This is a genomic window from Pantoea sp. CS_6 (assembly GCF_041954745.1).
In the GTDB taxonomy this organism is placed as follows: Bacteria; Pseudomonadota; Gammaproteobacteria; order Enterobacterales; family Enterobacteriaceae; genus Pantoea; species Pantoea stewartii.
Window position 1 is genome coordinate 115,343 of sequence record NZ_JAVAYG010000007.1, and the last position, 57,671, is coordinate 173,013.

45 protein-coding genes and 1 riboswitch (2 of these 46 running past the window's edge) are annotated in these 57,671 nt (G+C 54.5%); of the genes, 17 read left to right on the top strand and 28 right to left on the bottom strand.

Going from position 1 to position 57,671, the window contains the following annotated elements; all coding sequences use genetic code 11:
* From RAC90_RS12425 to ilvI, 15 genes are all read right to left on the bottom strand, one after another.
* Nucleotides 1-454, bottom strand: the 5' end (the start) of a protein-coding gene (locus tag RAC90_RS12425) for a D-alanine--D-alanine ligase (RefSeq protein ID WP_375096694.1). The gene continues 464 nt to the left of window position 1, outside the view; 454 of the gene's 918 nt are visible here — the first part of the coding sequence; its start codon is at nucleotides 452-454; the stop codon falls past the left edge of the window.
* On the bottom strand, nucleotides 447-1,922 hold the full coding sequence (murC, locus tag RAC90_RS12430) for a UDP-N-acetylmuramate--L-alanine ligase (RefSeq protein WP_006117678.1): 1,476 nt from the start codon (nucleotides 1,920-1,922) through the stop codon (nucleotides 447-449). Before murC ends, RAC90_RS12425 begins: the two co-directional genes overlap by 8 nt.
* Before the next feature lie 75 nt (nucleotides 1,923-1,997).
* Nucleotides 1,998-3,056, bottom strand: a complete 1,059-nt coding sequence (gene murG / locus RAC90_RS12435) for an undecaprenyldiphospho-muramoylpentapeptide beta-N-acetylglucosaminyltransferase (protein ID WP_058702059.1) — start codon at nucleotides 3,054-3,056, stop codon at nucleotides 1,998-2,000.
* Nucleotides 3,053-4,267 carry a cell division protein FtsW gene (gene ftsW, locus RAC90_RS12440; protein ID WP_033740255.1) on the bottom strand — a complete coding sequence of 405 codons (1,215 nt, stop codon included), beginning with the start codon at nucleotides 4,265-4,267 and terminating at the stop codon, nucleotides 3,053-3,055. The genes murG and ftsW overlap by 4 nt, the downstream gene beginning before the upstream one ends.
* Nucleotides 4,267-5,583 carry a UDP-N-acetylmuramoyl-L-alanine--D-glutamate ligase gene (gene murD, locus RAC90_RS12445; RefSeq protein ID WP_110267851.1) on the bottom strand — a complete coding sequence of 439 codons (1,317 nt, stop codon included), beginning with the start codon at nucleotides 5,581-5,583 and terminating at the stop codon, nucleotides 4,267-4,269. The genes ftsW and murD overlap by 1 nt, the downstream gene beginning before the upstream one ends.
* Nucleotides 5,584-5,585: 2 nt before the next feature.
* Nucleotides 5,586-6,668, bottom strand: a complete 1,083-nt coding sequence (mraY, locus tag RAC90_RS12450; RefSeq protein ID WP_033740254.1) for a phospho-N-acetylmuramoyl-pentapeptide-transferase — start codon at nucleotides 6,666-6,668, stop codon at nucleotides 5,586-5,588.
* Nucleotides 6,662-8,020, bottom strand: a complete 1,359-nt coding sequence (gene murF / locus RAC90_RS12455) for a UDP-N-acetylmuramoyl-tripeptide--D-alanyl-D-alanine ligase (RefSeq protein WP_375096695.1) — start codon at nucleotides 8,018-8,020, stop codon at nucleotides 6,662-6,664. The genes mraY and murF overlap by 7 nt, the downstream gene beginning before the upstream one ends.
* Nucleotides 8,017-9,504: a UDP-N-acetylmuramoyl-L-alanyl-D-glutamate--2,6-diaminopimelate ligase gene (murE, locus tag RAC90_RS12460; RefSeq protein ID WP_172913134.1), complete on the bottom strand. Its 1,488-nt coding sequence runs from the start codon at nucleotides 9,502-9,504 to the stop codon at nucleotides 8,017-8,019. Before murE ends, murF begins: the two co-directional genes overlap by 4 nt.
* Complete coding sequence (locus RAC90_RS12465) at nucleotides 9,491-11,257, bottom strand: peptidoglycan glycosyltransferase FtsI (RefSeq protein ID WP_006117671.1); 1,767 nt, start codon at nucleotides 11,255-11,257, stop codon at nucleotides 9,491-9,493. The genes murE and RAC90_RS12465 overlap by 14 nt, the downstream gene beginning before the upstream one ends.
* Before the next feature lie 16 nt (nucleotides 11,258-11,273).
* Nucleotides 11,274-11,594, bottom strand: coding sequence for a cell division protein FtsL (gene ftsL, locus RAC90_RS12470; RefSeq protein ID WP_006117670.1), 321 nt, complete (start codon nucleotides 11,592-11,594; stop codon nucleotides 11,274-11,276).
* Nucleotides 11,591-12,532, bottom strand: coding sequence for a 16S rRNA (cytosine(1402)-N(4))-methyltransferase RsmH (gene rsmH, locus RAC90_RS12475; RefSeq protein ID WP_054634505.1), 942 nt, complete (start codon nucleotides 12,530-12,532; stop codon nucleotides 11,591-11,593). The genes ftsL and rsmH overlap by 4 nt, the downstream gene beginning before the upstream one ends.
* Before the next feature lie 2 nt (nucleotides 12,533-12,534).
* Nucleotides 12,535-12,993 carry a division/cell wall cluster transcriptional repressor MraZ gene (mraZ, locus tag RAC90_RS12480; RefSeq protein ID WP_006117668.1) on the bottom strand — a complete coding sequence of 153 codons (459 nt, stop codon included), beginning with the start codon at nucleotides 12,991-12,993 and terminating at the stop codon, nucleotides 12,535-12,537.
* A gap of 493 nt (nucleotides 12,994-13,486) precedes the next feature.
* Nucleotides 13,487-14,497 carry a catabolite repressor/activator gene (gene cra / locus RAC90_RS12485; RefSeq protein ID WP_006117666.1) on the bottom strand — a complete coding sequence of 337 codons (1,011 nt, stop codon included), beginning with the start codon at nucleotides 14,495-14,497 and terminating at the stop codon, nucleotides 13,487-13,489.
* Nucleotides 14,498-14,683: 186 nt separating this feature from the next.
* A complete protein-coding gene (gene ilvN / locus RAC90_RS12490) occupies nucleotides 14,684-15,175 on the bottom strand; it encodes an acetolactate synthase small subunit (protein WP_006117664.1) in 492 nt (163 codons plus the stop codon).
* 2 nt (nucleotides 15,176-15,177) lie between these two features.
* The gene (gene ilvI / locus RAC90_RS12495) at nucleotides 15,178-16,902 is read right to left on the bottom strand and encodes an acetolactate synthase 3 large subunit (protein WP_006117663.1); all 1,725 of its coding nucleotides are present in this window, start codon (nucleotides 16,900-16,902) and stop codon (nucleotides 15,178-15,180) included.
* 903 nt (nucleotides 16,903-17,805) lie between these two features.
* On the opposite strand from ilvI, the gene leuA reads away from it, so the two are divergent.
* The 4 genes from leuA to leuD are packed head-to-tail and all read left to right on the top strand — an operon-like array spanning nucleotide 17,806 to nucleotide 22,480.
* A complete protein-coding gene (gene leuA, locus RAC90_RS12500) occupies nucleotides 17,806-19,368 on the top strand; it encodes a 2-isopropylmalate synthase (RefSeq protein WP_006117662.1) in 1,563 nt (520 codons plus the stop codon).
* Between the two features lie 2 nt (nucleotides 19,369-19,370).
* Nucleotides 19,371-20,462, top strand: coding sequence for a 3-isopropylmalate dehydrogenase (gene leuB / locus RAC90_RS12505; RefSeq protein ID WP_006117661.1), 1,092 nt, complete (start codon nucleotides 19,371-19,373; stop codon nucleotides 20,460-20,462).
* Between the two features lie 4 nt (nucleotides 20,463-20,466).
* Nucleotides 20,467-21,864 (top strand): 3-isopropylmalate dehydratase large subunit, encoded by a 1,398-nt coding sequence (gene leuC / locus RAC90_RS12510; RefSeq protein ID WP_006117660.1) that lies wholly within the window; start codon nucleotides 20,467-20,469, stop codon nucleotides 21,862-21,864.
* A 10-nt stretch (nucleotides 21,865-21,874) separates the two neighbouring features.
* Nucleotides 21,875-22,480, top strand: coding sequence for a 3-isopropylmalate dehydratase small subunit (gene leuD / locus RAC90_RS12515; protein WP_033740246.1), 606 nt, complete (start codon nucleotides 21,875-21,877; stop codon nucleotides 22,478-22,480).
* A 72-nt stretch (nucleotides 22,481-22,552) separates the two neighbouring features.
* Here leuD and RAC90_RS12520 read toward each other — a convergent pair whose 3' ends face one another.
* The gene (locus tag RAC90_RS12520; protein ID WP_375124387.1) at nucleotides 22,553-23,731 is read right to left on the bottom strand and encodes an MFS transporter; all 1,179 of its coding nucleotides are present in this window, start codon (nucleotides 23,729-23,731) and stop codon (nucleotides 22,553-22,555) included.
* A gap of 253 nt (nucleotides 23,732-23,984) precedes the next feature.
* On the opposite strand from RAC90_RS12520, the gene sgrR reads away from it, so the two are divergent.
* The 4 genes from sgrR (at nucleotide 23,985) to thiQ (ending at nucleotide 29,087) form a co-directional block, all read left to right on the top strand.
* A complete protein-coding gene (gene sgrR / locus RAC90_RS12525) occupies nucleotides 23,985-25,646 on the top strand; it encodes an HTH-type transcriptional regulator SgrR (RefSeq protein WP_375124388.1) in 1,662 nt (553 codons plus the stop codon).
* 35 nt (nucleotides 25,647-25,681) lie between these two features.
* Nucleotides 25,682-25,786, top strand: a riboswitch (TPP riboswitch).
* Nucleotides 25,787-25,829: 43 nt separating this feature from the next.
* A complete protein-coding gene (gene thiB, locus RAC90_RS12530) occupies nucleotides 25,830-26,816 on the top strand; it encodes a thiamine ABC transporter substrate binding subunit (RefSeq protein ID WP_375124389.1) in 987 nt (328 codons plus the stop codon).
* Complete coding sequence (gene thiP / locus RAC90_RS12535; protein ID WP_375124390.1) at nucleotides 26,792-28,402, top strand: thiamine/thiamine pyrophosphate ABC transporter permease ThiP; 1,611 nt, start codon at nucleotides 26,792-26,794, stop codon at nucleotides 28,400-28,402. The genes thiB and thiP overlap by 25 nt, the downstream gene beginning before the upstream one ends.
* A complete protein-coding gene (thiQ, locus tag RAC90_RS12540) occupies nucleotides 28,386-29,087 on the top strand; it encodes a thiamine ABC transporter ATP-binding protein ThiQ (protein WP_375124391.1) in 702 nt (233 codons plus the stop codon). Before thiP ends, thiQ begins: the two co-directional genes overlap by 17 nt.
* Here thiQ and RAC90_RS12545 read toward each other — a convergent pair.
* On the bottom strand, nucleotides 29,084-29,848 hold the full coding sequence (locus RAC90_RS12545) for a DedA family protein (protein ID WP_006117654.1): 765 nt from the start codon (nucleotides 29,846-29,848) through the stop codon (nucleotides 29,084-29,086). The two genes, thiQ and RAC90_RS12545, sit on opposite strands and share 4 nt — an antisense overlap.
* A gap of 167 nt (nucleotides 29,849-30,015) precedes the next feature.
* Here RAC90_RS12545 and polB point away from each other — a divergent pair, with 167 nt between their 5' ends.
* The 3 genes from polB (at nucleotide 30,016) to rluA (ending at nucleotide 36,129) form a co-directional block, all read left to right on the top strand.
* Nucleotides 30,016-32,376 carry a DNA polymerase II gene (polB, locus tag RAC90_RS12550; protein ID WP_324020499.1) on the top strand — a complete coding sequence of 787 codons (2,361 nt, stop codon included), beginning with the start codon at nucleotides 30,016-30,018 and terminating at the stop codon, nucleotides 32,374-32,376.
* Between the two features lie 155 nt (nucleotides 32,377-32,531).
* Nucleotides 32,532-35,438, top strand: coding sequence for an RNA polymerase-associated protein RapA (gene rapA / locus RAC90_RS12555; RefSeq protein ID WP_375124392.1), 2,907 nt, complete (start codon nucleotides 32,532-32,534; stop codon nucleotides 35,436-35,438).
* Between the two features lie 37 nt (nucleotides 35,439-35,475).
* Nucleotides 35,476-36,129, top strand: a complete 654-nt coding sequence (gene rluA, locus RAC90_RS12560; RefSeq protein WP_375124393.1) for a bifunctional tRNA pseudouridine(32) synthase/23S rRNA pseudouridine(746) synthase RluA — start codon at nucleotides 35,476-35,478, stop codon at nucleotides 36,127-36,129.
* A 55-nt stretch (nucleotides 36,130-36,184) separates the two neighbouring features.
* Here rluA and djlA read toward each other — a convergent pair whose 3' ends face one another.
* Nucleotides 36,185-36,997: a co-chaperone DjlA gene (gene djlA, locus RAC90_RS12565; protein ID WP_006117650.1), complete on the bottom strand. Its 813-nt coding sequence runs from the start codon at nucleotides 36,995-36,997 to the stop codon at nucleotides 36,185-36,187.
* Nucleotides 36,998-37,179: 182 nt separating this feature from the next.
* On the opposite strand from djlA, the gene lptD reads away from it, so the two are divergent.
* Genes lptD through apaH form a run of 6 tightly spaced genes read left to right on the top strand, consistent with a single transcriptional unit; the run spans nucleotide 37,180 to nucleotide 44,007 of the window.
* Nucleotides 37,180-39,552 carry an LPS assembly protein LptD gene (gene lptD / locus RAC90_RS12570; protein ID WP_054634508.1) on the top strand — a complete coding sequence of 791 codons (2,373 nt, stop codon included), beginning with the start codon at nucleotides 37,180-37,182 and terminating at the stop codon, nucleotides 39,550-39,552.
* Nucleotides 39,553-39,606: 54 nt separating this feature from the next.
* Entirely contained in the window at nucleotides 39,607-40,902 is a 1,296-nt protein-coding gene (surA, locus tag RAC90_RS12575; RefSeq protein ID WP_054634509.1) for a peptidylprolyl isomerase SurA, read from the top strand.
* On the top strand, nucleotides 40,892-41,884 hold the full coding sequence (pdxA, locus tag RAC90_RS12580) for a 4-hydroxythreonine-4-phosphate dehydrogenase PdxA (RefSeq protein WP_054634510.1): 993 nt from the start codon (nucleotides 40,892-40,894) through the stop codon (nucleotides 41,882-41,884). The genes surA and pdxA overlap by 11 nt, the downstream gene beginning before the upstream one ends.
* Nucleotides 41,877-42,698 carry a 16S rRNA (adenine(1518)-N(6)/adenine(1519)-N(6))-dimethyltransferase RsmA gene (gene rsmA / locus RAC90_RS12585; RefSeq protein WP_033740232.1) on the top strand — a complete coding sequence of 274 codons (822 nt, stop codon included), beginning with the start codon at nucleotides 41,877-41,879 and terminating at the stop codon, nucleotides 42,696-42,698. The genes pdxA and rsmA overlap by 8 nt, the downstream gene beginning before the upstream one ends.
* A 3-nt stretch (nucleotides 42,699-42,701) precedes the next feature.
* The gene (gene apaG / locus RAC90_RS12590) at nucleotides 42,702-43,079 is read left to right on the top strand and encodes a Co2+/Mg2+ efflux protein ApaG (RefSeq protein WP_006117645.1); all 378 of its coding nucleotides are present in this window, start codon (nucleotides 42,702-42,704) and stop codon (nucleotides 43,077-43,079) included.
* A 55-nt stretch (nucleotides 43,080-43,134) separates the two neighbouring features.
* Nucleotides 43,135-44,007: a bis(5'-nucleosyl)-tetraphosphatase (symmetrical) ApaH gene (apaH, locus tag RAC90_RS12595; RefSeq protein WP_324029077.1), complete on the top strand. Its 873-nt coding sequence runs from the start codon at nucleotides 43,135-43,137 to the stop codon at nucleotides 44,005-44,007.
* 40 nt (nucleotides 44,008-44,047) lie between these two features.
* Here the strand turns inward: apaH and folA are convergent, their stop codons facing one another.
* The 10 genes from folA to ileS all read right to left on the bottom strand — a co-directional run.
* Nucleotides 44,048-44,530, bottom strand: coding sequence for a type 3 dihydrofolate reductase (gene folA, locus RAC90_RS12600; protein WP_006117643.1), 483 nt, complete (start codon nucleotides 44,528-44,530; stop codon nucleotides 44,048-44,050).
* A 231-nt stretch (nucleotides 44,531-44,761) separates the two neighbouring features.
* Nucleotides 44,762-45,901, bottom strand: coding sequence for a porin (locus RAC90_RS12605; RefSeq protein WP_033740230.1), 1,140 nt, complete (start codon nucleotides 45,899-45,901; stop codon nucleotides 44,762-44,764).
* A 295-nt stretch (nucleotides 45,902-46,196) separates the two neighbouring features.
* Nucleotides 46,197-47,096 (bottom strand): transcriptional regulator, encoded by a 900-nt coding sequence (locus RAC90_RS12610; protein WP_324029079.1) that lies wholly within the window; start codon nucleotides 47,094-47,096, stop codon nucleotides 46,197-46,199.
* Nucleotides 47,097-47,770: 674 nt separating this feature from the next.
* On the bottom strand, nucleotides 47,771-51,001 hold the full coding sequence (carB, locus tag RAC90_RS12615; RefSeq protein WP_006117641.1) for a carbamoyl-phosphate synthase large subunit: 3,231 nt from the start codon (nucleotides 50,999-51,001) through the stop codon (nucleotides 47,771-47,773).
* 13 nt (nucleotides 51,002-51,014) lie between these two features.
* Complete coding sequence (gene carA / locus RAC90_RS12620; protein WP_006117640.1) at nucleotides 51,015-52,163, bottom strand: glutamine-hydrolyzing carbamoyl-phosphate synthase small subunit; 1,149 nt, start codon at nucleotides 52,161-52,163, stop codon at nucleotides 51,015-51,017.
* A gap of 469 nt (nucleotides 52,164-52,632) precedes the next feature.
* A complete protein-coding gene (gene dapB, locus RAC90_RS12625; RefSeq protein ID WP_185199924.1) occupies nucleotides 52,633-53,448 on the bottom strand; it encodes a 4-hydroxy-tetrahydrodipicolinate reductase in 816 nt (271 codons plus the stop codon).
* Nucleotides 53,449-53,660: 212 nt separating this feature from the next.
* Entirely contained in the window at nucleotides 53,661-54,611 is a 951-nt protein-coding gene (gene ispH / locus RAC90_RS12630) for a 4-hydroxy-3-methylbut-2-enyl diphosphate reductase (protein ID WP_375124394.1), read from the bottom strand.
* Nucleotides 54,592-55,062 carry an FKBP-type peptidyl-prolyl cis-trans isomerase gene (gene fkpB, locus RAC90_RS12635; protein ID WP_006117637.1) on the bottom strand — a complete coding sequence of 157 codons (471 nt, stop codon included), beginning with the start codon at nucleotides 55,060-55,062 and terminating at the stop codon, nucleotides 54,592-54,594. The genes ispH and fkpB overlap by 20 nt, the downstream gene beginning before the upstream one ends.
* Before the next feature lie 3 nt (nucleotides 55,063-55,065).
* Nucleotides 55,066-55,569, bottom strand: a complete 504-nt coding sequence (gene lspA, locus RAC90_RS12640; RefSeq protein WP_006117636.1) for a signal peptidase II — start codon at nucleotides 55,567-55,569, stop codon at nucleotides 55,066-55,068.
* Nucleotides 55,569-57,671: the 3' portion of an isoleucine--tRNA ligase gene (gene ileS / locus RAC90_RS12645; protein WP_058702078.1), read on the bottom strand. It continues 717 nt past the right edge of the window; 2,103 of the gene's 2,820 nt are visible here — the last part of the coding sequence; its start codon lies off the right edge, out of view; it ends in the stop codon at nucleotides 55,569-55,571. The genes lspA and ileS overlap by 1 nt, the downstream gene beginning before the upstream one ends.

The window sequence follows — 57,671 nt, forward strand, 5'->3', positions numbered from 1 at the left end:
CAACGCTGGATCCTTCACTGCTCGGTTTAACAAACAGAGGGAAGCCCAGTGCGGCAATCGCCGCCTCTGTCGCGGCGTCCAGACCCGACTGCATCTGTGCACGGGTCATCCAGACAAACTTACCTGCCGGCAGTCCCCTGCCCTGCCACAGTAATTTGGTACGCAGCTTATCCATGGTCACCGCCGACGCCATGACCCCGCTGCCGGTATAAGGCAGTTGCAGGAATTCAAGCACGGCCTGAAGCGTGCCGTCTTCGCCACCGCGACCATGCAGCGCGATAAAGACTTTGTCGAAGCCCTGCGCTTTCAGATCCAGTACAGACTGCTCGCGTGTATCAATACCGTGCGCATCAATGCCCGCTTCACGTAAACCGGCCAGTACGGCAGCCCCGGACATCAGGGAGACCTCGCGTTCGGCTGAGGTGCCCCCCATCAAAACAGCCACTTTAGACATGACGGCCCTCCACTTTGCGCTCTGGCTGCAGTTTGCATTCCGCCAGTTTACGCGCCACTTTCCCGACGTTGCCTGCGCCCTGAACCAGAATCAGATCGTTACCTGATAATAACGGCGCCAGCATCTCGACTAACGCATCATGCTCCGGCACCAGAATGGGGTCGACTTTACCGCGGTTGCGGATTGCACGACACAGCGCACGGCTGTCAGCACCCGGAATCGGCGTTTCGCCGGCGGCATACACATCCAGCATCAGTAAAACGTCGACCTGTGACAGCACGTTGGCAAAATCGTCAAACAGGTCGCGCGTGCGGGTATACCGGTGCGGCTGAAAGACCATCGCCAGTTTTTTATCCGGCCAGCCTGCGCGCGCCGCTTTAATGGTGGCATCCACTTCCGTTGGGTGATGGCCATAATCATCAACCAGCATAGCCGTGCCAGGCGTGCCGTTGACCGGTTCGGTAGCAAACTCGCCCAACTGATCGAAACGACGGCCGGTTCCCTGGAAGCTCTCCAGCGCCGCCAGAATCGCGCTGTCTTCAATGCCTTCTTCGCTGGCAACCGCAACCGCTGCCGCCGCATTCAACGCGTTATGCCGTCCCGGCGCATTCAGCGTGATCGCGAGTGGTGCCTTGTCCTGACGAATCAGGTTGAAATGCACCTGAGCGCCACGCTGTTCAAAATCTTCAATGCGGAAGTCCGCATCCTCGCTGAAACCATAGGTCGTAATCTGACGTCCTACGCGCGGTAACAAGTCGCGAATCACCGCATCATCAACGCACATCACCGCACGGCCATAGAAGGGCAGGTTGTGCAGAAAATTGATAAACGTCTGCTTCAGGTTTTCGAAATCACCCTGATACGTGTCCATATGATCGGCTTCGATATTGGTCACGACGGCAACCATCGGCTGCAGATGCAGGAAGGACGCATCGCTCTCATCCGCCTCAGCGATCAGATAACGGCTGCTGCCCAGACGCGCATGCGTGCCCGCCGCTTTCACCAATCCACCGTTAACGAAGGTCGGATCCAGACCACCTTCGGCATAAATGCTGGAGACCATCGCCGTTGTCGTGGTTTTGCCGTGCGTTCCGGCGATCGCAATGCCATGACGAAAGCGCATCAGTTCTGCCAGCATCTCAGCGCGACGAATCACCGGGATACGTTGCTCGCGTGCCGCAACCAGCTCAGGGTTATCCTGAGAAACCGCACTGGAGACCACGACGACACTGGCATCCGTCACGTTTTCCGGGCGGTGATTGAAGTAAATCGTTGCGCCCAGATTGATCAGATTTTGGGTTACCGGGTTAGGCGCCAGATCAGAACCGCTAATATGGTAGCCTTCATTCGCTAACACTTCGGCAATACCGCCCATGCCAGCACCGCCGATGCCGACAAAGTGAATGTGCCGGACGCGACGCATCTCGGGCACGATTGAACGCAGTTTTGCCAGTTGTTGTGTATTCATTACGCTTTCTTATACCTACTCATTCAGTTTGTGCTCAGGTTGTTGAGCACGGGCCAGCCAGGCTGACCTGATTCTTTAACGTGCGGCGCGAGCCACTTCCTGTGCAACCCGTTCGGTGGCATCAGGTACCGCTACCGCGTGGGCCTTTTCTGCCATCGCGAGTAATGTTGGACGGTCCCAGTGACGCAACGTTTCCGCTACCGCCTCCGCAGTAAACTGCGGCTGCTCAAAAATTTTGGCAGCCCCTGCGCCTTCAAGCGGCAGGGCATTCCAGTACTGCTGGCGATCTTTGTGCTGAAACGGCACGAAAATCGCCGGTAAGCCTGCGGCAGCGATTTCGCTTACCGTTAATGCGCCAGAGCGGCAAATCACCACGTCGGCCCAGGCATACGCAGCGGCCATATCATCAATAAACTCGGTCACTTTATGCTGCGGCTGACCGGCTTGCTGATAGGCCTGTTGGACTTCTTGCAAGGCGCCCTTACCCGTTTGATGCCAGAGGGTAATGGTCTCGCCCAACCTGGCGGCAATCTGAGGCAACGTCTGGTTCAGAATGCGCGCGCCCTGACTGCCCCCGATAACCAGAATACGAATCGGTCCACTGCGGCCAGCCAGCCGTTGAGCCGGTGACGGCAGCGCCAGCACATCGGTACGCACCGGATTACCCACAACGTCCGCGTGCGGAAAGGCGCCCGGGAAGGCCTGCATGACCTTGGTGGCAATTTTAGCCAGCCATTTATTGGTGAGCCCGGCAATACCGTTCTGCTCATGGAGTACCACTGGCACCCCGCAACTCCAGGCGGCCAGACCACCGGGCCCCGATACATAACCGCCCATGCCGAGCACCACATCGGGCTTCCAGGCTTTGATAATCTTGCGCGCCTGACGCCAGGCGTTGAAGATGCGTACCGGCGCTAACAACAGCGCTTTACTGCCTTTACCGCGTAATCCACTGATGCGGATAAAATCAATGTCGATACCGTGCTTCGGTACCAGGTCGGCTTCCATACGATCGGCCGTGCCTAACCAGCGCACCTGCCAGCCCTGCGCCTCAAGATGATGCGCCACAGCCAGCCCCGGGAAAACATGCCCACCGGTTCCTCCTGCCATGACCATCAATCGTTTACCGCTCATCGACCACCCCGGGTAAACGCCTGCGCTTTAGCCAGACGCGTTTCATAATCAATACGTAACAAAAATACGATGGCCGTCGACATAATGAGCAGGCTCGAGCCACCGTAACTAATCAGCGGTAATGTCAGACCTTTTGTCGGCAACATCCCCGCCGCCGCACCCACGTTGACCAGCGCCTGAAAGCTGAACCAGACGCCGATTGAGCAGGCCAGAAAGCCGGAGAAACGTTGGTCAAGTTCAAGTGCGCGGCGGCCAATCGACATGGCGCGAAAAGCCACGAAGAATACCATTAACAGGGCTAAAACCACACCGATGTAACCCAGTTCTTCTCCGATAATCGAGAAAATAAAGTCGGTATGTGCTTCCGGCAGGTATTCCAGTTTCTGTACCGAATTGCCCAGTCCCTGGCCCCAGAATTCGCCGCGGCCAAACGCCATCAGTGACTGAGTAAGCTGGTAGCCGCTGCCGAACGGATCTTCCCACGGATTCCAGAAAGAGGTCACACGGCGCATACGATAGGGCTCGGCGATGATTAACAACACCACTGCGAAGATGCCGGAACCGATAATCGCCAGGAACTGCCACAGCTTTGCCCCCGCCAGGAAGAGCATCGCGAGCGTCGTGACAAACAGCACCACCACCGTACCCAGATCGGGCTGAGCGAGCAGCAGCACCGCCAGCACGACCATCACCCCCATCGGCTTACAGAAGCCCCAGAAGTTATTGCGGACTTCCTCAACCTTACGCACCAGATAACTGGCGAGATAACAGAAGAGCGTGAGCTTAGACAGTTCCGCTGGCTGAATACGCAGTGGACCCAGTGCAATCCAGCGTGATGCCCCGTTTACGGAGCTTCCTACGACCAGCACAATCAGCAGCATGACGACCGACGCCATCAACATCACGTTGCTGTAGCGCTGCCAGAAATCCATGGGTACGCGCAGCGTGACCAGGGCGATACCAAACGCCAGCGCAATATAGAACGCATCACGCTTGGCAAAGTAGAACGGATCGTCATTCAGACGCTGTCCCACCGGCATTGAAGCCGATGTCACCATCACAAACCCGATTGCAGCCAGCCCCAGGGTCAGCCAGAGCAAAGTCCGGTCATAGAGCACCTGCGAGGTATCGTCGCTCTCACGCGCGCCCATCACCCAGTTACTCAGGCGACCTGACAGATAATTCACAATGCCCGCTCCAGGAATACGCATCAGCTTAACTCCCTGGCCAGTTGCGCGAAGACATCGCCGCGCTGTTCAAAATTGCGGAACTGGTCAAGGCTGGCGCAGGCCGGGGAAAGCAGGACCATGTCGCCTGGCTGTACCTGTTTTGCAATCTGCGCCATCGCCTCCTGCAGCGTTTCGGTCCTGACCGCCACGTCAGGGCGGAGCGCGGCCAGTGCATCACCATCGCGCCCAAAGCAAAACAGCCGGATACGATCGCCCTGCAGATACGGCTGCAATGGAGAGAAATCCGCAGATTTGCCATCGCCTCCCAGCAGTAACCAGAGCGTACCGTCAACCTGTAATCCCTTCAGAGCCGCTTCCGTACTGCCCACATTGGTTGCTTTTGAATCATTGATCCAGCGCACACCGCGGCTTTCATGAACCAGCTGGAAACGGTGCGCCAGACCTGAATAAGCCGCCAGTGCGGACAGACTGGTCGAGCGTGGCAGACCAACCGCATCGGCCAGCGCCAGCGCGGCGAGCGCATTGGTGTAGTTATGCTGTCCGACCAGCGTCATCTCGTCTGTGTTCAGGACTTTTTCGCCTTTCGCCCGCAGCCAGACACTGCCCTGCTGCTTGTTCAGGTGATAATCGCCGATATCAATACCGAAACTGACACAGCGTGCGTCGGCGCCGCGTACCGGCATGGTCATGCCATCGTCGGCATTCACCACGCAAACCTGAGCGTTCTCGTAAATCCGCAGTTTTGCCGCGCGGTACTGCTGCATACCTAACGGATAGCGATCCATATGATCTTCGGTCACGTTCAGGATCGTGGCCGCTGCGGCCTTCAGGCTGTAGGTGGTTTCTAACTGGAAGCTGGAAAGCTCCAGAACATAGAGCTGAGCGGGCGCTTTCAGCAGGCTCAGCGCGGGCAACCCAATGTTACCGCCGACGCCTACCTGCCAACCGGCGGCTTTCGCCATTTCGCCGACTAACGTAGTGACCGTACTCTTTCCGTTTGAACCGGTGATCGCCACGATCGGTGCCTGTGCTTCCCGGCAAAACAGCTCAATGTCGCCGACGATTTCAATGCCCGCGTCTGCCGCTTCACACAATGCGGCATGGGCCAGGGCAATGCCGGGGCTGGCCACGATGAGATCCGCAGCCAGCAGCCAGTCGCGATTGAGACCGCCCACATAACGTTCCACCTGCTCAGGCAGTTTATCCAGCCCGGGCGGTGATACACGGGTATCCATCACGCGGGGCGTTACACCCTGCGCTATAAAGAAATCAACACAGGACAGGCCGGTCAGGCCTAATCCGATGATGACGACTTTTCTCCCGCGGTAATCAGCCATGATTAACGTACCTTCAGCGTCGCCAGGCCAATCAGCACCAGCATGAGCGAAATAATCCAGAAGCGCACAATCACGCGCGGCTCTGGCCAGCCTTTCAGTTCGTAATGGTGATGGATCGGTGCCATGCGGAAAATACGCTGGCCACGCAGCTTGAACGATCCCACCTGCAGGATCACCGACAGCGTTTCAACCACAAACACGCCGCCCATAATCACTAATAAAAATTCCTGGCGCAGCAGGACAGCGATGGTACCGAGCGCGCCGCCCAGTGCCAGCGAGCCGACATCGCCCATAAAGACCTGAGCCGGATAAGTGTTAAACCAGAGGAAACCTAATCCAGCCCCAACAATCGCCGTACAGACGATAACCAGCTCACCTGCGTGACGCAGATAAGGAATGTGCAGGTAATCGGCGAACTTCACGTTACCGGTCGCCCAGGCGACCAGGGCGAAACCGGCCGCAACAAACACTGTCGGCATAATGGCCAGACCATCCAACCCATCAGTCAGGTTGACGGCATTGCCGGTACCGACGATAACGAAATAGGCCAGTACGATGTAAAACAGGCCAAGCTGTGGCATCACATCTTTGAAAAACGGCACCACGAGTTCCGTCGCAGGCGTATCTTTACCAGCCAGATAGAGCGCGAAGGCGACACCGAGCGAAATCACCGACATCCAGAAGTATTTCCAGCGGGCAATCAGCCCCCTGGTATCCTTGCGAACCACTTTACGGTAATCATCAACAAAGCCAATGACGCCAAAGCCCACCAGCACCACCAGCACGCACCAGACGTAGGGATTAGAAGGATAAGCCCACATCAGCACCGACAACGTAATCGACGTCAGAATCATGATGCCGCCCATCGTCGGCGTTCCCCGCTTGCTGAAGTGCGATTCGGGACCATCATTACGGACAACCTGCCCGATCTGCAGCTTTTGCAGCCAGGCAATCAGACGCGGCCCCATCCACAGCGAAATAAACAGTGCGGTCAGCAGGCTGACAATGGCGCGAAACGTCAAATACGAAAAGACGTTAAAACCGGAATAAAATGCGACCAGATGCTCGGCCAGCCAAACTAACATGTTCCTTTCTCCTGTAAGCTCTGTACTACCTGCTCCATGGCGGCACTACGCGAACCTTTAATCAATACAGTCATTTCTTTGTGTTCGGACAGCAACTGGCGTAATCGTTCAGTCAGCGCCGTTTTATCGCTGAAATGTTCGCCAACTTCGCTACTTTCACTCATAAAGTGGCTGAACTTCCCGGTGCTTAATACCCGGTCAACGCCCGCAGCTTTGGCCGCCAGACCGACTTCGCGATGAAGTTGTTCACTTTCATCCCCTAATTCAGCCATATCGCCCACCACCATCACACGGTAGCCAGGCATTTCAGACAGCACCTGTGCCGCCGCAACCATCGATCCTACATTGGCGTTATAGCTGTCATCCAGGAGCAGTTGATGATCTGAGAGCCGGACAGGAAATAAGCGACCAGGAACGGACTGCAGGCTTTTCAGCCCGGTCTGCACCGCGCTAAGCGGTGCATCGACCGACAACGCAAGCGCCGCCGCCGCCAGAGCATTGGCGATATTGTGCCGACCGGGCAGAGGCAGAATAATGTCGATGTCACCACGGGGCGTATGCATGACAAAATGGGTGCCATCCTGGCGAATACGGATATCGCGCGCACCAAAGTCGCAGTCTGCGGCCTGCGGCGAGAAGCGCCATACCGTTTTACCGTGCAGGTTCTCCTGCCAGCGTGGCCAGTCATTGCTGTCAGCATTTAAAATCGCCGTTCCCTTTGCGGGCAGGCCGTAAAAAATTTCACCCTTCGCTTTTGCGACACCTTCAAGCGACCCGAAACCCTCAAGGTGCGCGGCAGCCAGATTATTGACCAGCGCCGCTTCCGGACGAACCAGGTCGGTGGTATAGGCGATTTCACCCTGATGATTAGCGCCAAGCTCAATCACGGCATACTGATGTTCTGGCGTGAGACGCAGCAGGGTCATGGGCACGCCAAAATCGTTATTCAGGTTACCGGCGGTATGCAGCGTTTCGCCGCACTGGCGTAAAATCGCTGCGGTCATTTCTTTCACTGACGTTTTACCGGATGAGCCGGTCAGCGCAACGACGCGGGCACTGACCTGCTGACGCACCCAGGACGCCAGCTTACCAAAGGCGATGCGCGTGTCTTTGACAACGACCTGCGGCACCGACACAGGTAAATGCTTACTTACCAGCAAGGCTTTCGCGCCCTTGGCAATCGCATCCTCGGCAAAGTCATGTGCATCGAAGCGCTCACCCACAATGGCAACAAACAGACTGTCTGCGGTGACCTTGCGGGTGTCTGTCGTGACGGTGTTGAACGTCAAATCGTCGCCGTGCAGCGTACCGCTGGTGACCTGCGCTAAGGTGCGTAATGAAACCGGAATCATGCAATGCCTCCTAACAGCGTGGCGACCGTAGCACGATCGGAGTAGTCCAGCCGCTGATGACCAATAATTTGATAATCTTCGTGGCCTTTACCGGCGACTAACACAATGTCGTCGGGCTGAGCCTGCATAATAGTGCTGGTGACTGCCTGTGCACGGCCCGCGACAACGCGAGCGCGGCCCGGATCAAGGAGGCCGCTCAGAATGTCCTGCACAATCGCCGCAGGATCTTCGCTGCGCGGATTATCGTCAGTAATCACGACCACATCGGCAAACTGTTCCGCAATGGCACCCATAAGTGGGCGCTTACCTTTGTCGCGATCGCCGCCACAGCCGAACAGGCACCATAGTTTACCTTTACAATGCAGGCGGGCGGCGGCCAGTGCTTTCTCTAATGCGTCGGGCGTGTGGGCATAATCCACCACGACAGTGGGTTTGCCCGGCGCGGAGAAGACTTCCATCCGCCCGGTAACCGGCTGCAGTTTTGCGGCAACGCGCAGTAAATCATCCAGTGCATAACCCAGCGCCAGCAGTGTGGCCAGCGCCAGCAACACGTTACTGACGTTAAAAGCCCCCATCAGACGACTGTCCAGTTCGCCATCGCCCCAACTGGAGCGGAAACGAATGTGGGCACCATTGTCGTGATAGTTCACCTCGGTTGCGCGAAGCCAGCGACCATGGCAGCCAGGCTGCAGGTTATTTTCCATCGAGACAGCAACCGCATCAGGCAGGTTTGCCAGCCAGCGGCGTCCGACTTCATCGTCGGCATTCAGGATGGCCACGCCCACCTGATGTTCAGAGAAGAGCAGCCATTTAGCTGACTCGTACTGTTGCATATCGCCGTGATAATCCAGGTGATCGCGACTGAGGTTGGTAAAGACAGCGGCAGCGAACGGCAAGGCTGCGACACGATGCTGCACCAGACCGTGGGAGGAGATTTCCATGGCGGTCAGCGACGCGCCCTTGCTGGCCAGTTCATCCAGAGTATGCTGGACGTCCACAGCGGAGCCGGTGGTGTTTTCGGCAGGCACGAGCTGGCCGACCAGTCCATTTCCCACCGTCCCCATCACCGCGCTGGTTTCACCCAGCAGCTCAGCCCACTGGGCCAGCAACTGACTCGTGGTCGTTTTGCCATTAGTGCCGGTGATGCCAATCAGTTTTTGTCTTTCGCCCGGCTGTTGGTAAAAACGCCCCGCCAGAGCGGAAAGACGCTGGGGCAACTGTGCAAGATAGATAACCGGCACGCCGTGCATTTCGCGTATTTCACCATCGCTCGCTTCCCCTTCGGCTTCCGCAATCACGGCGGCCACACCCTGGGCAATGGCCTGAGGAATGAAGCGGCGTCCATCAACCTGATGGCCGGCGATAGCGACAAACAGATCACCCGCAGCCGCCACCCGACTGTCCAGCGTCATGTCACGCAACGGGCGCGCAGGTGCACCGGGCACCCACGGTCCGAGTAAGTCGCGCAGGTTACGATCTGTCACTTGTTTCCTCACTTCTGTTTGTCACCAACTCGTTCTTGTCATTGGTCGGCAGCGCATCCGGCTCGATGTTCATGGTGCGCAGTACGCCGCCCATGATGGCACCAAACACCGGTGCAGAAACCGCACCACCATAATATTTACCGGCCTGAGGATCGTTGATGACCACAACAAGCGCAAAACGAGGACGGCTGGCAGGTGCCACACCTGCGGTATAGGCGATGTATTTGTTCACATAACGCCCGTCCGGTCCGACTTTTTTCGCCGTACCGGTTTTAATGGCGACGCGATAACCTTTAATGGCGGCTTTCACGCCGCCCCCGCCCGGCAATGCAACGCTTTCCATCATATGCACCACGGTTTTCACCAGAGCTTCAGGAAATACGCGCTCACCGCCCACCGGCGGATCCACTTTGGTAATTGAGAGCGGGCGGGCGATACCAAAGCTGCCAATCGTTGCGTAGACTCGCGCTAACTGTAACGGCGTTACCATTAGCCCGTAGCCGAAAGAGAAGGTGGCCCTCTCTATGTCAGACCACCGTTGTTTTTTAGGGTATAAGCCACTGCTTTCCCCGACCAGCCCCAAATTGGTCGGTTTACCCAGACCAAAGCGCGAGTAAGTTTCTACCAGCGCTGAGGAGGGCATCGCTAACGCCAGTCGGGAAACACCGACGTTACTCGATTTCTGTAGTACGCCAGTCAGCGTGAGTTCGTTATAGCGCGCTACGTCTTTAATCTCATGACCATTTACGCGATACGGCACGGTGTTCAAAACGCTGTTCTCTTTCACCACGCCGCGTTGCAGCGCGGTCATCACCACCATCGGTTTTACCGTCGAGCCGGGTTCGAAAATGTCGGTGATGGCCCGGTTGCGCATCAGATCTTTTGGCGTGTCGCTGAGGTTATTGGGGTTATAGGCAGGGCTGTTCGCCATCGCCAGGACCTCACCGGTATTCACATCCACCAGAACCGCCGTTCCCGATTCGGCTTTGTTAAAGGCGACCGCATTATTCAGCTCACGGTACACCAGCGCCTGTAAACGCTCGTCAATGCTCAGAGTGAGGTTATGTGCCGCACGACTGTCCACCGATGAAATGTCTTCGATAACGCGCCCATAGCGATCTTTACGCACGGTACGCTCGCCGGGCTCACCCGTCAGCCATTTGTCAAAGCTCTTTTCGATGCCTTCGATTCCCTGACCATCGATATTGGTGAAGCCAATCAGATGTGAGGTGACCTGTCCGGCAGGGTAATAACGGCGTGATTCTTCGCGCAGATGGATACCGGGCAGCTTGAGTTTTTTGACGTATTCACCAATGGCGGGATTGACCTGGCGGGCCAGATAGATGAACCGGCCTTTAGGATTGGCATTTACGCGGGCGGCCAGTTGATCAATGGGAACAGAAAGCGCATCTGAGAGCGCACGCCAGCGACTGTCGAGCGTGACACCGCCCGCATCATGCAGCTCTTTGGGATCGGCCCAGATGGCGTTAACCGGTACGCTGACCGCCAGCGGACGCCCGCCGCGGTCGCTGATCATCCCCCGCGAGGTGGGCACGGCCTGAACGCGCAGTGAACGTAAATCGCCCTCTTTAACCAGTTTGTCCGGATTAATCACCTGCAGCCAGGCCACGCGTGATAACAGCCCACCTAAGGCCAGTAAAATGCAACCGCATAACAACGCAAAACGCCAGCTTACAAAGCTGGCTTTATCTTCTGGTTTTTTTAACTTCAGCGTTCTTTTTACGCCGCTCATTAGCAGTAACAGGTCCTTATTTTTGCACCACGATGTTTTCCTGAGAAGGATCAACGTGCTGCATCTGCAGCTTCTCGGTGGCGATCCGCTCAACGCGGCTGTGATCGCCAAGGGCATTCTCTTCCAGAATTAAGTTGCGCCACTCAATGTCCAGCGCATCACGCTCAAGCACCAGTTGCTCTCGCTGGGCAGTCAGCAAGCGTGTTTTGTGCGTCGTTGTCACGACCAGCACGGCAGAAACCAGCACAGCAATCAGCAACAGAAAAGGGAGTTTCCCTTTACGCATAATGTCGCCCGCGATGACAGCGGGTAAGCTGTGCCGTTCGTTGCCAATCATGCGTCAGTTCGCTCCGCAATTCGTAAAACGGAACTGCGCGCACGGGGATTCTCTTTCACCTCCGTGTCGCCAGGTACCATTTTGCCCAGCAGCTTCAACTGACGCCCACCCAGTGCATTCAGTTGCTGCTCGGTCATGGGTAAGCCATGGGGCACCTGCGGCCCGCGGCTCTGATCGCGCATAAACCGCTTCACCAACCGGTCTTCCAGCGAATGGAAGCTGATGACAGACAAACGCCCTTGCGGAGCCAGCACATCGACTGCACCTTTTAATGCGGTGTCGATCTCTTCCAGTTCGCTGTTGATCCAGATGCGAATGGCCTGGAAGCTACGGGTCGCCGGGTGTTTGAACTTGTCTTTAACCGGTGTTGCTGCGGCAATCACCTCTGCCAGTTCTTTCGTGCGCGTCATCGGTTGATCCCGGTTGCGTTCCACAATCGCCCGCGCAATCCGCTTCGCAAAACGTTCTTCACCATAGGTTTTCAGTACAAAGGCGATATCGGCCTCTTCTGCCTGCATCAACCATTCGGCGGCAGAGTGGCCGCGCGTGGGATCCATGCGCATATCCAGCGGCCCATCGCGCATAAATGAAAACCCGCGTTCGGCATCATCCAACTGTGGGGACGACACGCCCAAATCCAGTAATATGCCGTCAATCTGACCTGCCAGTTCACGCTCTGCCACATACTCCGCCAGCGCGGAAAAGGGGCCATGAACAATGGAAAAACGCGGATCCTTTATTTCAGCGGCCGCGGCGATAGCTTGCGGATCACGGTCAATGGCGATGAGCTTTCCGTTGGCGCCAAGCTGCGCCAGAATCAAGCGTGAGTGACCGCCACGACCAAAGGTGCCGTCAATATAGATTCCGTCTTCCTTGATGTTGAGGCCATTCACTGCCTCATCCAACAGCACGGTGGTGTGTTTATAATTTTCCTGCATAGCTATAGCGATAAATCCTGCAACCGCTCAGATAAAGGCGACTGAGCTGACTGTTCTGCGTCAATATCATCCCTGACTTGTTGATACCAGGTCTGTTCATCCCACAGTTCAAACTTGTTGAACTGCCCAACCAGCATCACTTCTTTGCTTAAATTTGCATGCTGGCGAAGGGTATTCGCCAGCAATAAGCGGCCCGCATTATCCATCTGACACTCACTGGCATGTCCCAACAGTAAACGCTGCACGCGGCGCTCCATCGGATTCATGCTGGACAGACTCGCCAGTTTTTTCTCAATGATTTCCCATGCGGGTAAGGTGTAAAGCAACAGGCATGGCTGATGGAGGTCGATGGTACAAACCATCTGCCCCTGCGATTCCTCGTTCAGCAAATTACGGTAACGGGTTGGTACCGCCAGTCGTCCTTTGCTGTCGAGATTGACTAACGTTGCTCCACGGAACATGTCAGTCTCACCCCTCAGTTACCCATTTGCACCACTTTATCCCACTTTTTACCACAAAACGAGTTTAAGGATCGTAGGAAATCATTGTCAAGCCGGAGCGGCAGTAGAATATGATTATTTACCGAGGCGGGAATTAACACTGAAAAGGTTTCAAAACGCCGGAAGATGATTAATCAAAATTAAACTAATGAATAATTGAATAAAAAATTCAGCTCTGAAAAAAAACGGCGAAAATTAACACGTTTATTACGGTTGAATAATCCGATGCCGTTTTGAGACAGGGGACGCATTTTAGGGGATTTCTTAACGGAAGCCTAGCCACTCGCCTGATGTTAAGGGGCTAAACCAGCGATAAGTTGTAAGTAAACAAGAATGGTCTGTTAACTTAATTTGTTAGAATGAATGTTAAAGGCTTACGCTTTTTTACTTTGGATAAGAAAGAGTTTAAAAACAGCATTTAAACATCGGGGCAGACAAATCGCTGCCCGTATTATTAATTAGAAATTCTGCTTAATTGTCCGCGACGTAATAAATTGCGGCGAATACGCGTTAATCCAGGCTTGGGTTTACGCGGTTCATCGAGAGACGCTAATACTAATTCCAGTACCCGTTCGGCTACATCACGATGACGCTGGCCTACCGATAACACCGGGCACTCCAGGAAGTCCAGCAGTTCATGATCGCCAAAGGTGGCGATCGCCAGATTGGACGGCAGGCGGCCGTTACGCTTCAGGGTCACATCCATCACGCCCTGTAACAGGCCGAATGACGTGGTGAACAGCGCGTCTGGCATTGAGTGATCCTGCAAATACTTTTCGAACACGGCGGCCGACGCCGTGCGCTCAAAACTATTGCAATAGAGGAAGTCGATGGGACGCTCATCCCCTTTCCAGGCTTCTCTGAATCCCAGCTCACGCAGAAAGCTGACCGATAATTCTGGTAACGCGCCCATGAACAGAACGTTGCTGACCTTAAGCTGACGCAGTTCAGCCGCCAGGGCATAAGCATCGTCCTGGTCAGCACCGACCACGCTGGTAAAGTGTTCACGATCCAGCGCGCGGTCCAATGCGATGATGGGCAGGGGATTGTTAATCCAGCGCTGATAAAAAGGATGCTCAGGAGGAAGTGAAGTGGATACGATAATGGCGTCCACCTGGCGTTGCAGCAGATGCTCAATACAGCGCATTTCATTGTCAGGCTGATCTTCAGAACAGGCGATCAATAACTGGTAGCCACGCTGGCGGGCCTGACGCTCAAGATAGTTAGCAATACGTGTATAACTGGTGTTTTCCAGATCGGGAATCACCAGACCGATCGAGCGCGTGCGCCCGGCGCGCAGCCCTGCCGCCACAGCATTAGGATGATAGTTATGCTCGCGGACCACCGCCATGACTTTCTCGACGGTTTTATCGCTGACACGATACTGCCGTGCCTTTCCATTAATGACGTAACTGGCCGTGGTGCGCGATACACCCGCCAGGCGCGCAATTTCATCCAGTTTCACTGTAACCCCACCGTTAAGCGGGTCTGATAACCCGCAGATAAGCTATGGACATTCTTTTATCACATCTAACAGCAGAAAAGTGCGCGGAGCAACCGCTTTTCTGATGGTGAACCTTGTTCTGCACAAAAAAGAAAAAACCCGGCATTTCGCCGGGTTACATTCGTTTTAGATCGTTACTGCGCGTGATTAACGCATTATCCGTTCGCCACGTGAAACACCGACGATGCCGGAGCGCGCGACTTCTACAATTTCAGCCACTTCGCGTACCGTGCTTAAGAATGCATCCAGCTTATCGCTGGTGCCTGCCAGCTGAACCGTGTAAAGCGAAGGCGTCACATCAATAATCTGGCCCCGGAAAATTTCTGCGCTGCGCTTTACCTCTTCGCGGCCATAACCTGTCGCCTGAATTTTCACCAGCATAATTTCACGTTCGACGTAAGCGCCCTGCCCTAACTCGGTCACACGCAAAACATCGACCAGCTTATGCAGCTGTTTCTCAATCTGCTCCAGGACTTTCTGGTCGCCAACAGTCTGAATCGTCATGCGCGACAGCGTAGGATCGTCCGTGGGCGCAACCGTCAGGCTCTCAATGTTGTAGCCACGCTGTGAAAACAGGCCAACAACACGAGACAATGCGCCGGATTCGTTTTCCAGCAAAACCGATAAAATGCGACGCATAATTAAGTCCTCTCCGTTTTGCTCAACCACATCTCATCCATACTGCCACCGCGAATCTGCATCGGGTAAACATGCTCACTGCCGTCAACGTTAACATCAACAAACACCAGTCGTCCTTTTGCCAGAGTTTCCAGTGCCAGCGTCAGCTTCTCTTCCAGCTCCGCAGGATGACTGATGGCAATGCCTACGTGACCATAGGCCTCCGCCAGGCGAACGAAATCAGGCAATGATTCCATATAAGACTGAGAATGGCGGCCAGAGTAAATCATGTCCTGCCACTGTTTCACCATGCCCAGGAAACGGTTGTTCAGGTTCAGCACTAATACCGGCAGATCATACTGGAGCGCGGTCGAAAGCTCCTGAATGTTCATCTGAATACTGCCATCGCCCGTCACGCAAATCACGGTTTCGTCAGGCAGCGCCATTTTGACACCCAGCGCGGCAGGCAGGCCGAAGCCCATGGTGCCGAGGCCACCAGAGTTAATCCAGCGACGGGGTTTATCAAAGGTGTAGTAGAGCGCGGCAAACATCTGATGCTGCCCTACGTCCGATGTCACGTAAGCATCACCATTAGTAAGACGGCAGATGGTTTCGATCACGGCCTGGGGTTTGATTTTGTCACTGGTACGATCGTAGGCAAGGCACTGACGTCCGCGCCAGGTCTCAATCGACTGCCACCAGTCACGCAGACTGTCTAACTGCTGCTTCGCCTCCGTGTGATCAAGCAGTTCCAGCATCTGCTGTAACGTCTGTTTTGCATCGCCCACAATCGGAATATCCGCGGAGACCGTTTTGGAAATCGACGTCGGATCGATATCAATATGCATCACGGTGGCGTTCGGGCAGTATTTTGCCAGATTGTTGGTGGTGCGATCGTCAAAACGTACACCAACGCCGAAGATCAAATCGGCATTGTGCATCGTCATATTCGCTTCGTAGGTGCCGTGCATACCGAGCATACCTACGCACTGGCGATGGCTGCCAGGGAACGCACCCAGCCCCATCAGTGAAGTCGTGACCGGAATATTCAGGCGCTCAGCCAGCTGCAACAGCTCGGCTTCACACGACGACGTAATGGCACCGCCGCCGGCATAGATAACCGGCTTATGCGCCGCCAGTAAGGTTTGTAACGCACGCTTAATCTGGCCTTTATGGCCCTGAATTGTCGGATTATACGAGCGCATGCTCACTTCCTGCGGATAGTGATAAGGCAGCTTATTCGCAGGATTAAGGATATCTTTTGGCAGATCGATAACCACCGGTCCCGGGCGACCGCTGGATGCCAGCCAGAAGGCTTTTTTCAGTACCGTCGGGATCTCTTCGGTGTTTTTCACCAGAAAACTGTGTTTCACCACCGGGCGGGAAATCCCCACCATGTCACATTCCTGGAAGGCATCATAACCAATCAGCGAAGACGGCACCTGACCCGACAGAATGACTAATGGAATAGAATCCATATAGGCGGTCGCGATACCGGTGATCGCATTGGTTGCACCCGGCCCGGACGTCACCAGCACCACACCGACTTCACCGGTTGCGCGTGCCAGACCATCGGCCATGTGGACCGCACCCTGCTCGTGGCGGACCAGAACATGGTCGATGCCCCCCACAGTTTGCAGTGCATCATAGATATCGAGTACTGCGCCACCCGGATAACCGAACACTTGCTTCACGCCCTGGTCGATCAACGACCGGACGACCATTTCGGCTCCTGACAACATCTCCATTTTCTGCCTCCCGGCTTGAGGAACTGAATCCACTGGCGACGGCTTTTCCGCTAGCCATATGCATCCTGCCCTGTTTCGCCAATTAAAATCAAAACCTTATGTTTTTGCTAAGACCGCAGAACTCATTTCTGCGATCCAGATACAGAGAATTCTGCTGGGTTAATTTTTCTAAGAGTAGGTCGATTACCATAACCGTAGAAAAACGGGCTGGCAAACGCCAAACGCATTTGATGAAAGGCGGCGGGATTCAAAGCCTCTGCCCGCCAACTTTTGCCTGCGATTATTAAACTAAATACGTTCAATAATGGCAGAGGAAAATGCTGTGAATGATATTTTTTGTAGCCATATCTAAGAAATAAAAAAAACCTATGACGAACGGACTCAGCCAGCCATCTTTTCCTCATGCGTTTTTATGGCGTAATTATCTTATAAAAATTTAAAGCGCATGAGATTATGCTGCCTGAGATGGCCTGATTATGGATAAAGCGATACTGGAATATTAATTTATCATTATATTTCATCACCTTAAAAATCAGACTTTCTCCTGTAACCCCGTATCAGCAGTAATGAACGTCATGGGTTCTGTCCGCCTCGTTTAATACTCTGTGAGCGTCAAAAATGTCAGAACATTTTTCTTTGTGGCGGCTGAAAATAACCCTTCGCTTATGGTTGACATCGATTGTTGATTCCAGTACCAATAGATGCAGCAAAAAATTCACGGGGTTTGAAACATGTCACGTTCTTTTCGTCTATCAGGTCTACTACTTATCGCAAATTCTCTGCGCGGTAGACTTGTGGGCGAAATCAAACACTGATTTGAACCTGCTAAAAGTTAAAAACCCGCGCCTGTCGCGGGTTTTTTTATGCTCGTTGCAAGGCAAGAAACGCAAAAGGATGAACACGATGAGCCAGCAAGTTATTATTTTCGATACCACTCTGCGTGATGGTGAACAGGCCTTACAGGCCAGCCTGAGTGTGAAAGAAAAACTGCAGATTGCGTTAGCGCTGGAACGTATGGGCGTTGATGTGATGGAAGTCGGCTTCCCCGTCTCGTCACCAGGTGATTTTGAATCCGTACAAACCATTGCGCGTACTATTAAAAACAGTCGGGTTTGCGGCCTGGCGCGCTGCGTTGAGCAGGACATTGATGCCGCCTACGAATCATTGCGGGTTGCCGAGGCCTTCCGCATCCATACCTTTATTGCCACCTCGCCGATGCATATCGCCACGAAACTGCGCAGCACCTTACCCGAGGTAATTGAGCGGGCGGTGCGCATGGTAAAACGTGCCCGTAACTATACGGACGATGTTGAATTCTCCTGTGAAGACGGTGGTCGTACGCCCATTGACGACCTGTGCCGCATGGTCGAAGCCGCCATAAATGCGGGCGCAACCACCATCAATATCCCTGATACCGTTGGCTATACCCTGCCGAATGAATACGCCAACATTATCAGCCAGTTAATCAACCGCGTACCGAATATCGACAAAGCGATTCTGTCTGTGCACACACACGACGATTTAGGCATGGCCACCGGCAATGCGATTGCAGCGGTGCAGGCCGGGGCGCGTCAGGTGGAAGGGACATTGAACGGCCTGGGCGAACGTGCCGGTAACTGTGCGCTGGAAGAAGTGATCATGGCGATTAAAACCCGCCAGCAGATCATGAATGTCCATACCAACATTCACCATCATGAAATTTATCGTACCAGCCAGATGATAAGCCAGATATGCAATATGCCGATTCCGGCCAACAAAGCGGTTGTCGGATCGAACGCGTTTGCCCACTCGTCGGGCATTCATCAGGACGGCGTGATTAAGAATCGTGAAAACTATGAAATCCTGACGCCAGAATCCATTGGCCTGCATAAAATTCAGCTTAATCTGACATCCCGTTCCGGTCGTGCAGCGGTAAAACATCGCATGGAAGAGATGGGCTACACAGAGAGCGAATACAATCTGGATTCCCTGTATGACGCTTTCCTGAAACTGGCGGACAAGAAAGGTCAGGTTTTTGACTACGACCTGGAAGCGCTGGCTTTCATCGACAAACAAAACGAAGAGCCTGAATTTTTCCAACTGAATGATTTCACTGTGCAGTCAGGCTCCAGTATTACGGCGACCGCGTCGGTCAATCTGGGTTGTGGCGAACAGACGAAATCAGAAGCGGCGACCGGGAACGGTCCGGTTGATGCGGTTTATCAGGCCATTAACCGAATTACCCAGTTCAATGCCGAGCTGGTTAATTACAAGCTGACGGCAAAAGGTCACGGCGAAAATGCCCTGGGCCAGGTCGATATTGTGGTGAGCTACAACAACCGCAAATTCCACGGCGTTGGTCTGGCGACAGATATCGTCGAATCGTCTGCCAAAGCGATGGTGAACGCCTTAAACAACATCTGGCGAGCCAAACAGGTCGAGAAAGAGTTACAGCGCAAGTCTAAAGATCAGAAGGAAACGGTGTAATCATGTCAAACTCTTCACATATCGCAGTACTGGCGGGCGACGGTATCGGCCCGGAAGTGATGGCGCAGGCTATCAAGGTATTAGATGCCGTTCGTCAGCGCTTTAATCTGCGTATTACCACCAGCGAATACGATGTGGGCGGCATCGCCATTGACCGCCATGGTGAACCGCTCCCCCCGGCCACTGTAGCCGGTTGTGAGCAGGCTAATGCGATTCTGTTCGGTTCCGTGGGCGGGCCAAAATGGGAACACCTGCCCCCGGCTTCCCAGCCCGAACGTGGCGCGCTGCTTCCCCTGCGTAAGCATTTTAAACTGTTCAGTAACCTGCGCCCGGCGGCGCTGTACAGTGGTCTCGAAGCGTTTTGTCCACTGCGCAGCGATATCGCGGCACGCGGTTTCGACATTCTGTGTGTCCGTGAACTGACCGGCGGCATCTATTTTGGTCAGCCGAAAGGACGTGAAGGCAGCGGTCCGCATGAACGCGCGTTTGATACCGAAGTCTACCATCGCTTTGAAATCGAACGTATTGCACGTCAGGCTTTCGAGTCCGCCCGCAAGCGCCGCAACAAAGTGACCTCCGTGGATAAAGCCAACGTACTGCAAACCTCGGTCATGTGGCGCGAGATCGTCAACGAGATTGCGAAAGATTATCCCGATGTGCAGTTGAGCCATATGTACATCGACAATGCCACCATGCAGCTGATTAAAGATCCTTCTCAGTTCGACGTGCTGCTGTGCTCAAACCTGTTTGGCGACATTCTGTCAGACGAGTGCGCGATGATCACCGGTTCTATGGGCATGCTGCCCTCAGCCAGCCTGAGCGAAGACGGCTTTGGCCTCTACGAACCGGCTGGCGGCTCCGCACCGGATATCGCCGGGCAGAACATTGCCAACCCGATTGCTCAGATTTTGTCGCTGTCACTGCTGCTGCGCTACAGCCTGAACGCCGATGAGGCCGCTGCCAGTATTGAACGCGCCATCAGCCGTGCGTTAGCCGAAGGTTACCGCACCAAAGATTTAGCCGGTGATGGCCCTGCGATTAGCACCGATGAGATGGGCAGCATCATTGCTCGCTTTGTCGCCGAGGAAAAATAATAAAATGAAAACTTTATACCAGAAGTTATTTGATGCACATGTCGTTCACGAAGCGCCGAATGAAACGCCGCTGCTCTATATTGACCGTCACCTGATTCATGAGGTGACCTCACCGCAGGCGTTTGATGGCTTGCGGGCGCACGGTCGTAAAGTGCGCCAGCCGTCGAAAACCTTCGCCACCATGGATCACAACGTTTCTACCCAGACCAAAGATATTCATGCCTCGGGTGAAATGGCCCGTATTCAGATGCAGGAGCTGATCAAGAACTGTGCGGAATTTGGCGTGCAGTTATATGACCTGAATCACCCGTTCCAGGGCATCGTGCACGTCATCGGTCCGGAACAAGGCATGACCTTACCGGGCATGACCATTGTCTGCGGTGACTCGCACACGGCTACACACGGCGCTTTTGGCTCGCTGGCCTTCGGTATCGGTACCTCTGAAGTCGAGCATGTTTTTGCCACCCAAACCCTGAAACAGGGCCGTGCTAAAACCATGAAGATTGAAGTGACAGGTACGGTTGCCCCGGGCATTACGGCGAAAGACATCGTGCTGGCCATTATCGGCAAAACCGGCAGCGCGGGCGGTACCGGCCATGTTGTCGAATTCTGTGGTTCCGCGATCGAAGCGCTGAGCATGGAAGGCCGCATGACGCTGTGTAACATGGCTATCGAGATGGGCGCAAAAGCCGGTCTGGTGGCCCCCGATGAAACCACCTTCGCCTACCTGAAAGGACGTCAGTTTTCACCGGAAGGTGAGAAATGGGCGCAGGCCGTTGAATACTGGCGCACGCTGAAATCCGATCCGGACGCGAAATTTGACCGCGTCGTGACGCTGCGTGCAGAAGAGATCGCCCCGCAGGTTACCTGGGGAACGAACCCTGGGCAGGTTATCGCGGTGGATGCGCAGATTCCCGACCCGGCCTCGTTTGCGGATCCCGTGGAGCGGGCATCCGCAGAGAAGGCGCTGGCTTATATGAACCTGCAACCCGGTATCAAACTGACCGACGTCAGCATCGATAAAGTCTTTATTGGTTCCTGCACTAACTCGCGCATTGAAGATCTGCGCGCCGCCGCCGCGATTGCCAAAGGGCGTAAAGTTGCGCCGGGCGTTCAGGCTCTGGTGGTGCCAGGTTCAGGCCCGGTTAAAGCCCAGGCCGAAGCCGAAGGGCTGGATAAGATCTTTATTGAGGCCGGATTTGAATGGCGCCTGCCTGGCTGCTCCATGTGTCTGGCGATGAATAACGACCGCCTGAATCCCGGCGAGCGTTGTGCTTCAACCAGTAACCGTAACTTCGAAGGCCGCCAGGGCCGTGGCGGACGGACACATTTGGTCAGCCCGGCGATGGCCGCTGCTGCTGCCGTTAATGGCCATTTCGCTGATATTCGCAGCCTGACATAAGGACTCCATCATGGCAGAAAAATTTACGCAACATACGGGTTTGGTGGTGCCACTGGATGCCGCTAACGTCGACACCGACGCCATCATTCCAAAGCAGTTTTTGCAGAAAGTGACGCGTGTTGGTTTCGGTGCGCATCTGTTTAACGACTGGCGTTTCCTGGACGATCACGGCCTGGAGCCCAATCCGGATTTCGTGCTCAACTTCCCGGAGTACAAAGGGGCATCCATCCTGCTGGCACGTGAAAACTTTGGCTGTGGTTCGTCACGTGAGCATGCGCCATGGGCACTGACCGATTACGGTTTTAAAGTCGTCATCGCGCCGAGCTTTGCCGATATTTTTTATGGCAACAGCTTTAATAACCAACTGCTGCCGGTCACGTTGACTGAGGAGCAGGTAGACGAATTGTTTACCCTGGTAAAAGCCCGTCCGGGCATCCGCTTCGAAGTGGATCTGGAAGCGCAGGTGGTTAAAGCCGGCGACAAGACCTACAGCTTTAAGATTGATGATTTCCGTCGCCACTGCATGCTGAACGGACTGGACAGCATCGGCCTGACGCTGCAGCACGAAAGCGCGATTTCAGCTTACGAAAATAACCAGCCCGCCTTTATGCGCTAAGCTTCGTTATCACCGTACGGCCCGGTCTGCTGACCGGGCTTTTTTTTGCCCTGCGCATCTCACAGGCGCGGATCACGCCTCTTTGACTCTTCTGATCATCACCAACGTAACCAGCGAAATCGCTGCAATCACCCAGTACACACTGCCGTGCCCAAAATGTTCAACCAGCGCACCCTGACATAGCCCCGCTAGGATAATCCCGGTCGAAATGCTGTTAGTAAACAGGGTGGTGGCCGCGCCCGCCCGTCCAGGCATCAGATCCTGAAACCACAACATGCCAATGCCTGCGACCACGCCGATAAACAGGGCGTTAAACACCTGCAGGATCAGCAGCGCCAGATGGCTGTGAAACAGGATAAGGCCGCTGTAGAACACGACGGCAGCAGCCACGGCGGCGGCCATCATATTCCGCTTGCCCCATCGTTTGGCGTAAAAGCCCGCCACGATCATGACCGGGATCTCCAGCCCGGCAGCCGTGCCCATTAAGATTCCGGCCAGATTTTCAGGTAAGCCCAGATCCATACTGATCCATAACGGCATGTCGATGATATACATGGTGTTGCAGGTCCACATCAGCGTCGATGCGGCAAACAAAATACGCACATCACGAATACGCCATCCACTCAGCGGAATTCCGCCTGACTGCATCAGGGACGCGGTGCGCGGCACCGAGGGCACCGTGAACCAGATCAGCAGAAAACAGAGAAAAAACAGCCCGGCGGCCACGCTGAACAATGTGACAAAGCCAAAATTCAGCGCCAGCGCAAATGACAATGGCGGGCCAATCACCCAGGCCAGCGAGACCTGAGCACGCATGACAGAGCTGAACATCACCACTTCGCGCGAAGCACTGTCGGCATATTCACGCGCCAGAGCAAAAAGCTGCGGCATGGCGACATTCGCCAGCGACGACAGCAGTACGCCCAGCGTTATCAGCGTCAGATAATGGCGGGTAAAGGCGAACAGGAGCGCGTTTGCCAATGCCAGCATGCAGCACAGCAAGATGATATTGCGGCGATCGCCGACCCGGTCGGAACGTTTTGCGATCATCATGCTCACCACAATCCCGGCAACGGCATTGAGGGTAAAAAACAGCCCAACCCACAGCGGCGGCACCTGCACTTCTCGCGATAAAAACAGGCTCAGCGTCGGTGCCTGAAGCGCGCCCGCTACGCCGAGGATAAAGGCGGTTACCATAAAAGCGAAAAACACTGGATTAAAACGGCGCGAGAATGCTAACAAAGATTTCATGCCATATCCCTGACAGAACAACAATAGAAACGGGAAGCGTGTCCCCCGACCATAACCTGCAACGTAAAAAAAACCAGCAGAATAACTCTGCTGGCAAAATCGTAGCACACTACTCAGAAGGGACAGGCATCGCTGCCGTCCATGTCAGAGCGCCATCCATCGCTGAATGCCTCCCGCTCTTCCAATGCGAGAAAGTTTGCCTCTAAAATAGGGCAGGAAAAACAGAGCAGGTTTCAGAGGGAGTTCCTCTTTTATGTCGTCATCACGTCTGAAGCAGCAGTTCATTCGTCTGTGGCAGAGCTGTCAGGGGCAATCGCAGGAAACCACCCTGGGTGAACTGGCCGACGCCCTGCACTGTTCACGTCGCCATATGCGGAACCTGCTTAACAGGATGCAGGAAGCCGGCTGGCTCACCTGGCAGGCGGAGGCCGGACGGGGCAAGCGATCCGTGCTCACCTTCTGCTACACCGGACTAACCCTGCAGCAGCAGCGCGCTGAAGACCTGCTGGAACAGGATCGTATTGATCAACTGGTGCAGCTTGTCGGCGATAAAGATCAGGTCAGACAGATGATCAGCGCGCATCTGGGCCGCAGTTTCCGGCAGGGAAAACATATTCTGCGCGTCCTCTACTATCGCCCTCTGCTCAATCTGCTGCCTGGATCGCCCCTGCGCCGGTCAGAAACCCATATCGCTCGCCAGATTTTTAGCGGTCTGACACGCATAAATGAGGAAAAGGGGGAAATCGAAGCCGATATCGCTCATCACTGGCAGCAACATTCGGATCGACACTGGCGCTTTTATTTACGTCCGGCTATCCGTTTCCATCATGGCCGGGAACTCGACATGACCGATGTGATTGCCAGCCTTGAGCGCCTGCGCCAGCATCCGCTGTTTTCCCATCTTCAGCGACTTGACTCCCCTGCCCCCTGGACGCTGGATATCTATTTAGATCAGCCCGACAGCTGGCTACCCTGGCTGTTGGGCAGCGTCAGCGCCATGATTCTGCCGCGCGAGTGGCCCGATATGCGCGATTTTGCCCGTCAGCCCATAGGGACAGGGCCCTATCGGGTCATCCGCAATCAGCAAAGTCAGCTGAAGATCGAAGCCTTCGACGACTACTTTGGCTATCGCGCCTTGATCGATGACGTGTCGGTATGGGTGCTGCCCGAGATCAGTGACGAAGTGGTTTATGCCGGTGTTCGCCTGCAGGGCGAACAGGCCGATGAGAAACAGGAAGAGAGTCGGCTTGAAGAGGGCTGCTACTTTTTACTGTTTGACCAGCGCTCCGCGAAGGCAGGCGAACCGGGCATTCGACGCTGGCTTAGCTTCCTGCTTAACCCCATTGCCTTACTGAACAATGCGGATCTGGGTTACCAGCGTTACTGGTTTCCTGCTTACGGCCTGCTGCCCCGCTGGCACCACCGGCGTGATTTGACACCGGTAGAAAAACCCGCAGGCCTGACGCACCTGACGCTGACCGTTTATAACCAGCACATTGAGCACGTCAGTATCACCGATGCCTTGCGTCCACTACTGGCGCAACAGGACGTGACGCTGGACGTGCGTGAGGTCAGTTATGAATCCTGGCATCAGGGCACAGGTGAAAGCGATATCTGGCTCGGCAGCGTCAACTTTACCCTGCCCCTGGACTATTCTCTGTTTGCGCTGTTATACGAAGTCCCGTTGTTGCAGCACTGCCTGCCGGTGAACTGGCAGCAGGATGCTGCGCGCTGGCGTGAGAAAACGCTCCCCCTTGCTGAATGGGCGAAACAGCTGGTTGAAAGCAACTGGCTTCATCCGTTGTTTCATCACTGGCTGCTGCTGGAAGGCCAGCGCAGTATGCGCGGGGTACGGATGAATACGCTGGGGTGGTTTGACTTTAAATCCGCCTGGTTTGCACCGCCTACGCTGTGATCCTTTCCCGGCGGGCATTAAATGACTAGAATGTGACGTTCTCAACGGGGTGCCTCTTTCCATCATGTCAGAGCGCTGAGATATACCCGTCGAACCTGAATCGGTTAATGCCGACGTAGGGATTTGAGAGGCAACTTTGCTCAGATCCTTTGCGACTCAACCCTGCCGCTATAGGAGCGCAAAGTGTTAAAAAACGTCCTGCCCGTGCTGCTGTTACTCTCTGCCCCGGTCTTCGCGGCCAAACCTGTCCTGACGGTTTACACCTATGATTCGTTTTCCGCTGACTGGGGACCCGGTCCGGCCGTTAAAAAAGCCTTTGAAGCCCAGTGCGGTTGCGAACTGAAATATGTGGCCCTGGAAGACGGGGTTTCGCTGCTGAATCGCGTCCGTCTGGAAGGCAAGAACAGCAAGGCCGATGTGGTCTTAGGGCTGGATAACAACCTCCTGCAGGCCGCGCAACAAACCGGGCTGTTTGCCAAAAGCGACGTTGATACCGGTAAATTGCGGGTTCCCGGCGGCTGGAATGACACCACCTTTGTGCCTTTCGATTACGGCTACTTCGCGTTCGTCTATAACAAAAACACGCTGAAAAACCCACCAAAGAGCCTGAAAGAACTGGTCGAAAGCCCCGAAAAATGGCGCGTGATTTATGAAGATCCCCGCACCAGCACGCCGGGCCTTGGCCTGCTGCTGTGGATGCAAAAAGTCTACGGGGACAAGGCGCCTGAAGCCTGGCAAAAGCTGGCAAAGAAAACCGTCACGGTGACCAAAGGGTGGAGTGAAGCCTACGGTCTGTTTCTGAAAGGCGAGAGCGATCTGGTGTTGAGCTATACCACGTCGCCGGCTTATCACATTATTGAAGAGAAGAAGGATAACTATGCTGCGGCACCGTTTGCCGAAGGCAACTATCTGCAGGTGGAAGTGGCAGCCCGCCTGGCTAACAGCAAACAACCAAAACTGGCAGAGCAGTTTATGCAGTTCATGGTCACGCCCGCTTTCCAGAATACGATTCCAACTGGCAACTGGATGTACCCGGTGATCAAAACCGACCTGCCTGCAGGCTTTGCTTCACTCAGCGTGCCGAACACAGCATTACAGTTTTCGCCTGAAGCCGTCGCCAGCCACCGTTCACAATGGGTCAGCCAATGGCAACGCGCCGTGAGCCGCTGATCCCCTTCTGGCTGATTCCGGGTTCACTCGCCACGTTGCTGCTTTGCAGCGTGGCGTTGTCAGCTTTTGCTGCACTGTGGATGGCGGCCCCGGCGACCGACTGGCGCGCGGTTCTGCAGGATACCTATCTGCATCATGTGATTGGCTTTTCATTTACGCAGGCGCTGCTCTCCGCCCTGCTCTCTTTGCTGCCGGCCATTCCGCTGTCCCGGGCTCTCTATCGACGCCGTTTTCCTGGCCGTCAGGGATTATTACGCCTGTGCGCCATGACGCTGGTCTTGCCGGTGCTGGTCGCGGTATTTGGTCTGCTCACTGTCTATGGTCGGGTGGGCTGGCTGGCCCGGCTCTGCGCCTGGCTTGGCGTGGACTATCACTTCTCGCCTTACGGGCTTCAGGGCATTTTACTGGCCCATGTTTTTTTCAACCTGCCGCTGGCCACGCGCCTGATGCTGCAGGCGCTGGAAAGCATTCCGGCCGAACAGCGTCAGCTTGCTGCACAGCTGAATATCCGTGGCTGGCATCACTTTCGGCTCCTTGAATGGCCGTGGCTACGTCGCCAGTTACTGCCTACCGGTGCGTTGATTTTCATGCTCTGCTTCGCCAGTTTTGCCACGGTTCTTTCACTGGGTGGCGGGCCGCGGGCCACCACTATCGAACTGGCCATTTTTCAGGCTTTAAGTTACGACTACGATCCGGGACGCGCCGCACTCCTGGCGTTGATTCAGCTTTGCTGCTGCCTGGTATTGGTGCTTCTCAGTCAGCGCTTCAGTCACGCCATTCCCGCTGGCAACACGCAGCGCCAGGGCTGGCGCGATCTGCAGGATTCCGTGCTGGCGCGCATCAGTGACATTACTCTCATCGGTTTAGCCTTGCTGTTACTGCTACCGCCCCTGATCGCAGTGATTATTAATGGCCTGGACGGCGGACTGCGCGGCGCCTTGCAACAACCGGCGTTGTGGCAGGCAACATTCACCTCACTGCGCATCGCCCTGGGCGCTGGCGTGCTGTGCGTGTTACTGACGACCATGCTGCTCTGGAGCAGTCGCGAACTGCGCCTGCGCCAGCGTAAACTCGCCGCACAATTTATGGACACCAGCGGCATGCTGATTCTGGCCATGCCGGGTATCGTGCTGGCAACCGGCTTTTTCCTGCTGCTGAATGCCACAACAGGGCTGCCCGATGCGGCGGATGGCGTAGTGATGTTCGCCAATGCACTGATCGCCATCCCCTATGCCCTGAAAGTGCTGGAAAACCCGATGCGGGATATCGCAGAACGCTACAACCACCTGTGCGGCGCATTAGGGATCAGCGGATGGAACCGCCTGACGCTGATAGAACTCCGTGCACTGAAGCGGCCACTGGCACAGGCGCTGGCGTTTGCCTGCGTACTGTCAATTGGAGACTTTGGCGTCGTGGCGCTGTTCGGTAACGCCGATTTCCGCACGCTGCCTTTCTACCTCTATCAGCAGATTAGTGCCTATCGCGGGGCCGACGGAGCCGTTACCGCATTACTGTTGCTGGTGCTCTGCCTGTCTCTGTTTACTCTGATGGAAAAATTACCGGGTCGCCATGCTGACACTGAATAATCTGACTTACCTGTATCAGCATTTGCCGATGCGTTTTTCCCTTCACGCCGGGCGCGGCGAACGGCTGGCGATTCTTGGTCCAAGCGGCGCGGGTAAGAGTACGTTGTTAAATCTGATTGCCGGCTTTCTGCCCGTCAGCCAGGGCAGTCTGATGATGGATGGCGTCGATCATACCCACAGCGTGCCCGCTCAGCGCCCGGTATCAATGCTGTTTCAGGAAAACAACCTGTTTCCGCATCTCAGCGTGGAACAGAATCTGGGGCTGGGCTTACATCCCGGGCTCAGGCTGACTGCGGACCAGCGTCAGCAGGTCGCCACCATTGCACAGCAGGTCGGGCTCAGTGAGATGCTGTCGCGCCTGCCAGGCCAGCTCTCCGGTGGACAACGTCAGCGCGTAGCGCTGGCACGCTGCCTGCTGCGCGATCGGCCGGTATTACTGCTGGATGAACCTTTCTCGGCGCTTGATCCGGCACTGCGTGGCGAAATGCTCAACCTGGTGCGTACCGTCTGCGAAGCCCGTGAAATCACATTACTTATGGTGTCGCACAGTCTTGAAGATGCGCAGCAGATTGCGCCACGCAGCGTGGTGGTGGTAGATGGACGGGTTTACTGGGATGGCGCAACGGACCGGCTGCTGTCAGGGGACGTGCGGGAAGCCGATGTGCTCGGCATCCCACGTCGTTAACCGATAAAGACCTGCCACAGCAGGTGGCGGAAAACTGGCATCATCGGGTGAAACTGAATACCGACGAAGGCCGCAACGGCCACGACCAGGCCCAGTGGCGCAAGCCAGCGCAGTCGTTCAGGCGGCAAATACGCGGTGGCCCAGTCGCGGGTCTTTTCACCGCGCCACCAGCGCCAGCACAGCCAGCATCCCAGCCACACCACAAGGGCAACGGCAACCAGCAGCCAGATAAAGTGACCGCCCTGGGCTTCTTTCGGGACATCAATCGCCACACCTGCCAGAATCCCCGGCAACAGATAAAGCGGGGGCCATAAAATACAGCCGATCAGATTGGGGGGCAGAAACTTGCGTACCGGCAATTCCAGCATACCTGCCGCCAGCGGGATCAGCGGGCGAGTGGGTCCCACAAAACGGCCGACCAGAATGGTAAACATGCTGTGCTGATACAGCGCATGTTCGGTTTTATCCAGCAGCCCTTTGTATTTTTGCAGGTATTTCCAGCGATGAAGCGGCCCCTGAAATTTCCAGCCAATCCCGTAAGAAACCCAGTCGCCAAGCAGACAACCGACGAAGCCAGCGGCCCAGGCGGGATACAAACCGATCTGCCCACTGCCCACCAGCGCGCCAAGGCTCGCCATCATCACGGTGCCGGGGAGCAGCAGCCCCACAAACGCCAGTGACTCCAGAAACGTCACCAGCGCCACGGCAAACAGCGCCCACTCCAGCGACTGTGTAATCAGGTGTTGAACCCAGGCTTCCATATCAATCCTCAGAAAAAGCAGAAGGCTGGATTGTCCAGAGCAGACATCACAGCGTCAAGGCAAGAATTGTAGGCCAATATTGACAAAACGCACCGGGAGACACTGTATAAATATCCATGTTATACTTTTTAACCGCATGTCCGATTCGCTATCAGCCTGGAGAATACGTGAATAAGCCCCGCGCAGGGTTTCTGCTGAGCCGTCACTGGCGCGATACGCCGCAAGGCACCGAAATTACGCTCTGGCTGGCCACCGATGACGGTGCTCAGCGCGTCGTGCTGCCCGTGCAGGAATCGGTGACGTTTATTCCCTGCGAGTACCAGGCGCAGGTCGAAACGCTGCTACAGGACGAGCGCCAGGTGCGCATGCAGCCTCTCCAGTTAACCGATTTTCGCCGCCGGCCGGTATTTGGCCTTTACTGCCGCCAGCATCGCCAGCTTCAGTGGATTGAAAAGAAACTGCGCGAAAACGGCATTCCCCTTTACGAATCCGATATTCGTCCGCCTGAACGCTATCTGATGGAACGGTTTATCACCGCGCCCGTGTGGTTCGATGGTGACGCGCAGGGCGATGCGCTGGTTAACGCCCGGCTCAAACCGCATCCTGACTACCGCCCACCGCTGAAATGGGTCTCTCTGGATATCGAAACCACCCAGCATGGCGAGCTTTACTGCATTGGCCTTGAAGGCTGCGGCCAGCGTCAGGTTTACATGCTGGGACCGCCTAACGGCGATGCCAGCGCACTGGATTTCGAACTCATTTACCTGGAAACCCGCCCTCAACTGCTGGAGGCGCTCAATCGCTGGTTTGCCGACCATGACCCCGATGTGGTGATCGGCTGGAACGTGGTGCAGTTTGACCTGCGCGTTCTGCAGAAACATGCCGACCGCTATGGCATTCCGTTACGCCTGGGCCGCCAGCAGGCTGTACTGGAATGGCGTGAGCACGGTTTTAAACCCGGCGTGTTTTTTGCCCAGGCGACAGGTCGGCTGATCATTGACGGTATTGATGCGCTGAAATCCGCCTTCTGGGATTTCCCCTCTTTTAGTCTGGAGTCGGTTTCACAACAACTGCTCGGCGAAGGCAAAGCTATTGATAACCCGTGGCAGCGCATGGAAGAGATAAACTGGCGTTTTGCCAACGATAAACCGGCGCTGGCACGCTATAACCTGAAGGACTGCGAGCTGGTCACACGCATCTTCCATAAAACCGAGATCATGCCGTTTTTGCTGGAGCGCGCCGCTGTTAACGGGCTGGCGGTCGATCGCCACGGCGGCTCTGTGGCGGCCTTCAGCCATCTGTATATTCCCCGCATGCATCGGGTCGGTTTTGTCGCCCCCAATCTCGGCGATGTTGCGCCGGAAGCCAGCCCCGGCGGCTATGTGATGGATTCCCGGCCAGGCCTGTATGATTCCGTTTTGGTGCTGGATTACAAAAGTCTTTATCCCTCGATTATCCGCACCTTTCTGATCGATCCCGTCGGCCTCATCGAAGGGCTGGCGCACCCAACGGATGCGGATTCGGTGCCCGGCTTTCGTGAGGCGCGCTTCTCACGCGAAACGCATTGCCTGCCCGCGATTGTGGAACAGATTTGGCAGGGACGCGAAACCGCGAAAAAACAGGGCAATAAGCCCCTGTCGCAGGCCCTGAAAATCATTATGAATGCGTTTTATGGCGTGCTGGGCACCAGCGCCTGCCGCTTTTTTGATCCTCGCCTGGCCTCGTCGATTACGCTGCGCGGTCATGCCATCATGCAGCAAACCCGCGAGCTTATTGAAGCAGAAGGCTATGATGTGATTTATGGCGATACGGATTCTACCTTTGTCTGGCTGAAGTCCGCCCGGGATGAAGCCGAGGCGGAAGCAACAGGCCGCGCACTGGCTGCGAAGGTCAATGACTGGTGGCGTGAACATCTCCAGCAGCAATATGGCCTGATGAGCGCACTCGAACTGGAATATGAAAATCACTTTTGCCGTTTCCTGATGCCAACCATTCGCGGTGCGGAACAGGGCAGTAAGAAACGCTACGCGGGATTAATTCGTGAAGGCGACAGTGAACGTATGGTGTTTAAAGGGCTGGAGTCCGTCCGGACCGACTGGACGCCACTGGCGCAGCAGTTTCAGCAGGAACTCTACAGCCGGATATTTCATCGTCAGCCCTGGGAAGAGTACGTCCGCACAACCGTAACACAGCTGCTGGCGGGCGAACTGGACGATCAGCTCATTTATAAGAAACGCCTGCGTCGTCCGCTGAAGGAGTATGAACGCAATGTGCCGCCTCACGTGCGCGCCGCCCGTCTGGCGGATGAACACAACCGTAAACTGGGTCGGCCGCTGCAATATCAGACCGGTGGCCGCATTCGCTATGTGATAGCGACGGGCGGCCCCGAACCCGTTGAAGCCCGGACCACGCCGCTCGACTACGATCACTACGTCACGAAACAGCTGCAACCTGTTGCCGAAGGCATTTTGCCTTTCGTCGAGGGTGACTTTGCTACACTGATTACCGGGCAACTGGGGCTTTTTTGACAGGTGACGAATGCCCTGCCATCCAGTACCATAACGCCCTTCCTCAAAACTCACTGCTCTGACATACGCACCAGGCCCCTTTTGCCTGGTTGACATGCTATTGCCTGAGAATGGGGAACACCTTCAAAAACGTTAAAAATTCGAGCAAAAATTATATGGTTTTTACATTAGGTCAGCGTTGGATTAGTGATACAGAAAGTGAACTGGGATTAGGTACCGTGGTGGCGATCGATACTCGCATGATCACGCTGCTCTTCCCGGCCACAGGGGAAAATCGCCTCTACGCTCGCAGCGACTCGCCCGTCACCCGCGTGATTTTTAACCCGGGCGATACCGTGACCAGCCATGAGGGCTGGCAAATGCGGGTGGATGAAGTCCGTAATGACAATGACCTGATAACCTATATCGGTACGCGCCTGGATACTGAAGAAACCAACGTGATGCTGCGTGAAGTCATGCTCGACAGCAAACTGGTGTTCAGCAAGCCCCAGGATCGTCTGTTCGCTGGCCAGCTCGATCGCATGGATCGCTTCGCCCTGCGTTTTCGTGCGCGTAAATATCAAAGTGAACAGTACCGCCTGCCCGTCAGTGGCCTGCGTGGGATGCGTACCAACCTGATTCCCCACCAGTTGCATATCGCCCATGATGTGGGCCGTCGCCATGCACCGCGCGTTCTGCTGGCGGATGAAGTGGGTCTGGGTAAAACCATCGAAGCCGGTATGATCATTCAGCAGCAGCTGTTGGCTGGCCGCGCTGAGCGCGTACTGATTGTGGTACCAGAAACGCTGCAACATCAGTGGCTGGTTGAAATGCTGCGCCGCTTCAACCTGCGCTTTGCGCTGTTCGATGACGATCGTTACGCTGAAGCCCAGCACGACAGCGACAATGCCTTCGACACGGAACAACTGATTATCTGTTCGCTGGACTTTGTTCGTCGCAATAAGCTGCGTCTTGATAAGCTGGCCGACGCGGACTGGGATCTCCTGGTGGTCGATGAAGCGCATCACCTGGCCTGGTCTGAAGGTGAGCCAAGTCGTGAATATCAGGTCATTGAAAAGCTCGCCGAAAACACACTAGGCGTCCTGCTACTGACCGCCACGCCAGAACAACTGGGCATGGAAAGCCACTTCGCACGCCTGCGCCTGCTCGATCCCGATCGTTTCCACGACTTCGCCGCCTTCGTCGAAGAGCAACAGCATTTCCGTCCGATTGCCGATGCGGTCACCTCCCTGCTGGCGGATAATCCCATCTCGCAAGACGAGATGAATATGATTAATGAGCTGGTTGGCGAGCAGGATATCGAACCGCTGCTACAGGTCGCCAACAGTGACCGCGAGGGCAAACAAGAGGCGCGCCAGGAACTCATTTCCATGCTGATGGATCGCCACGGCACCAGCCGCGTGTTGTTCCGTAACACCCGTAACGGCGTGAAGGGCTTCCCGAAACGGGAATTGCATACCATTCGCCTGCCGTTGCCGGCTCAGTACCAGACGGCCATCAAAGTTTCCAGCATCATGGGCGCGCGTAAAAGCGCCGAAGAACGCGCGCGCGACCTGCTCTATCCGGAGCAGATTTATCAAGAGTTTGAAGGCGACACCGGCACCTGGTGGAACTTCGATCCACGTGTAGAATGGCTTATGGGCTATCTGACCAGCAACCGTAAAGAGAAGGTGCTGGTGATTTGCGCGCAGGCCGCAACCGCTCTGCAACTGGAGCAGGTATTACGCGAGCGTGAAGGTATCCGTGCCGCCGTGTTCCACGAAGGGCTGTCGATTATTGAACGCGATCGGGCTGCGGCCTGGTTTGCCTCAGAAGAAAACGGCGCACAGGTTCTGCTGTGTTCAGAAATCGGCTCTGAAGGCCGTAACTTCCAGTTCGCCAGCCGCCTGGTTATGTTCGATCTGCCGTTTAACCCGGATCTGCTGGAGCAGCGCATCGGTCGTCTGGATCGTATCGGTCAGGCGCATGACATTCAGATTCTGGTGCCATGGCTGGAAAAAACCGCTCAGGCGGTCCTGCTGCGCTGGTATCACGAAGGGCTGGATGCCTTTGAGCACACCTGTCCGACCGGCAGAACCCTCTATGACAGCGTGCACGCTGAACTGATTAATTATCTGGCTGCGCCGGAAAACAGTGAAGGCTTTGATGACTTTATCGACGCCTGCCGTAAACAGCATGACGCGCTGAAATCTCAGCTTGAACAAGGTCGGGATCGGTTACTGGAGCTGAACTCGAACGGCGGCGACGCCGCGCAGATGCTGGCGAATACCATTGCCGAGCAGGATAACGACACCGAGCTGGTCAACTTTGCCCTGAATCTGTTTGATATCGTGGGCATCAATCAGGAAGATCGTAGCGATAACCTGATTGTGCTGACGCCGTCAGATCATATGCTAGTCCCGGATTTCCCGGGCTTACCTGAAGACGGTTGCACCATCACGTTCAACCGCGATCAGGCCCTGTCGCGTGAAGATACCCAGTTTATTACCTGGGAACATCCGCTGATCCGTAACGGCTTGGATCTGATCCTGTCGGGCGACACGGGCAGTTGTGCGCTGTCGCTGCTGAAGAATAAGGCATTGCCTGTCGGCACGCTGCTGGTAGAACTGATTTACGTGGTGGAATCTCAGGCACCTAAGCATCTGCAGTTAACCCGTTTCCTGCCGCCAACGCCTGTGCGTTTGCTGTTAGATCGCAAGGGCACTAACCTGGCAGGTAAAGTGGAGTTCGAGAGCTTCAACCGTCAGTTGAATGCGGTCAACCGCCATACAGGCAGTAAGCTGGTGAACGCCGTTCAGCAGGATGTTCACGCTATTCTTACCCTGGCGGAAAAAGAAGTCGTCAGTGAAGCACGTGCCATAATCGATATGGCACGGCGCGAAGCGAGTGAAAAGCTGGGGGCCGAGTTATCGCGTCTGGAAGCCCTGAAAGCCGTCAACCCCAATATTCGTGACGATGAAGTTGACGCGCTGGAAAGCAATCGTGAGCAGGTGCTGGAAAGCCTGGATGAAGCCACCTGGCGCCTGGATGCGCTGCGTCTGATTGTGGTTACGCATCAGTAAGTTCAGGGCCGCAAGGCCCTCTTTTTTGGAATAATGTATGGAACCCTATAATCCGCCGCTTGAGCCCTGGCTGCACATTCTCTATCAGGATGCGCACATCATGGTGGTGAATAAGCCCAGCGGCCTGCTTTCCGTGCCGGGTCGACTTGAGGCGCACAAAGACAGCGTGATGACGCGGATCCAGCGGGATTATCCTGAAGCCGAATCGGTGCATCGGCTGGATATGGCCACCAGCGGCGTGATTGTCGTCGCACTGACGAAAGCCGCTGAGCGTGAACTAAAACGTCAGTTTCGCGAGCGCGAACCCGCCAAAACCTATGTCGCTCAGGTCTGGGGACATCCGGCAGAGGAAAAAGGCCTGGTGGATTTGCCCTTGATTTGTGACTGGCCCAACCGGCCAAAACAGAAAGTGTGTTTTGAGACGGGTAAGTCGGCACAAACCGAGTATCAGGTGGTGGAATATCGGGACGATAACAGCGCACGCGTCACGTTGAAGCCCATCACCGGCCGTTCGCACCAGTTGCGCGTGCATATGCTGGCGCTGGGCCATCCGATACTTGGGGACGGGTTTTATGCTCACCCGGAAGCCAGGGCAATGGCAAGCCGGCTTCTGCTGCATGCCGAATCGCTGACCATCACGCATCCTGCGTTTAGCAGTGCGATGACCTTCAAGCAGCCCGCCGACTTCTGACCGGCCCGTTTATGACTCGCGCGCCCCGCGGATGAATCACCGGGGCGCACGCCGCTTACTTAAAGCCTTTTTCTTTGCGAATCAGATCGTAAGCTGACTGAATGTCCTGCGCTTTCTGTTTGGCCATTTCCATCATTTCTGGCGGTAACCCTTTTGCCACCAGCTTATCGGGATGGTGCTCACTCATCAGTTTGCGATAGGCTCGCTTGATGGTAGTGGCATCATCACTGCTTTTCACGCCCAGCACATTACAGGCATCGTCCAGCGTAGGACCGCGTTGTGCCTGCTGGAAACCGCCTTGAGAATAACTGCGGCCGCCGCCAAACTGCTGGCCGCCTTCCATCATGCGCAGAAACTGATCGAACTGGCTATGTGAAATGCCCAACTCTTCACCAATAACGTACAGGACCTGACGTTCGTTGGGATGCAGTGTGCCGTCGGCAAACGCGGCCTGAATCTGAATTTCCAGAAACATCCGAATCAGGTCAAAACGGCCAAAGCAGGCACTGCGTAATTCGCGCAGTTTGGTCCGCAACGGATATTCGCCCTGTTTGCCCTCACGAAAAGCACGTTGTGCGGCAGTACGCGCCTCACCGTGAAGCTGCATGCGGTCCATAAACAGAGACGCAATCTGGATGTCCGCTTCCGTTACGCGCCCTTTCGATTTGGTTAAATGCCCCATCACCTGAAACGTGGTGCTGAAAAACAGTGACTGTCGGGTCTGGGTGTTTGAAAAGTACGCCTTGCTTTGTGCGCCGCGAACCTTGTCAAATCCATGCCCAATGATCAGGCCGATTACAATTCCCCAAAAGCCCGCGCCAGACAATAATCCCAGCACCAGACCTATAACTTTTCCCCAGTAGCGCATAAACTCCTCAATTCGCCATGCTTACGGCTGAAAATTGCATTATCATACCTGTCATTTATCTCAGCGCCTAACGGCAGCGCGGACAGAAAAGGATTAACACTGGCGCAACGCCAGGCAGTGCGTTAGTCTCTGACCCGATTGTCGGCATGATGCCAGTTTTCATGGAATTCTCGATACCGCGTATGAAAAAACGTATACCTACTCTGCTGGCCACCCTGATCGGCGCAGCCATTAGCCAGCAAGCCTTCGCCGACGATTTAATGTCGCAGTGTATGTTAGGCGTGCCGAGTTATAATCGCCCTCTGGTCAATGGCGATCCCAATCAGTTGCCCGTTACTATTCACTCGGATTCCGTGAAAGGCAACTATCCTGATGATGCCATTTTCAAAGGTGATGTAGACGTAAGCCAGGGCAACAGCCGCATGCTGGCTGATGAGGTGCAACTTCACCAACGCCAGCCAGAAGGTCAGACGACGCCCGTCCGGACCGTCGATGCGCTAGGTAATGTGCACTACGACGATAATCAGGTCATCCTGAAAGGTCCGAAAGCCTGGTCGAATCTTAATACCAAAGATACTAACGTCTGGGACGGTGATTATCAGATGGTCGGCCGCCAGGGGCGGGGTACGGGCGATCAAATGAAGCTGCGTGGACAAAACCGTTACACCATCATGGAAAACGGCACCTTCACGTCCTGTCTGCCCGGCAGTAACAGCTGGAGCGTGGCGGGGTCCGAAATCATTCAGGATCGCCAGGAAGAAGTGGCAGAGATCTGGAACGCGCGCTTTAAACTTGGCCCGGTTCCGGTGTTTTACAGCCCGTATCTGCAGTTGCCGCTGGGCGATCGCCGCCGCTCAGGCTTCCTGATCCCTAATGCCAAATACGGCAGCAATAACGGTTTTGAGTTTATTCTGCCTTACTACTGGAACATTGCGCCACAGGCCGATGCCACCATTACGCCGCACTATATGAGTAAACGTGGTCTGCAATTGCAGAACGAATTCCGTTACCTCACAGAAGCGGGCGCAGGCCTGGTCGAATTTGACTATCTGGCGTCGGATAAGCAGTACGACAATGAAAAAGCAGCGCGCGGCATAGCCCAAAGCGACAGTTCAGACCGCTGGTTATTTTACTGGCGTCATGCCGGTGTATATGACCAGCACTGGCGCTTTAATGCCGACTACACCAAAGTCAGCGATCAGTATTACTTCAACGATCTGACGTCGCCTTATTACAGCTCGACTGACGGCTATGCTTCGCAGAAATTTAGCGTCGGTTACGCGGATACCAACTGGGATGCGACGCTGTCGACCAAAGACTTCCAGATTTTTGGTAATACCAGTAACAGCAACGTCTATCGTGCCTTCCCGCAGCTGGACCTGAACTGGTACCAGAATGATGTCGGTCCATTCGACACAAGTGTTTATGCCCAGGCAGTGAAATTTGTAAATGTGAACAGCAGTTTCCCTGAAACGACACGCTTACATATTGAACCCACGATCGATCTGCCGTTATCAAACAGCTGGGCCAGTCTGAATACCGAAGCCAAATTTCTGGCCACGCACTACCAGCAAAAAGACGTTGATTACTACAACGCTAACTTTGCCCCCACCAGCACTACCAGCGGTGTCCTGAAAGACTCCGTCAACCGCACATTACCGCAGTTTAAAGTTGATGGGCGCATGGTATTTGATCGTGATATGGACTGGGCGCAGGGTTACACCCAAACGCTGGAGCCAAGGGTTCAGTACCTGTATATCCCGTATCGGGACCAGAGCGACATCTATCCTTACGACTCCACGCTGCTGCAAACGGACTACACCGGCCTGTTCCGCGATCGCTCTTACAGCGGTCTGGATCGCATCGCCTCAGCGAACCAGGTCGCGACCGGTGTGACTACACGAATTTATGATAATGATCTGGTTGAACGTTTTAACGTTTCTGTGGGTCAAATCTATTCGTTCACGCCTTCGCGTACAGGCGTTAACCAGACCAATAAAGATGACGATACCGGCAGTCTTCTTTGGGCCGGGGATACGTACTGGAAGATCAGCGAACGCTGGGGCGTGCGTGGCGGGCTGCAATACGATACCCGCCTGAATAACGTGGCGCAGGGCAATACCGTGCTGGAATACCGTCGTGATGCTGACCGTATGGTGCAGTTGAGCTACCGTTACAGCAGCCCGGAGTATGTTGCTTCTGCGCTTAACGACAGCTCGCTAGTGAATAACCCGATTTATAAAAACGGGATTTCACAGGTTGGCACCACGGCAAGTTGGCCAATTCATGATGCCTGGTCGGTGGTTGGCGCGTATTACTACGATACGCGCAATAATCGCCCGGCATCACAGCTGGTTGGCCTGCAGTACAGCTCGTGTTGCTACGCGATTCGTCTGGGATATGAACGTAAAATCAACGGTTGGGAAAACAACGACAGTAAGTACGACAACCAAATCTCATTCAACATTGAGTTACGTGGCCTGAGCTCGAATTATGGCCTGGGCACTGGCCAGATGCTGAGTCAGGGAATCATCCCTTACCAGCGTGCATTCTGATGTTGTGATGTTTGACAGGCAATCCCGCAGTGCGGAACCAATAATGGATAAAGTATGAAGAACTGGAGAATGCTGATTCTTGGTGTGGCGATCAGTGCCAACACCGTGTTCGCAGCACCACAAGTGGTTGATAAAGTTGCAGCTGTGGTTAATAACGGCGTGGTCCTTGAGAGTGACGTGGACAGCATGATGAACACCGTTAAATCTCAGGCGAAACAGGCCGGCCAGCAGCTACCGGACGATAAAACCTTACGCCATCAGATCCTTGAGCGTGAGATTATGGACGCGATCATTCTGCAGTTAGGCGATAAAGCCGGTTTGCAAATCAGCGATCAGCAGTTGGATCAGGCCATTCAGAATATTGCCGCTCAAAACCACATGACCCTCGATCAGCTGCGCAGTCGTCTGGCCTATGACGGTATGGACTACAACACGTATCGGTCGCAGATTCGTAAAGAGATGCTGATCTCTGAAGTCCGTAATAACGAAGTCCGCCGTCGCGTCACCATCCTGCCGCAGGAAGTGGATACGCTGGCAAAACAGGTGGGTGCGCAGAATACTCAAGGGACTGAGATGAATATCAGCACCATTCTTCTGCCGCTGCCTGAAAACCCGACACAACAGCAGGTTGACGATCAGGAAAAACTGGCAAAACAGCTGGTGAGCGAACTGAAGGGCGGTGCTGATTTCGGCAAACTGGCCGTTACCTATTCCGCTGACTCCCAGGCCCTGAAAGGCGGCAATATGGGCTGGTCAAAAATTGAAGAGCTGCCGACGCTGTTTGCTCAGGCTCTGGCCACGGCAAAAAAAGGCGATATCGTTGGTCCGATCCGTTCCGGTGTGGGCTTCCATATTCTGAAAGTGAACGATTTGCGTGGCGAAAGCAAAAACATCTCTGTCACCGAGGTGCACGCACGTCATATTCTGCTGAAGCCGTCACCGATCATGACTGACGATCAGGCCCGCGCGAAGCTGGAACAAATTGCCGCCGATATCCGCAGCGGTAAAACCACCTTTGCGGCCGCCGCAAAACAATTCTCTGACGATCCGGGCTCGGCTAACCAGGGCGGCGATCTGGGATGGACCTCGCCTGAAGTCTTTGACCCGGCGTTCCGCGATGCGCTGCTACGCCTGAAAAAAGGGGAAATTAGCCAGCCCGTTCATTCCTCTTTCGGCTGGCATTTGATTCAGTTGCTGGACACGCGTCAGGTTGATAAAACGGATGCAGCCCAGAAAGAGCGTGCTTACCGCATGCTGTTCAACCGCAAGTTCGCGGAAGAAGCGCAGACCTGGATGCAGGAGCAACGTGCAGGGGCTTACGTGAAAATTCTGGATAACAATGCGCAGTGATTGTCGTGTGGTGATTACGCCCGGCGAACCCGCCGGGATTGGTCCCGATCTGGCTGTGCAACTGGCTCAACAGGCCTGGCCTGTTGAGCTGGTCGTTTGTGCGTCTCCCCAGCTCTTGCTGCAGCGCGCCGCATTGCTGGGTTTGCCTCTGACCCTGCGTCTCTACGATTCTGCCGAGCCTCCAGTGCCCCAGCAGGCCGGTACACTCACCGTCCTTCCCGTTGAACTCCCGCAGCCCGTCACACCCGGTACGCTTTGTGTCGACAACGGTCACTATGTACTGGAAACGCTGGCTCGTGCCTGCGACGGCTGCTTATCCGGTGAGTTTGCTGCATTAATTACCGGCCCTGTGCACAAGGGCGTGATCAATGACGCGGGGATACCGTTTACAGGCCATACCGAATTCTTTGCCGAACGTGCAGGCGCGCACCGCGTGGTCATGATGCTGGCAACAGAGCAGCTACGCGTCGCGCTTGCGACTACGCACCTGCCGTTAAAAGCGGTCGCTGACGCCGTCACCCGGGATTGCCTGCATGAAGTGATCACGATCCTGCATCAGGATCTCAAAGAGAAATTCGCGATCGCCCAGCCGCATATTTTTGTTTGTGGGCTGAATCCTCATGCGGGTGAAGGCGGCCACATGGGTCGGGAAGAGATAGACACGATTATCCCGGCACTGAATGAACTCCGCCAGCAGGGTATTCAGCTGACTGGCCCATTGCCCGCGGACACACTTTTCCAGCCCAAATATCTGCAACATGCCGATGCGGTGCTAGCGATGTATCACGATCAGGGCTTACCGGTTCTCAAATTTCAGGGATTTGGTCGCGCGGTAAATATTACCCTCGGCCTGCCGTTTATCCGTACCTCAGTCGATCACGGCACCGCGCTTGAACTAGCCGGGCTGGGTCAGGCTGACGCGGGCAGCTTTATCACGGCGCTTAATCTCGCCATCACTATGATCAAGAGCAGTAATGAATAATCGCGTCCATCAGGGGCACTACGCCCGTAAACGTTTCGGGCAGAACTTCCTGAACGATCAATACATTATCGACAGCATTGTCTCCGCCATTCATCCGCAACGCGACGAAGCGTTAGTCGAGATTGGGCCGGGCCTCGGTGCCCTGACAGAACCGGTCGGCGAACGTCTCGACAGCTTAACGGTTGTGGAGCTTGACCGCGATCTGGCAGCCCGCCTGCAGACACATCCGTTTTTAGGTCCTAAGCTGACGATTTATCAGCAGGATGCCATGACCTTTGATTTTGCCGCGCTGGCTAAAGAGAAAGGCCAGCCGCTACGCGTCTTTGGTAATCTGCCCTACAACATTTCGACCCCGCTGATGTTTCATCTGTTCAGCTATACTGGTTCGATTAAAGATATGCACTTCATGCTGCAGAAAGAAGTGGTTAATCGCCTGGTGGCCGGTCCGGGCAGCAAAGCATATGGTCGCCTGAGCGTCATGGCGCAGTATTACTGCCAGGTCATCCCAGTGCTGGAAGTGCCACCGCACGCTTTTACGCCGCCTCCTAAGGTGGATTCAGCGGTAGTACGTTTGGTGCCTTTTATGACGCCACCGCATCCGGTAAAAGACGTGCGTATTTTAAGCCGTATTACCACGGAAGCGTTCGGCCAACGTCGTAAAACGCTGCGTAACAGCCTGAGCCATATGGTGACTGCGGGTGCGCTGGAAGACTTGTCGATCGATACGGGCCTGCGTGCAGAAAACGTGTCGGTTGCGCAATATTGTCAGTTAGCAAACTGGTTGGCAGACCATCTGGATAAACCGCAGGAGTAACCTATGAGTGAACCGGCCCGCGTATCGATCCACGTCCAAAGCCTTTATGTCGCCTCGCAATCCTCACCGGAAGAAGAGCGTTATGTTTTTGCTTATACCGTTACGATCCGCAATTTAGGCCGCTCCTCTGTGCAACTGCTCGGGCGCTACTGGTTGATCACCAACGGCAATGGACGTGAAACAGAAGTTCAGGGTGAAGGCGTAATCGGTGAACAACCACACATTGCGTCCGGTAGTGAATACCAATATACCAGTGGCGCGGTGCTTGAAACGCCTATGGGCACGATGCAGGGCCACTATGTGATGGTGGATGAGCAAGGCGATACGTTTCACGTCGACATCCCCGTTTTCCGCCTGGCTGTTGAAAGCCATATTCACTGAACCTGATGCCTTTCGCCCGACTGACGGGCGACTGTTTTTAGTTGGATAATTCACAATGAATACTTACCTGATTGGCGACGTTCACGGTTGTTATGATGAATTACGTGCTCTGCTAAACCAGGTGAACTATGATCCTGGTCAGGATACCTTGTGGCTGACAGGTGATCTGGTCGCACGTGGGCCCGGCTCGCTGGAGGTACTACGCTACGTCAAATCGCTGGGAGACAGCGTCCGCCTGGTTCTGGGCAATCACGATCTGCATTTGCTGGCCGTTTATGCCGGCATCAGCCGCAATAAACCTAAAGATCGCCTGACGCCACTGCTGGAAGCGGAAGACGCAGATGAATTGATCAACTGGCTACGTCGGCAGCCTCTGCTGCAGGTTGATGAAGAAAAGAAGCTGGTGATGGGCCATGCGGGCATTACGCCGCAGTGGGATCTGGAGACGGCGCAACGCTGCGCGCGTGAAGTCGAAGCCGTCCTGGCCAGTGACAGCTATCCGCTGTTCCTTGATGCCATGTATGGCGACATGCCGAATAACTGGAGCGAATCCCTGTCCGGCCTGGCGCGGCTACGTTTCTCTACTAACGCGCTGACCCGTATGCGTTTTTGCTTCCCAAACGGACAGCTCGATATGATTTGTAAGGATGCGCCTGAATCAGCGCCGCCACCGCTTAAACCCTGGTTTACGATTGAAGGGCCCGTTGCCCGCGATCACACCATTGTGTTTGGGCACTGGGCATCACTGGAAGGCAAAGGGACACCAGAGGGCATTATCGGTCTGGATACCGGTTGCTGCTGGGGTGGGAATCTGACCCTGCTGCATTGGGAAACGCAGCGTTATTATGTTCAGCCTTCCAACCGCCAGCTTTCTGTACCAGACGATCTGTCACCCCAACAGTCTCAGCCAGCTGATCCACCGCCATAAAAACGCCTTGTCCCAACAACAAGGCGTTTTTCGATCTCCATTAACGACGTCGTTCGAGGATCTCGAAGCAGTAGCTGTGCGAATTCTGCTCGTCAGCGTCATGGAATTCGCTAAAGGTAGAATGCCATTCATCCGGTTCGTAGTCCGGGAACTGGGTATCCCCTTCTACTTCAGCATCAATATGCGTCAGATAAAGGCGGTCAGCGCGGGCTAACATCTGTTCATAAATGCGGCCGCCGCCAATGACCATGATCTCTTCAGCTTCGCCCGCAGCATTTACTGCGTCATCCAGCGACGTTACCCAGGTAACGCCTTCTGCGTGACCGGGTTTACTGCTGACCACAATATTCAACCGGCCCGGTAAAGGCCGGCCGATCGATTCAAAAGTCAGCCTGCCCATAATGACGGGCTTTTTCAGTGTGTTGCGCTTAAACCACGCCAGATCTGCAGGCAGGTCCCACGGCATGGCGTTTTCCATTCCAATAATGCGATCTGCTGCTAATGCCGCGATAAGACTAATCATGTTAAAAAGCTCGCTGAAAAAAAACAGGCGCCATGATACGTAAAGGTTAAACCTTCGTCGATAGCAGGAACGGGCTTCTTAAATAAAGCGGCATAGACACCGCCTTTCAGAGTTTGTACAGGGTTTTACTCCGCAAAAATCGCGGTTATAACCATTAAATCGCCAGATAATGACGTGAGTGCGTGATAAACACAGAGAATAAAACGGCTCCAGACGGAGCCGTTGGGATTATCAGAAATCGTAGCGGAAGCGAACCAGATTCATGTCGCCCTGATTATCCGTGCTGGACGTGAAGACATGTTCGTAATCCACACGGAAACCATAGTCAAGGAACAGCGTTACGCCCAGACCATTGTCGATGCGCTGGTAGTTACGGCCATTCGCATATTCTAAACGGTCACCCATGACATAAGGCTGAACGGCTTTGACACCATATTGCGCCACCGGGATTTTATATCCGGCGTAATATTCGATGCCCCAGGCATCATCCGCAAAATAGTTATTCACGTTGCGCTGTTTGGTGGTCAGGAAGTTTTGGTACCAGCCACCCCCTGCTGACAGGGTCCAGTTACCTGGCGTCCAGCTCAATGCTGTTCCAAAAATGTTTTGGTCGTAATCTTTACTGTTGCCAGTAGCAGGATTACGCATGCTGGCGCGGGTGTAGTTCCAGGCCGTACCCCATGCCAGGGTAGGCGTAATATTGTAATTCACACCCAGCGAGCCACCGCCCTGGCGCTTATAGCGCAGCCCGTTGCCCGGCAGATACTCGTTATCGCTAAACAGGTAAGAGGCGTAAAGATCGACCGCCCCATAACTGTTTTTGTATTTCAGCTGCTTACGAGAACGGTAGGAACCATCGTAATCACCGTTAATGCCGTTGCCCGGTGCCTGGGCCAGCATGTCGTAATCCCAGATATCCGTCTTGGCGCCCACAACATCGTAATAAACGCTGTTCTGCTGACCAAAGGTTAACTGGCCCCAGGTTTTACTTTTCAGGCCGGTATAAAGCTGGCGGCGAGTAGTCTCGTGCGCACCTTCAGCGTAGTGATTATCCCAGTTGAACACGGCCGGAATGTTAACGCCCAGTTCATAGTAGCTGGTCCAGCTAATATCATCGAACAGGTAGTAGTCGGCGCTGAAACGGAAACGGGATCCGCCGTCAAAGCCATTACGCTTGTAAGATTTATCGTTGACGCCGGTTTGATGATTAAACTGGGGGCGAATGCTGCCACCAAATTTGAAATCGAGACGGCTAAGGGGATCGCCTGCTTGTGGGTCTTGTTTAAGAAGAGTGATTTCAGCCTGGCTGGAAAACGTGACCAGAGCCAACAGTGCAGCCACTGCACTCAGTGCAAAATTACGCGCTTTCATTGTTATAAATATCCTGTTTACGCTCTCTTCATGAGCGGGCAGGATATTACATTGGCCATGCATGAGTTGGTAGTACTTTGTATTATAAATTCGTGCGAAAAAGCGAATCAGGCATGATTTGATAATAATTAAATCAAATTTCTTAAATTGTTTACCCACCTCTCTCTTTTGCCGGAATCGTATCAGACATCGTGCGGCTTTTTTGCCTCAGTCATTTCCTGAAAAACGGTAAGAGAAACAGGCCCGCCTGGTAACTGTTATTGAAGATAAGACGCGTTCTCACAACGCACTGACTTCAGATAATGACGCGTCCATTAGGCACAGCATGGCACCATCTGTTTTTGTACTCTCCTGACATCGAACCATAGGAATAATAGAGAGGAACCTGTTTATCAGACGCCTCCTGATGCAAAGAGGTAAGATTCTTCCACATCAGCATCGTCCCCACTGCGCCCGCATTGCTGTCCATCCGGTAGCCAATATTGATAAAGTCCACAAACATGCCAACCTGGCTATTTACAGAGACCAGTAATTGCAGCCCGATTGGCTCATTGTTCAGGAACATCATATGCCCTTTGAAGCAGTGCTGGAACTCACGGAAAAAGGCTTTATTGATGTCTCTTTCAGCAATTGGCTGCTCCCGTCTCGCGCGATATAACGCTTCGAAAACCTCAAAAATATGCTCACCCTCAAGATGATTTACATTAAGCAAACTTCCGCCATCAGCGAGGAATTTTCTTAATTCGCGTTCGCGGGTTGAGACAGTTTTTCGTGAGAAGTCGACAGCAGGATTTTTCGTCAATGCTGCTTTATTCTTGCTCAACAAACGATAAGACGCATTAAGAAACGTATTACCGTGCAGATGATGCAACGACTTACAACGAAAGGGCAAAAGGACCTTTGTTTTGGTGTCGCGACAAAAGGGTATATAAACGGATGTTGATGGGGTCAGTAGCGCAGGAAGCGAACGCTGAGGGTTTTTACCATCGTTGGCGAGCCAGCCTTTTTCAACGCAAACGCTCCCTACCATAGCCCCTTTCACCTTATAGGCATAAAACGTGAAAGGCTGCTGATGGCGCATCCGGAAAGCGATAAATTCCGGCGCTGACTCACAGTTGTACCCAAAATCATCACACGCTTTTTTATAGTCGTTAAAAGAGCACTGCTCCCATCTGAAAAACCTGGGGATCAACATGGTAAATACGCACTTATATTAGCGAAAAAGGTTTACAGTACCTGTCGGCACTCCGGAACAGCATGGCCTTAACCAATTCCGCATTGTAAAGTTAAGCACAACAACAGAACAGTTTGTTATTCGCGACTTTATATAATAATGGCCTCCCGTTTAGATTTCGTTGATTTTTTGGCAATGGTTTAAAATAACAGGGCGAAACCTGACGAGTAATATTAAAAACAAGAGTAACGAGAAAAATAAACAATTTGATGAATAGCTAGATAAAACCAATTAAATATGAAAAACAAATTAACTTATAATTAATCTTTTTTAAATGGATGATCCATTGGCAACACAGCATTCTTATTTTTTATAGAATAAACTTTTCATCTGATTCAGAGCATATCTGGAATATTACAGCGCCGTTTAAACCTGCGGGCTGTGGGGCGGCCCTGGCCAGTGATGACGCATGGCCGAGAGCCACAGCCGCATTTAGACGGGGTGCGAATGGTGGCGTAAGACAGAAAAGGCACGCTGGTCAGGCTGTTGCAATACAACACTCTCTGCATCAGCTTTACAGGCACATCGTGTAAACACATGCGATGTGAACTGGACGTACTGCAAAAAAAGCCCCTGCCAGAAGCGCTCTGCTTATGGCAGATGCTCCAGACAGGGGCCTCAGCGCTCAGTCTGCGCTATTTATGCGCAAGGATTTGCGCATGCATCTCCTGCACCGAAATGACTTTTTCGGTTGGATCGGCATTTAGCGCCATTGCCGTTGCGAAGCCACCGTTCAGCGTCGTGTCGTAATGCACCTTATATTGCAGTGCGCTGCGACGAATCAGCTTGGAGTCTTCAATCGCCTGACGACCTGCTGTGGTATTTACGATATAGGCGTACTCACCGTTTTTCAGGCGGTCCTGAATGTGCGGGCGGCCTTCGTGAACCTTATTCACCAGGCGCGGGTTAATACCGGCCTCGCCCAGTACCACAGCCGTACCGTGCGTCGCATCCAGTTCAAAACCAAACTTCTGCAACTTCGCCGCGAGATCAACGATACGTTTCTTGTCGCCTTCACGAACGGACAGCAGCGCACGTCCGGTTTTCTTCATGTTGCTTTGCGCACCCAGCATCGCCTTGGCAAACGCCTCGGCAAAGGTACGGCCCACGCCCATGACTTCCCCGGTTGAACGCATTTCAGGTCCCAGAATTGGATCAACGCCCTGGAATTTGTTAAACGGCAGCACCACTTCTTTGACAGAGTAGTAAGGTGGAATCACCTCTTTGGTGACGCCCTGCTCCGCCAGCGTTTTGCCTGCCATTACGCGGGCTGCCACTTTTGCCAGCGGAACGCCGGTTGCTTTTGACACGAACGGGACGGTACGCGCCGCACGCGGGTTAACTTCAATCAGGTAAACTTCGTTGTCTTTGACCGCAAACTGTACGTTCATCAGGCCACGCACATTCAGCTCAAACGCCAGTTTTTCAACCTGCTGACGCATGACATTCTGAATATCCTGACTCAAAGTGTAGGCCGGCAGAGAACAGGCCGAGTCACCCGAGTGAACGCCAGCCTGCTCGATATGTTCCATTATACCGCCGATCAGCACGCGCTCACCGTCGCAGATAGCATCCACATCGACTTCGACGGCATCATCCAGAAAGCGATCCAGCAAGACCGGCGCATCGTTGGACACTGACACCGCCGTCTGGAAATAGCGTTTCAGGTCGATTTCGTCGTAGACAATTTCCATGGCGCGTCCGCCCAGGACATAAGACGGGCGGACCACCAGCGGATAACCAATGCCCGCCGCTTTTTCAACCGCCTGCTCCAGCGTGGTAACGGTGGCGTTAGCTGGCTGCTTCAGACTCAGACGGTCAACCGCCTGCTGAAAACGTTCACGGTCTTCTGCGCGATCGATGGCATCCGGGCTGGTGCCAATGACCGGCACACCTGCCGCTTCCAGCGCGCGAGCCAGTTTCAGTGGCGTTTGTCCACCGTACTGCACGATAACGCCTTTCGGTTTTTCGATGCGCACGATTTCCAGCACGTCTTCCAGCGTGACAGGTTCAAAGTAGAGGCGGTCAGAAGTGTCGTAATCGGTGGACACGGTTTCCGGGTTACAGTTGACCATGATGGTTTCATAGCCATCTTCACGCAGCGCCAGTGCTGCGTGGACACAGCAGTAGTCAAACTCAATGCCCTGACCAATACGGTTTGGTCCGCCACCCAGCACCATAATCTTGTCGCGATCCTGATTAGGATGAGCTTCGCACTCTTCTTCATAGGTGGAGTACATATAAGCGGTGTCTGTTGCAAATTCCGCCGCACAGGTATCCACGCGCTTATAGACTGGGTGAAGATGATGCTGCTGACGCAGTTTACGAATCTCGCCTTCCGCGACGCCCGCCAGGGCTGCCAGACGTGCGTCGGCAAAACCTTTGCGCTTCAGCGCGCGCAGGAAATCCGCGTTAAGGCCATTGATGCCTTCACGCGCTACCTGCTCTTCCAGGCGAACCAGCTCTTCAATCTGCACCAGGAACCAGCGATCAATATTGGTAAGATTAAATACGCCATCGACCGACATGCCTGCACGGAACGCGTCCGCGATGTACCAGATACGATCCGAACCGGCATCTTTCAGCTCACGACGAATGCGGGTCAACGCTTCCGCATCATCCAGATGCACTTTCGGGTCAAAACCATTAGCTCCCACTTCCAGACCACGCAGTGCTTTCTGCACCGACTCCTGGAAAGTACGGCCAATCGCCATGACTTCACCCACCGATTTCATCTGGGTGGTCAGACGGTCATTCGCACCGGCAAATTTTTCAAAGTTGAAGCGAGGAATTTTTGTCACGACATAATCGATAGACGGCTCGAACGAGGCTGGTGTGCGTCCCCCAGTGATATCGTTCATCAGTTCATCCAGCGTAAAGCCTACCGCCAGTTTCGCGGCCACTTTGGCAATCGGGAATCCGGTGGCCTTCGATGCCAGCGCTGAAGAGCGTGACACACGCGGGTTCATCTCGATGACGATCAGACGGCCATTTTTCGGGTTCACCGCGAACTGGACGTTGGAGCCACCGGTTTCCACGCCGATCTCACGCAGTACCGCCAGCGAGGCGTTACGCATGATCTGGTACTCTTTGTCGGTCAGCGTCTGTGCGGGCGCCACCGTAATGGAGTCACCGGTGTGAATGCCCATGGCGTCAAAGTTTTCGATAGAGCAGACAATGATGCAGTTGTCGTTTTTGTCACGCACAACTTCCATCTCATACTCTTTCCAGCCAATCAGCGATTCGTCGATTAACAGCTCGTTGGTAGGCGAAAGATCGAGTCCGCGTTCGCAGATCTCTTCAAACTCTTCGCGGTTATACGCGATACCGCCACCGGTGCCGCCCATAGTGAACGACGGACGAATAATGCAGGGGAAGCCGACATCGGCAGCCACCGCCAGCGCTTCTTCCATCGTATGTGCGATACCGGAGCGCGCCGTATCCAGACCAATGCTTTTCATCGCCACGTCGAAGCGGCGGCGGTCTTCCGCTTTATCGATCGCATCGGCCGTGGCACCGATCATGGTTACGCCAAACTCGTCAAGAACGCCCTGACGTTCCAGCTCCAGCGCACAGTTCAGCGCCGTCTGGCCGCCCATGGTTGGCAACACCGCATCCGGGCGCTCTTTCTCAATAATCTTACGTACCACTTCCCAGTGAATCGGCTCGATGTAGGTTGCATCGGCCATTTCCGGGTCGGTCATAATGGTCGCCGGGTTCGAGTTCACCAGAATGACGCGGTAACCCTCTTCGCGCAGGGCTTTACAGGCCTGGGCACCGGAATAGTCGAATTCGCAGGCCTGACCGATCACAATCGGACCGGCACCAAGAATCAGGATGGATTTTATATCTGTACGTTTTGGCATGATTAGCTCCTGATTACTTTGCTTTCGAACGGAATGCGTCAATCAACTCGATAAAGTGGTCAAATAACGGTGCGGCATCACCCGGCCCCGGACTGGCTTCAGGATGGCCCTGGAAGCTGAACGCAGGCTTGTCGGTGCGATGGATACCCTGCACGGTTTTATCAAACAGCGAAATATGCGTTACCCGCAGATTGGCGGGCAGATGGGTTTCATCCACCGCAAAGCCGTGGTTCTGTGCCGTAATCATGACGCGATTGTTATCGAGATCTTTCACCGGGTGGTTACCACCGTGGTGACCCAGCTTCATTTTTACGGTTTTTGCGCCGCTGGCCAGTGCCAGCAACTGGTGGCCAAGGCAAATGCCAAACACCGGAATGTCGGTTTTCAGAAAGGCTTCAATCGCCTCAATGGCGTAATCGCAGGGCTCCGGATCACCCGGACCGTTTGACAGGAAGATACCATCCGGATTCATCGCCAGAACGGTTTCGGCGGGCGTTTTAGCCGGGACAACCGTCAGACGGCAGCCGCGGTCGACCAGCATGCGCAGAATATTGCGCTTAGCGCCATAATCGTAAGCCACAACATGGTAGGGCAGCGCTTCTGCTGACGTCTGCGCAGGTAAATCCCCTTCCAGCGTCCAGCTCCCCTGCAACCAGGTATAGGTTTCTGCCGTCGTCACTTCCTTCGCCAGATCCATCCCTTTCAACCCCGGGAAGGCCTGCGCTTTCTGTAAGGCCAGAGCGGCATCCGGATTGTCGCCCGCGATAATGCAGCCATTCTGTGCGCCTTTCTCGCGCAGCAGACGCGTCAGCTTACGTGTATCAATATCGGCAATAGCAACAATGTTATTGCGCTGCAGATAGGCTGACAGGCTCTCTTCGCTGCGGTAGTTGCTGGCAATAAGTGGCAGGTCCCGAATGACAAGCCCCTGAGCGTGAATCTGACTGGATTCTTCATCGGCGGGGTTGGCACCAACGTTGCCGATATGGGGATAAGTGAGAGTAACGATTTGACGAGAATAGGAAGGATCAGTGAGGATTTCTTGATAACCAGTCATTGACGTATTGAAAACGACTTCCCCCACTGCCGACCCTGTAGCCCCGATGGCCCGACCGTGGAATTGGGTTCCGTCTTCCAGAACCAAGAGCGCTGACTTAATCAAAACATCCTCCAGGGAATAAACAGTCACAATATCTGCATATTAATTCATAATGATGATCTGAATCAATGCAAAAACGGCCTGAGTGGTCAATTTTTGGCAAATTGCGCGCATTCTAATGATCGCTCTGCTACTTGTCCACCCTGAAGCCACTTTTTTAACATCTTTTCAGGCTCAGAGCGGAAAAAAAGAGGATAAGGGACAAAAACAGGGACAAACATCATCGAATAATCGTTTGCTCATCGTGGAGAAGCATTATTCTGCCTGAGAAGGCTATGAATTTTGACCAAATGGTCAAAATTAACAGGTTTACCGTTAAGATGAAGAGAGAAGAAATAAGTTTATGAGTATTTATACAGAAAAAATAAACAAGAGGCTTATTTTTTTACAAAATTAAGGGCAATAATATTATTGCCCTTTTTCAATCAATGAATTAGCGATTGAAATCACCACATCACACAGGTAAAACCCATTACAAACTGGCTAAATCAAGGACATCACGCATATCATAAAGCCCTTTTTTCTTCGCACTTACCCATAATGCCGCTTTAACCGCGCCATTAGCAAACGTCATACGGCTTGACGCCTTATGAGTAATCTCTACACGCTCTCCCTCGTCTGCAAACATGGCCGTGTGTTCGCCGACAATGTCACCGGCTCGCACTGTTGCAAAACCAATGGTTTGAGCCTTACGTTCGCCGGTGTGCCCTTCGCGACTGTAAACGGCATGATCAGCCAGTTTCCAGTCCATGGCGTCGGCAATGGCTTCCCCCATGGCCAGCGCCGTTCCTGAAGGAGCGTCCACTTTGTGACGATGATGCGCTTCGATAATCTCAATATCCGCATAATCGCCCATCACGGTAGCGGCTTTCTCCAGCAGCTTCAGAACCAGATTGACGCCAACGCTGAAGTTCGCCGCAAAGACAATCCCCGTCTCTGTTGCCGCATCACGAATCGCCGCCTTACCGGCTTCGTCAAATCCGGTCGTACCAATAATCATTGCCTTGCGGTGTTCACGGCACAGTGCCAGGTAGGCCAGCGTCCCTTCGGGACGGGTGAAATCGATTAAGACGTCAAAATCATCCATCACAGCACGCAGATCATCGACAACGGGAACGTCCAGTTTGCCCACGCCCGCCAGTTCACCAGCATCGGTGCCGATTAATGACGAGCCCGGACGTGCCAGTGCCGCGCCCAGATCCACGCCGTTGGCGTGAACGACTGCCTGAATCAGGTTACGGCCCATGCGTCCCGGCGCACCCACGATGGCAATGCGGATATTCTTCATATTTATTCATTCCTAAAACAAAACTATGCATGCAAGCGCAATCAGGTTAACCATGAGATAACAACTGCGCCACTTTTTCTCGGGGATAATAAGAATTTTTATGCCAGGCGAAGGCGATTATCAGTAAAAGCAATTTCACCTCGTCGTTGGCCGGGCGGCGGATAGCAAAAAGGCCGAACAGAGTCGGCCTTTTTGCTACTACAGGTTTGTTGTCACTGCACGTTGCGGACATCAACCCGCAACTCTTTGGGGACTTCAAACACGATATTTTCTTCCCGCCCTTCCAGGACTCTGGCTTCGCCGCCACCTAACGCCTGCAGACGGCTGATGACATTCTGCACCAGAATATCCGGTGCCGATGCACCCGCGGTGACGCCAACACAGCGGGCCGTGGCGATCCATTCGGGCTGGATATCCTCTGCATCGTCGATCAGATAAGCCGCTTTACCCATGCGCTGCGCCAGTTCGGCCAGACGGTTAGAGTTTGACGAGTTTTTAGATCCGACTACCAGCACGACATCCGCCTCTTCAGCGAGTGCCCTTACCGCTTCCTGCCGGTTTGTCGTGGCATAGCAGATATCATCTTTACGTGGGCCGACAATTTTCGGGAAACGGGCACGCAACGCATCAATCACTTCAGAGGTATCATCGACCGACAGCGTGGTTTGCGTCATGAAAGACAGCCGGTCATCATCTTTAACGTCCAGTTTCCAGACGTCATCCGGGGACTCCACCAGATACATGCCGCCCTTGGGGTTATTGTACTGCCCCATGGTGCCTTCGACTTCCGGGTGCCCGGCGTGACCAATCAGCACCGACTCTTCGCCCCGGCGGCTGGCGCGCGCGACTTCCATGTGCACCTTGGTCACCAGGGGGCAGGTCGCATCAAAGACCGTGAGATCACGGCTTTTCGCTTCGTTACGTACCGCCTGAGAAACGCCATGGGCAGAGAAAATCAGGATAGCACCATCCGGCACTTCGCTGATTTGCTCAATAAAAATTGCGCCGCGCTGACGCAGGCTGTCCACCACGTAGCGGTTATGTACCACTTCATGACGCACATAGACCGGCGCACCAAACAGCGTCAGTGCGTTTTCAACAATGCTGATGGCGCGATCGACGCCAGCACAAAAACCACGTGGATTAGCCAGCAGAATTTGCATGGTTCGCCTCCAGTACCGGATCGATTTCCAGCACCTCAATGTCAAACTGAACGCGATGGCCTGCCAGCGGATGGTTAAAATCAACGGTGATCGAATCACCATTGATTTCGCGAATCACGCCCGGCATTTCACTGCCGCCCATGCCGGTAAACAGCATAATAGCCCCAATCTCAGGCTCGCCCGCTTCATTAAAGTCGCGACGCGAAAAGTACTGGATCAGATCAGGACTGACACCGCCAAACGCCTCTTCCGGTGCCAGTGAGAACTGATGTTTATCCCCGGCTTTTAAGCCCAGCAGTGCCTGTTCCAGCGCGCCGGACAGGCTACCGTCACCCAGACGAAACAGCGCAGGTTTACCGCTGGCGCGGGTGGATTCCGCCACTGAGCCATCTTCCAGCTTCAGAACGAAATGCAACAACACCGCGCTGTCGCGCTGTACAGACTCAGACATGGTTTACCCTTTTTTAACCTGCTTGCTGGACGGATTAAAAAACCCCTCCAGCACCACCAACGCCGCACCGATACAGATGCCGCAGTCAGCGATATTAAATGTAGCAAAGTGCCAGTTACCGATATAGAAATCGATAAAATCCACCACGAAGCCATGATACGCACGATCAAACAGATTACCGACAGCGCCGCCGATAATGAGCGCATAAGCACTGTTGGCGATCTTCTGTTGGGCGCTGTTGCGATACATCATCACCAGCAGCGACACCACAATCGCCAGCGCAATACCGGCGAAGAACCAGCGCTGCCAGCCGCCTTTATCCGCGAGGAAACTGAACGCCGCGCCGTAATTGTGCGCGTAAAACAGGTTAAGGAACGGCATCAGCGGCTGCGTTTCATGCAGCATCATGTTGTTCATTACCCACTGCTTGCTGACAAAATCAACAACGATAACAACCAGCACCAGCCACAGCCAGCGCAATCCGGTGGAGAAAACAGGTCTACTCATCAGGCAAACTTACGCTCTTCACCGTTTCCGGCTACGTTAGTGTAACAGCGACCGCACACCGCAGCGTGCTCAGGGTTCTGACCGACGTCAGTAGTGTAGTGCCAGCAGCGCGGACATTTCTCGCCTTCGGCTTTGTGCAGGCCGATTTTCAGACCTTTTACCAGTTCACTTTGCTGCGCATCAGCGTCAGCCTGAGCGTAGTCGGCAACCTCAGCACCGGAGGTCAGCAGCACAAAGCGCAGCTCATTACCCAGCGCCTTCAGCTTCGCCGCCAGCTCGGCATCAGCATACAGCGTGACAGAGGCTTCCAGCGCGCCACCAATGCGTTTATCGCTACGTGCCTGCTCAATCACCTTGTTCACTTCACCGCGCACTTTAAGCAGTTCAGCCCAGTACGCATCGTTCAGCGCTTCGTTTTCAGGCAGACCAAACAGGCCGGTGTACCACTCTTCAGTGAACACATACTTCGCGCGCTCGCCCGGCAAATAGCCCCAGATCTCATCAGCTGTGAAAGACATGATCGGCGCCATCCAGCGCACCAGCGCTTCCACAATGTGCCACAGCGCAGACTGACAGCTACGGCGCGCCAGGCTGTCACCTTTCGCGGTGTACTGACGGTCTTTGATGATATCCAGATAGAAGGAGCCCATCTCAATGGAGCAGAACTGCATCAGGCGCTGAATCACTTCGTGAAAATCGTAGTGCTCGTAGGAAGCCACGATATCCGCCTGCGCCGCCTGCGCACGTCCTACCGCCCAGCGATCGACCACCACCATCTCTTCCGGTTTAACCAGATCGGTGGCCGGATTAAAGCCGCTCAGGTTCGCTAACAGGAAACGCGCCGTGTTACGGATACGACGATAGGCATCGGCAGAGCGCTTCAGGATTTCGTCAGAAACGGCCATTTCGCCCGAGTAATCGGTCGAAGCAACCCACAGGCGCAGAATGTCTGCCCCGAGCTTATCCATCACATCCTGCGGCGCAACGGTATTACCAATGGATTTGGACATCTTGCGGCCCTGACCATCAACGGTAAAGCCATGCGTCAGCACCTGACGATAAGGCGCTTTGCCTTTCATCGCTGTCGAGATCATGAGCGAGGACATAAACCAGCCACGGTGCTGATCCGATCCTTCCAGATACATATCCGGCGTATTACCGCCAAATTCCGGGCGCGCATCCACGACGGAATAGCTGGTCGATCCTGAATCGAACCAGACGTCCAGCGTATCCGGCACCTTCACATAGTTGTCGGCATCATCGCCCATCAGATCGCGGGGATCGAGATCCCACCATGCCTGAATACCGTCCTGCTCAACGCGCTGCGCCACTTTTTCCATCAACGACAGGGTGTCCGGGTGCAGTTCTTCGGTCTCTTTATGGACGAAAAGCGCCATTGGGACGCCCCAGGTACGCTGACGGGAAATACACCAGTCAGGACGGTTGGCGACCATGGATTCAATACGCGCCTGACCCCAGTCCGGGATCCACTGAACGCCTTTAATCTCTTTCAGGGACTGCGCGCGCAGGCCTTTCTGATCCATGCTGATAAACCACTGCGGGGTAGCACGGAAGATGATCGGGGTTTTATGGCGCCAGCAGTGCGGGTAGCTGTGCAGCAGTTTTTCAACATGCAGCAACGCGCCCTTCTCTTTCAGCAGTTCAACGATCAACTCGTTAGCTTTAAAGACGTTAATGCCGTCAAGCCCGGGATAGGTACCGGGCAGGTAAGCGCCATCAGGCCCAACCGGATTCGCCGTTTCCAGACCGTATTTCTGACCGATCACATAGTCATCCGGACCGTGACCCGGTGCTGTGTGAACCGCACCGGTACCGGCATCCAGCGTCACGTGATCGCCCAGAACCACCTTCGACTGGATCTGCGCCAGGAAAGGGTGCTGGAACAGTTGAAGCTCCAGTGCTGCGCCCTGGCAGGTGCTCAGCACAGTCCAGTCGCTGACGCCCGCGCGTTTCATGACGCTCTCAACCAGATCCTTCGCCAGGATTAGGGTGCGGCCCTCAATCTGCAACAGCTGATAGTCAAATTCGGGGTGCAGAGAGATGCCGCGGTTAGCAGGCATGGTCCACGGCGTGGTTGTCCA

Coding starts and splice junctions, on each gene's coding strand:
- murC (WP_006117678.1), bottom strand. CDS start 1,922: ATGAATACACAACAACTGGCAAAACTGCGTTCAATCGTGCCCGAGATG.
- murG (WP_058702059.1), bottom strand. CDS start 3,056: ATGAGCGGTAAACGATTGATGGTCATGGCAGGAGGAACCGGTGGGCAT.
- ftsW (WP_033740255.1), bottom strand. CDS start 4,267: ATGCGTATTCCTGGAGCGGGCATTGTGAATTATCTGTCAGGTCGCCTG.
- murD (WP_110267851.1), bottom strand. CDS start 5,583: ATGGCTGATTACCGCGGGAGAAAAGTCGTCATCATCGGATTAGGCCTG.
- mraY (WP_033740254.1), bottom strand. CDS start 6,668: ATGTTAGTTTGGCTGGCCGAGCATCTGGTCGCATTTTATTCCGGTTTT.
- murF (WP_375096695.1), bottom strand. CDS start 8,020: ATGATTCCGGTTTCATTACGCACCTTAGCGCAGGTCACCAGCGGTACG.
- RAC90_RS12465 (WP_006117671.1), bottom strand. CDS start 11,257: ATGAGCGGCGTAAAAAGAACGCTGAAGTTAAAAAAACCAGAAGATAAA.
- ftsL (WP_006117670.1), bottom strand. CDS start 11,594: ATGATTGGCAACGAACGGCACAGCTTACCCGCTGTCATCGCGGGCGAC.
- rsmH (WP_054634505.1), bottom strand. CDS start 12,532: ATGCAGGAAAATTATAAACACACCACCGTGCTGTTGGATGAGGCAGTG.
- mraZ (WP_006117668.1), bottom strand. CDS start 12,993: ATGTTCCGTGGAGCAACGTTAGTCAATCTCGACAGCAAAGGACGACTG.
- ilvN (WP_006117664.1), bottom strand. CDS start 15,175: ATGCGTCGCATTTTATCGGTTTTGCTGGAAAACGAATCCGGCGCATTG.
- ilvI (WP_006117663.1), bottom strand. CDS start 16,902: ATGGAGATGTTGTCAGGAGCCGAAATGGTCGTCCGGTCGTTGATCGAC.
- leuA (WP_006117662.1), top strand. CDS start 17,806: ATGAGCCAGCAAGTTATTATTTTCGATACCACTCTGCGTGATGGTGAA.
- leuB (WP_006117661.1), top strand. CDS start 19,371: ATGTCAAACTCTTCACATATCGCAGTACTGGCGGGCGACGGTATCGGC.
- leuC (WP_006117660.1), top strand. CDS start 20,467: ATGAAAACTTTATACCAGAAGTTATTTGATGCACATGTCGTTCACGAA.
- leuD (WP_033740246.1), top strand. CDS start 21,875: ATGGCAGAAAAATTTACGCAACATACGGGTTTGGTGGTGCCACTGGAT.
- RAC90_RS12520 (WP_375124387.1), bottom strand. CDS start 23,731: ATGAAATCTTTGTTAGCATTCTCGCGCCGTTTTAATCCAGTGTTTTTC.
- sgrR (WP_375124388.1), top strand. CDS start 23,985: ATGTCGTCATCACGTCTGAAGCAGCAGTTCATTCGTCTGTGGCAGAGC.
- thiP (WP_375124390.1), top strand. CDS start 26,792: ATGGCAACGCGCCGTGAGCCGCTGATCCCCTTCTGGCTGATTCCGGGT.
- thiQ (WP_375124391.1), top strand. CDS start 28,386: ATGCTGACACTGAATAATCTGACTTACCTGTATCAGCATTTGCCGATG.
- RAC90_RS12545 (WP_006117654.1), bottom strand. CDS start 29,848: ATGGAAGCCTGGGTTCAACACCTGATTACACAGTCGCTGGAGTGGGCG.
- rapA (WP_375124392.1), top strand. CDS start 32,532: ATGGTTTTTACATTAGGTCAGCGTTGGATTAGTGATACAGAAAGTGAA.
- rluA (WP_375124393.1), top strand. CDS start 35,476: ATGGAACCCTATAATCCGCCGCTTGAGCCCTGGCTGCACATTCTCTAT.
- djlA (WP_006117650.1), bottom strand. CDS start 36,997: ATGCGCTACTGGGGAAAAGTTATAGGTCTGGTGCTGGGATTATTGTCT.
- lptD (WP_054634508.1), top strand. CDS start 37,180: ATGAAAAAACGTATACCTACTCTGCTGGCCACCCTGATCGGCGCAGCC.
- surA (WP_054634509.1), top strand. CDS start 39,607: ATGAAGAACTGGAGAATGCTGATTCTTGGTGTGGCGATCAGTGCCAAC.
- pdxA (WP_054634510.1), top strand. CDS start 40,892: ATGCGCAGTGATTGTCGTGTGGTGATTACGCCCGGCGAACCCGCCGGG.
- rsmA (WP_033740232.1), top strand. CDS start 41,877: ATGAATAATCGCGTCCATCAGGGGCACTACGCCCGTAAACGTTTCGGG.
- apaG (WP_006117645.1), top strand. CDS start 42,702: ATGAGTGAACCGGCCCGCGTATCGATCCACGTCCAAAGCCTTTATGTC.
- apaH (WP_324029077.1), top strand. CDS start 43,135: ATGAATACTTACCTGATTGGCGACGTTCACGGTTGTTATGATGAATTA.
- folA (WP_006117643.1), bottom strand. CDS start 44,530: ATGATTAGTCTTATCGCGGCATTAGCAGCAGATCGCATTATTGGAATG.
- RAC90_RS12605 (WP_033740230.1), bottom strand. CDS start 45,901: ATGAAAGCGCGTAATTTTGCACTGAGTGCAGTGGCTGCACTGTTGGCT.
- RAC90_RS12610 (WP_324029079.1), bottom strand. CDS start 47,096: ATGTTGATCCCCAGGTTTTTCAGATGGGAGCAGTGCTCTTTTAACGAC.
- carB (WP_006117641.1), bottom strand. CDS start 51,001: ATGCCAAAACGTACAGATATAAAATCCATCCTGATTCTTGGTGCCGGT.
- dapB (WP_185199924.1), bottom strand. CDS start 53,448: ATGAAGAATATCCGCATTGCCATCGTGGGTGCGCCGGGACGCATGGGC.
- ispH (WP_375124394.1), bottom strand. CDS start 54,611: ATGCAAATTCTGCTGGCTAATCCACGTGGTTTTTGTGCTGGCGTCGAT.
- fkpB (WP_006117637.1), bottom strand. CDS start 55,062: ATGTCTGAGTCTGTACAGCGCGACAGCGCGGTGTTGTTGCATTTCGTT.
- lspA (WP_006117636.1), bottom strand. CDS start 55,569: ATGAGTAGACCTGTTTTCTCCACCGGATTGCGCTGGCTGTGGCTGGTG.